At 67.7% G+C, this 56605-nt stretch carries 53 protein-coding genes and 4 tRNA genes (1 of these 57 only partly in view); 29 read left to right on the top strand and 28 right to left on the bottom strand.

What is annotated here, in order from left to right:
• Window positions 1-719, bottom strand: partial view of an RNA polymerase sigma factor gene (locus ACFWVD_RS13790; protein ID WP_379242439.1) — the 5' portion only. It extends 646 nt beyond the left edge of the window; the window shows 719 of its 1365 coding nt (coding positions 1-719); its start codon is at window positions 717-719; its stop codon lies beyond the left edge, outside the window.
• 247 nt (window positions 720-966) lie between these two features.
• Window positions 967-1725 (bottom strand): polyphosphate--glucose phosphotransferase, encoded by a 759-nt coding sequence (gene ppgK, locus ACFWVD_RS13785; protein ID WP_379242437.1) that lies wholly within the window; start codon window positions 1723-1725, stop codon window positions 967-969.
• Window positions 1726-1833: 108 nt separating this feature from the next.
• On the opposite strand from ppgK, the gene ACFWVD_RS13780 reads away from it, so the two are divergent.
• A complete protein-coding gene (locus ACFWVD_RS13780) occupies window positions 1834-2733 on the top strand; it encodes an inositol monophosphatase family protein (protein WP_379242435.1) in 900 nt (299 codons plus the stop codon).
• Window positions 2734-2738: 5 nt separating this feature from the next.
• Here ACFWVD_RS13780 and cei read toward each other — a convergent pair whose 3' ends face one another.
• The gene (cei, locus tag ACFWVD_RS13775; protein WP_379242433.1) at window positions 2739-3422 is read right to left on the bottom strand and encodes an envelope integrity protein Cei; all 684 of its coding nucleotides are present in this window, start codon (window positions 3420-3422) and stop codon (window positions 2739-2741) included.
• Window positions 3423-3798: 376 nt separating this feature from the next.
• On the opposite strand from cei, the gene ACFWVD_RS13770 reads away from it, so the two are divergent.
• Window positions 3799-4101, top strand: coding sequence for a DUF4193 domain-containing protein (locus ACFWVD_RS13770; protein WP_379242432.1), 303 nt, complete (start codon window positions 3799-3801; stop codon window positions 4099-4101).
• Window positions 4102-4141: 40 nt separating this feature from the next.
• Here the strand turns inward: ACFWVD_RS13770 and ACFWVD_RS13765 are convergent, their stop codons facing one another.
• Complete coding sequence (locus tag ACFWVD_RS13765; protein WP_379242430.1) at window positions 4142-4678, bottom strand: DUF3093 domain-containing protein; 537 nt, start codon at window positions 4676-4678, stop codon at window positions 4142-4144.
• Window positions 4679-4750: 72 nt separating this feature from the next.
• Here ACFWVD_RS13765 and dut point away from each other — a divergent pair, with 72 nt between their 5' ends.
• Window positions 4751-5221, top strand: a complete 471-nt coding sequence (gene dut, locus ACFWVD_RS13760) for a dUTP diphosphatase (RefSeq protein WP_379242428.1) — start codon at window positions 4751-4753, stop codon at window positions 5219-5221.
• Window positions 5221-6123, top strand: a complete 903-nt coding sequence (locus tag ACFWVD_RS13755) for a DUF3710 domain-containing protein (RefSeq protein WP_379242426.1) — start codon at window positions 5221-5223, stop codon at window positions 6121-6123. Before dut ends, ACFWVD_RS13755 begins: the two co-directional genes overlap by 1 nt.
• A 63-nt stretch (window positions 6124-6186) precedes the next feature.
• Here ACFWVD_RS13755 and ACFWVD_RS13750 read toward each other — a convergent pair whose 3' ends face one another.
• Complete coding sequence (locus tag ACFWVD_RS13750) at window positions 6187-6912, bottom strand: alpha/beta fold hydrolase (RefSeq protein ID WP_379242424.1); 726 nt, start codon at window positions 6910-6912, stop codon at window positions 6187-6189.
• 73 nt (window positions 6913-6985) lie between these two features.
• Between ACFWVD_RS13750 and ACFWVD_RS13745 the strand changes: the two genes are divergently transcribed.
• The 3 genes from ACFWVD_RS13745 to ACFWVD_RS13735 all read left to right on the top strand — a co-directional run bounded on the left by ACFWVD_RS13745 (window position 6986) and on the right by ACFWVD_RS13735 (window position 8923).
• Complete coding sequence (locus ACFWVD_RS13745) at window positions 6986-7393, top strand: OB-fold nucleic acid binding domain-containing protein (protein WP_379242422.1); 408 nt, start codon at window positions 6986-6988, stop codon at window positions 7391-7393.
• A gap of 3 nt (window positions 7394-7396) precedes the next feature.
• Window positions 7397-8146 carry a DUF3159 domain-containing protein gene (locus ACFWVD_RS13740; RefSeq protein ID WP_379242420.1) on the top strand — a complete coding sequence of 250 codons (750 nt, stop codon included), beginning with the start codon at window positions 7397-7399 and terminating at the stop codon, window positions 8144-8146.
• A gap of 126 nt (window positions 8147-8272) precedes the next feature.
• Window positions 8273-8923 (top strand): sigma-70 family RNA polymerase sigma factor, encoded by a 651-nt coding sequence (locus ACFWVD_RS13735; protein ID WP_379242418.1) that lies wholly within the window; start codon window positions 8273-8275, stop codon window positions 8921-8923.
• A 12-nt stretch (window positions 8924-8935) separates the two neighbouring features.
• Here ACFWVD_RS13735 and ACFWVD_RS13730 read toward each other — a convergent pair whose 3' ends face one another.
• Together ACFWVD_RS13730 and ACFWVD_RS13725 are read right to left on the bottom strand one after the other, a co-directional pair.
• On the bottom strand, window positions 8936-9607 hold the full coding sequence (locus ACFWVD_RS13730; protein WP_379242416.1) for a potassium channel family protein: 672 nt from the start codon (window positions 9605-9607) through the stop codon (window positions 8936-8938).
• Between the two features lie 5 nt (window positions 9608-9612).
• The gene (locus ACFWVD_RS13725; protein WP_379242414.1) at window positions 9613-10278 is read right to left on the bottom strand and encodes a potassium channel family protein; all 666 of its coding nucleotides are present in this window, start codon (window positions 10276-10278) and stop codon (window positions 9613-9615) included.
• A 160-nt stretch (window positions 10279-10438) separates the two neighbouring features.
• On the opposite strand from ACFWVD_RS13725, the gene ACFWVD_RS13720 reads away from it, so the two are divergent.
• Complete coding sequence (locus ACFWVD_RS13720) at window positions 10439-12436, top strand: APC family permease (RefSeq protein WP_379242412.1); 1998 nt, start codon at window positions 10439-10441, stop codon at window positions 12434-12436.
• Window positions 12437-12472: 36 nt separating this feature from the next.
• Window positions 12473-13831: a class I SAM-dependent RNA methyltransferase gene (locus tag ACFWVD_RS13715; RefSeq protein ID WP_379242410.1), complete on the top strand. Its 1359-nt coding sequence runs from the start codon at window positions 12473-12475 to the stop codon at window positions 13829-13831.
• A 2-nt stretch (window positions 13832-13833) separates the two neighbouring features.
• On the opposite strand, the gene ACFWVD_RS13710 is transcribed toward ACFWVD_RS13715, so the two are convergent.
• Both ACFWVD_RS13710 and glsA read right to left on the bottom strand, forming a co-directional pair.
• Entirely contained in the window at window positions 13834-14496 is a 663-nt protein-coding gene (locus ACFWVD_RS13710) for an SIMPL domain-containing protein (RefSeq protein WP_379242408.1), read from the bottom strand.
• Window positions 14497-14556: 60 nt separating this feature from the next.
• Window positions 14557-16365, bottom strand: coding sequence for a glutaminase A (gene glsA / locus ACFWVD_RS13705; RefSeq protein WP_379242516.1), 1809 nt, complete (start codon window positions 16363-16365; stop codon window positions 14557-14559).
• 313 nt (window positions 16366-16678) lie between these two features.
• On the opposite strand from glsA, the gene dxs reads away from it, so the two are divergent.
• The 3 genes from dxs (at window position 16679) to ACFWVD_RS13690 (ending at window position 20396) form a co-directional block, all read left to right on the top strand.
• Entirely contained in the window at window positions 16679-18577 is a 1899-nt protein-coding gene (gene dxs / locus ACFWVD_RS13700) for a 1-deoxy-D-xylulose-5-phosphate synthase (RefSeq protein WP_379242406.1), read from the top strand.
• A 101-nt stretch (window positions 18578-18678) separates the two neighbouring features.
• Window positions 18679-19539 (top strand): 3-hydroxyacyl-CoA dehydrogenase NAD-binding domain-containing protein, encoded by an 861-nt coding sequence (locus tag ACFWVD_RS13695; protein ID WP_379242404.1) that lies wholly within the window; start codon window positions 18679-18681, stop codon window positions 19537-19539.
• Between the two features lie 449 nt (window positions 19540-19988).
• On the top strand, window positions 19989-20396 hold the full coding sequence (locus ACFWVD_RS13690; protein WP_379242402.1) for a hypothetical protein: 408 nt from the start codon (window positions 19989-19991) through the stop codon (window positions 20394-20396).
• Between the two features lie 3 nt (window positions 20397-20399).
• Here ACFWVD_RS13690 and ACFWVD_RS13685 read toward each other — a convergent pair whose 3' ends face one another.
• Window positions 20400-21650 carry an HRDC domain-containing protein gene (locus ACFWVD_RS13685; protein ID WP_379242400.1) on the bottom strand — a complete coding sequence of 417 codons (1251 nt, stop codon included), beginning with the start codon at window positions 21648-21650 and terminating at the stop codon, window positions 20400-20402.
• Between the two features lie 22 nt (window positions 21651-21672).
• Window positions 21673-22224, bottom strand: coding sequence for a DUF3000 domain-containing protein (locus tag ACFWVD_RS13680; protein ID WP_379242514.1), 552 nt, complete (start codon window positions 22222-22224; stop codon window positions 21673-21675).
• A gap of 261 nt (window positions 22225-22485) precedes the next feature.
• Between ACFWVD_RS13680 and hemE the strand changes: the two genes are divergently transcribed.
• The 5 genes from hemE to ACFWVD_RS13655 all read left to right on the top strand — a co-directional run bounded on the left by hemE (window position 22486) and on the right by ACFWVD_RS13655 (window position 28176).
• Window positions 22486-23541, top strand: a complete 1056-nt coding sequence (gene hemE, locus ACFWVD_RS13675) for a uroporphyrinogen decarboxylase (protein ID WP_379242398.1) — start codon at window positions 22486-22488, stop codon at window positions 23539-23541.
• Window positions 23542-23844: 303 nt separating this feature from the next.
• Entirely contained in the window at window positions 23845-25203 is a 1359-nt protein-coding gene (locus ACFWVD_RS13670; protein ID WP_379242396.1) for a protoporphyrinogen oxidase, read from the top strand.
• Window positions 25204-25279: 76 nt separating this feature from the next.
• Window positions 25280-25477: a hypothetical protein gene (locus tag ACFWVD_RS13665; RefSeq protein WP_379242394.1), complete on the top strand. Its 198-nt coding sequence runs from the start codon at window positions 25280-25282 to the stop codon at window positions 25475-25477.
• Window positions 25478-25481: 4 nt separating this feature from the next.
• A complete protein-coding gene (hemQ, locus tag ACFWVD_RS13660; RefSeq protein ID WP_379242392.1) occupies window positions 25482-26177 on the top strand; it encodes a hydrogen peroxide-dependent heme synthase in 696 nt (231 codons plus the stop codon).
• A gap of 127 nt (window positions 26178-26304) precedes the next feature.
• The gene (locus ACFWVD_RS13655; protein ID WP_379242390.1) at window positions 26305-28176 is read left to right on the top strand and encodes a glycosyl transferase; all 1872 of its coding nucleotides are present in this window, start codon (window positions 26305-26307) and stop codon (window positions 28174-28176) included.
• A 3-nt stretch (window positions 28177-28179) separates the two neighbouring features.
• Here ACFWVD_RS13655 and msrB read toward each other — a convergent pair whose 3' ends face one another.
• From msrB to ACFWVD_RS13635, 4 genes are all read right to left on the bottom strand, one after another.
• Window positions 28180-28608, bottom strand: a complete 429-nt coding sequence (gene msrB / locus ACFWVD_RS13650) for a peptide-methionine (R)-S-oxide reductase MsrB (RefSeq protein ID WP_379242388.1) — start codon at window positions 28606-28608, stop codon at window positions 28180-28182.
• Window positions 28609-28672: 64 nt separating this feature from the next.
• Window positions 28673-29992 (bottom strand): glycosyltransferase family 87 protein, encoded by a 1320-nt coding sequence (locus ACFWVD_RS13645; protein WP_379242386.1) that lies wholly within the window; start codon window positions 29990-29992, stop codon window positions 28673-28675.
• Between the two features lie 172 nt (window positions 29993-30164).
• Complete coding sequence (locus ACFWVD_RS13640) at window positions 30165-31718, bottom strand: alpha/beta hydrolase (RefSeq protein ID WP_379242384.1); 1554 nt, start codon at window positions 31716-31718, stop codon at window positions 30165-30167.
• Between the two features lie 32 nt (window positions 31719-31750).
• Window positions 31751-32512 carry a pyrimidine reductase family protein gene (locus tag ACFWVD_RS13635; RefSeq protein WP_379242382.1) on the bottom strand — a complete coding sequence of 254 codons (762 nt, stop codon included), beginning with the start codon at window positions 32510-32512 and terminating at the stop codon, window positions 31751-31753.
• A gap of 35 nt (window positions 32513-32547) precedes the next feature.
• Here ACFWVD_RS13635 and zapE point away from each other — a divergent pair, with 35 nt between their 5' ends.
• Window positions 32548-33567, top strand: coding sequence for a cell division protein ZapE (gene zapE / locus ACFWVD_RS13630; protein WP_379242380.1), 1020 nt, complete (start codon window positions 32548-32550; stop codon window positions 33565-33567).
• A gap of 45 nt (window positions 33568-33612) precedes the next feature.
• Here the strand turns inward: zapE and ACFWVD_RS13625 are convergent, their stop codons facing one another.
• The gene (locus tag ACFWVD_RS13625; protein WP_379242378.1) at window positions 33613-34152 is read right to left on the bottom strand and encodes a GNAT family N-acetyltransferase; all 540 of its coding nucleotides are present in this window, start codon (window positions 34150-34152) and stop codon (window positions 33613-33615) included.
• Window positions 34153-34237: 85 nt separating this feature from the next.
• Here ACFWVD_RS13625 and ACFWVD_RS13620 point away from each other — a divergent pair, with 85 nt between their 5' ends.
• Both ACFWVD_RS13620 and ACFWVD_RS13615 read left to right on the top strand, forming a co-directional pair.
• Complete coding sequence (locus ACFWVD_RS13620; RefSeq protein ID WP_379242376.1) at window positions 34238-35746, top strand: flavin-containing monooxygenase; 1509 nt, start codon at window positions 34238-34240, stop codon at window positions 35744-35746.
• Window positions 35747-35810: 64 nt separating this feature from the next.
• Window positions 35811-36755, top strand: coding sequence for a LysR family transcriptional regulator (locus ACFWVD_RS13615; protein ID WP_379242374.1), 945 nt, complete (start codon window positions 35811-35813; stop codon window positions 36753-36755).
• A gap of 23 nt (window positions 36756-36778) precedes the next feature.
• Here the strand turns inward: ACFWVD_RS13615 and ACFWVD_RS13610 are convergent, their stop codons facing one another.
• On the bottom strand, window positions 36779-38884 hold the full coding sequence (locus tag ACFWVD_RS13610; RefSeq protein WP_379242372.1) for a hypothetical protein: 2106 nt from the start codon (window positions 38882-38884) through the stop codon (window positions 36779-36781).
• A gap of 374 nt (window positions 38885-39258) precedes the next feature.
• Between ACFWVD_RS13610 and ACFWVD_RS13605 the strand changes: the two genes are divergently transcribed.
• On the top strand, window positions 39259-40212 hold the full coding sequence (locus ACFWVD_RS13605) for a hypothetical protein (RefSeq protein WP_379242370.1): 954 nt from the start codon (window positions 39259-39261) through the stop codon (window positions 40210-40212).
• On the opposite strand, the gene ACFWVD_RS13600 is transcribed toward ACFWVD_RS13605, so the two are convergent.
• From ACFWVD_RS13600 to ACFWVD_RS13580, 5 genes are all read right to left on the bottom strand, one after another.
• Window positions 40178-41365, bottom strand: a complete 1188-nt coding sequence (locus tag ACFWVD_RS13600; protein WP_379242368.1) for a hypothetical protein — start codon at window positions 41363-41365, stop codon at window positions 40178-40180. The genes ACFWVD_RS13605 and ACFWVD_RS13600 overlap by 35 nt on opposite strands.
• A gap of 51 nt (window positions 41366-41416) precedes the next feature.
• Window positions 41417-42490 carry a phospho-N-acetylmuramoyl-pentapeptide-transferase gene (gene mraY / locus ACFWVD_RS13595; protein ID WP_379242366.1) on the bottom strand — a complete coding sequence of 358 codons (1074 nt, stop codon included), beginning with the start codon at window positions 42488-42490 and terminating at the stop codon, window positions 41417-41419.
• Between the two features lie 172 nt (window positions 42491-42662).
• Window positions 42663-42737: transfer RNA gene (locus ACFWVD_RS13590), tRNA-Val, on the bottom strand.
• Window position 42738: 1 nt separating this feature from the next.
• Window positions 42739-42809, bottom strand: a tRNA-Cys gene (locus ACFWVD_RS13585).
• Between the two features lie 42 nt (window positions 42810-42851).
• Window positions 42852-42923, bottom strand: a tRNA-Gly gene (locus ACFWVD_RS13580).
• Window positions 42924-43115: 192 nt separating this feature from the next.
• Here ACFWVD_RS13580 and ACFWVD_RS13575 point away from each other — a divergent pair.
• From ACFWVD_RS13575 to ACFWVD_RS13560, 4 genes are all read left to right on the top strand, one after another.
• Window positions 43116-43310, top strand: a complete 195-nt coding sequence (locus ACFWVD_RS13575; RefSeq protein ID WP_379242364.1) for a hypothetical protein — start codon at window positions 43116-43118, stop codon at window positions 43308-43310.
• Window positions 43307-43681, top strand: coding sequence for a type II toxin-antitoxin system death-on-curing family toxin (locus ACFWVD_RS13570; protein ID WP_379242362.1), 375 nt, complete (start codon window positions 43307-43309; stop codon window positions 43679-43681). The genes ACFWVD_RS13575 and ACFWVD_RS13570 overlap by 4 nt, the downstream gene beginning before the upstream one ends.
• A 114-nt stretch (window positions 43682-43795) precedes the next feature.
• Window positions 43796-43867, top strand: a tRNA-Val gene (locus ACFWVD_RS13565).
• A 352-nt stretch (window positions 43868-44219) separates the two neighbouring features.
• Window positions 44220-44618 (top strand): hypothetical protein, encoded by a 399-nt coding sequence (locus ACFWVD_RS13560; RefSeq protein ID WP_379242360.1) that lies wholly within the window; start codon window positions 44220-44222, stop codon window positions 44616-44618.
• A gap of 140 nt (window positions 44619-44758) precedes the next feature.
• On the opposite strand, the gene ACFWVD_RS13555 is transcribed toward ACFWVD_RS13560, so the two are convergent.
• Window positions 44759-45418 (bottom strand): TetR/AcrR family transcriptional regulator, encoded by a 660-nt coding sequence (locus ACFWVD_RS13555; RefSeq protein ID WP_379242358.1) that lies wholly within the window; start codon window positions 45416-45418, stop codon window positions 44759-44761.
• 108 nt (window positions 45419-45526) lie between these two features.
• Here ACFWVD_RS13555 and ACFWVD_RS13550 point away from each other — a divergent pair, with 108 nt between their 5' ends.
• Together ACFWVD_RS13550 and ACFWVD_RS13545 are read left to right on the top strand one after the other, a co-directional pair.
• On the top strand, window positions 45527-46420 hold the full coding sequence (locus ACFWVD_RS13550) for an alpha/beta fold hydrolase (protein ID WP_379242356.1): 894 nt from the start codon (window positions 45527-45529) through the stop codon (window positions 46418-46420).
• A gap of 198 nt (window positions 46421-46618) precedes the next feature.
• Complete coding sequence (locus tag ACFWVD_RS13545) at window positions 46619-47323, top strand: hypothetical protein (RefSeq protein WP_379242354.1); 705 nt, start codon at window positions 46619-46621, stop codon at window positions 47321-47323.
• Between the two features lie 41 nt (window positions 47324-47364).
• On the opposite strand, the gene ACFWVD_RS13540 is transcribed toward ACFWVD_RS13545, so the two are convergent.
• Window positions 47365-47859, bottom strand: a complete 495-nt coding sequence (locus ACFWVD_RS13540; protein ID WP_379242352.1) for a hypothetical protein — start codon at window positions 47857-47859, stop codon at window positions 47365-47367.
• A gap of 215 nt (window positions 47860-48074) precedes the next feature.
• Here ACFWVD_RS13540 and ACFWVD_RS13535 point away from each other — a divergent pair, with 215 nt between their 5' ends.
• Complete coding sequence (locus ACFWVD_RS13535) at window positions 48075-49385, top strand: DUF1254 domain-containing protein (protein ID WP_379242350.1); 1311 nt, start codon at window positions 48075-48077, stop codon at window positions 49383-49385.
• Between the two features lie 137 nt (window positions 49386-49522).
• On the opposite strand, the gene nhaA is transcribed toward ACFWVD_RS13535, so the two are convergent.
• The 4 genes from nhaA to ACFWVD_RS13515 all read right to left on the bottom strand — a co-directional run bounded on the left by nhaA (window position 49523) and on the right by ACFWVD_RS13515 (window position 54806).
• Window positions 49523-50815, bottom strand: coding sequence for a Na+/H+ antiporter NhaA (gene nhaA, locus ACFWVD_RS13530; protein WP_379242348.1), 1293 nt, complete (start codon window positions 50813-50815; stop codon window positions 49523-49525).
• 357 nt (window positions 50816-51172) lie between these two features.
• Entirely contained in the window at window positions 51173-53464 is a 2292-nt protein-coding gene (locus ACFWVD_RS13525; RefSeq protein ID WP_379242512.1) for an esterase-like activity of phytase family protein, read from the bottom strand.
• Between the two features lie 169 nt (window positions 53465-53633).
• Window positions 53634-54209 carry a TerD family protein gene (locus tag ACFWVD_RS13520; protein ID WP_379242346.1) on the bottom strand — a complete coding sequence of 192 codons (576 nt, stop codon included), beginning with the start codon at window positions 54207-54209 and terminating at the stop codon, window positions 53634-53636.
• 126 nt (window positions 54210-54335) lie between these two features.
• Window positions 54336-54806, bottom strand: a complete 471-nt coding sequence (locus ACFWVD_RS13515; RefSeq protein ID WP_379242344.1) for a MarR family winged helix-turn-helix transcriptional regulator — start codon at window positions 54804-54806, stop codon at window positions 54336-54338.
• Window positions 54807-54889: 83 nt separating this feature from the next.
• On the opposite strand from ACFWVD_RS13515, the gene ACFWVD_RS13510 reads away from it, so the two are divergent.
• Entirely contained in the window at window positions 54890-56506 is a 1617-nt protein-coding gene (locus ACFWVD_RS13510; RefSeq protein ID WP_379242342.1) for a DHA2 family efflux MFS transporter permease subunit, read from the top strand.
• The last annotated feature ends 99 nt before the right edge of the window (window positions 56507-56605 follow it).

Below are 56605 nucleotides of genomic sequence, written 5' to 3'. Positions count from 1 at the left end.
CCGCGGCCGGTGTAGCGCTTGGCCAGCGACACGACCAGTCGCAGGTTGGCCTCGAGCAGGTGGTTCTTGGCCCGGTTGCCGTCGCGCACGATCCAGTTGAAATCGCGACGCATGGTCACCGACAGCTTCTCGCCCGCCTCGGCGAACTCGCGCATCTTCTCCGCCGCGAACAGGCCGGCCTCGATCCGCTTGGCGAGTTCGACCTCCTCTTCGGCGTTGAGCAGCGCGACCTTGCCGATCTGCTTGAGGTAGGCGCGCACCGAGTCCGCGGACGCGGTGAGTTCGGCGTCCTTGCGTGCTTGACGCAGCGCTTCGGACTCCTCCTCGTCCCAGACGAAATCGCCGGAGGCCTTGTCCTTCTCGGTGGGCTCCGCGGCGGCTTCGGTGGTCTCCTCGGCGACTTCCTCGACGACGACAACCTCGACGAGTTCGTCTTCGGCGACTTCGAGATCACCGAGATCTTCGATGTCGACCGACTCCTCGTCGAGCTGTTCCTCACCGCCCGCGCCCGAGGTCGCCTTCTTCGCGGCGGTCTTCTTGGCAGGTGCCTTCTTGGCGGCAGCCTTCTTGGCCGGAGCCTTCTTGGCTGCGGCCTTCTTCGCCGGGGCCTTCTTGGCAGCGGCTTTTTTGGCCGGTGCCTTCTTGGCCGGAGTTACGGCGTCGTCGGCATCGGCGTCGGAGGCCGGGTCGGCGGTCTGACGGGTATTCGTGGCTACCACGTACGCCCTTTCGTGACGGTCTCGTGCGGCGTCACGCCAGAGTGGTTTTCCGGCGGAGCGGTCGGTCGGGGTTGCACCGGCGATGCGTCGGCCGGGCGAAGTCGGCGCTTGCGTGCCCGGCTTCTCACGACCGGCCGCGGCCGGAAGATTTCACCGGCTCACCGCCGGACGTGTTCCATTGTAACGATCCAACCAGGGTACTCATGGCACGATGCCACCCAGGCGTTGCGTACGACGTCGAACCGGACTACGGCGCGACCCCGGCATCGATGGCCATCGCCGCGCCGACGATACCCGCGGTGTTCTTCAGAACGGCCGGAATCACCGGAGTTCTGTTGGTGAGCAAGGGAATCCACTGTTCGTGATCGCGGCTGATGCCACCGCCCGCCACGATCACCTTCGGCCAGAACAGATTCTCGATGTGACGCAACACCCGACTCACCCGCTGCGCCCACTCCGGGTAGGTCAGGCCCTCGTTGTCCTTCACCGAGGCCGCGGCCAGATCCTCGGCGTCCACGCCGTCGATCTTGAGATGACCCAGTTCGGAGTTGGGCACCAGCACGCCGTTGTACAGCAGCGCGGAGCCGATGCCGGTGCCGAAGGTGAGCAGCAGCGTCAGGCCCACCAGATCGCGCGCGGTGCCGTAGCTGTCCTCGGCCAGGCCCGCGGCGTCGGCGTCGTTGAGCACGGTGACTTCGCGCCCGCCCAGTGCCGCGGTGAACAGCGCGCGGGCGTCGGTGCCGATCCAGGCCTGGTCGATATTGGCCGCGGTCCTGGTGTGTCCGTCGAGCACCACGCACGGCATGGTGATGCCGACCGGGCCCGTCCAGCCCGCCTGCGCGACCAGTTCGGCCACGGCCGCGGCGACGGCTTCCGGTGTGGACGGCTGCGGTGTGGCGATCTTGATGCGGTCATGGGTGAGCAGACCCGTGGCCAGGTCGACCTCGGCTCCCTTGACTCCACTGCCGCCGATATCGATTCCGAATGCGTGCCCCCGAGCGGACATGATTCAACCCCTTGCTGACGCGGTCGACGTGCCTGACAGACACCAGCAAGAAGAGTAGCGGTTGTCACCCTCCCCGCGTGGCGTGACGACATGTGATGCGATGGGTGCGTGCCCGAATACACCGAGCCCGAGACCTCCACCGCCCCCACGACATCCGCCGATTACGAGCAGTTGCGGCGCCTCGCCGTCGAGCTCGCCGAAACCGCCGCCGCGCATGTGCGCGCCCGCCGACCGCAGGTGTTCGCCGACGGTGGACCCGTCGACGGTGCCGTGTCCACCAAGGGTCATGTCACCGATCCGGTCACCATCGTGGACACCGAGTCCGAGCAGTTGATCCGTGGCCTGCTCGCACAGCGCAGGCCCGCCGACGCGATTCTGGGCGAGGAGGGCGGCGGCGATGTCGGTGCCACCGCGCCCGGCACCGTCACGTGGGTCGTGGACCCGATCGACGGCACCGTGAACTTCCTCTACGGCCTGCCCGGGTACGCCGTGTCGGTGGCCGCGGTGATCGACGGCCGGTCCGTGGCGGGCGCGGTGGTCGATGTGGCGGGCGCGGTCACCTATAGCGCCGCACTGGGCGCTGGATCGCACGCTGTGCGCCCCGATGGCACTCGCACGACCTTGCACTGCACCCGGGAGGATTCGCTGGCGGTGGCGCTGGTGGCCACCGGCTTCGCCTACGGCAGTGACCGCCGCGCCCGTCAAGCGCAGTTGCTCACCGAAATCCTGCCGCAGGTCCGCGATATCCGCCGGCTCGGCGCCGCCGCCATGGACCTGTGCCACGTCGCCGCGGGCCGACTCGACGCCTACTACGAACACGGCCTCAACGCCTGGGACTGGGCCGCGGGCGCGCTGATCGCCGCCGAAGCGGGCGCGATCGTGCACGTTCCGCCGGTCACCGTCGGGGGAGCGGCGGGCGAACTGACAGTCGTCGCCGCGCCGGGCGTGGCGAAGGACCTCAACGACCTACTCGACCGAGTCGGCGCGACTGTCGCGTTGCCGGACTGATTACGTCAGCACTTCACTTCGCGGGCGGCGTCTAGCAGTTCTGGGTCGATCGACGACGAGCTTGCTCCGGGAGCGAGGTTTTTCAGTGACCGGAGCACAGCTTCGGCGTCGGCGCCGGGGCGCAGCGATTCGCCGAAGGCTTGGCCCAGGACCAGGTCGACGGTGTCGTCGGTGCGCGGGTCCTCGATGAGTTCGGCGCAGGGTGCCACCAACTGCACCGAGGCCGCGGCCGGTCGACCGTTCACGCCGAACCGGATCTGCCCGGTGCAGGTGAGGTCGCCGCTGACATAGACCGGATCGTTACCGACCTGTGTCCCCGGCGCGCCGGCGAAGCCGAGATCGGCCAGCGCCGAGGCGATATTGCCCGCCTGGCCGCTCTTGCCGTTGGCGTTGAACACCCGGACCTTGGACTCCGACAGGGCCGCCGGGTCGACTTCCGCCAGCCGCGTAGGGCCTACCCGAGAGCCCAGCGGGGCTGGTTGCGCGGCATTGGTCGCGGTCGGTGTGCTCGGCGCGTTGCACGCCATCGGTTCGTTGCTGTCGTCACGGGTACGGAACGCCGTGATCCAGACGAACAGGCTCACCAGAGCCAGCACGAGCACCAGCGCGAGCCAGAGCTCGGGCCGCCGTCGCGGAAAGGGTTTGCCGTCGCGATCAGTCGCGCTGCCTTCGGTGATCAGTGAAACCACGCGCTCACTCTACGAGGCCCGTGCCGGTGCGCGGGCCCCGGAGGTCCGCCCGCGTTTCGGCACAGGTGACGATTGTTCGTCGGTTTCCGCGCGGCAGGGGGTTTGATTGCGACTTTTGCCCATTCGTCCGCTATTGTCTGCCCGCCCAGATCGAATTTTTACCGGTGAAACGGTGGTCGGTCGCGGGAACAACAAGGGCATGTCCTGCGTTTACCGAACGCTGTCGGTGTAGATCCTCGAGGATCGAAGCCGATAGTCGACCGGTGCACGTGTGAGGTGTACCACCGGCGGGGCGGTACGAACGCCGGACCCCTGCGGGGATACCGGCAATCGACTGATCCGGGATATACGGAGTAAGGACTGAGGGGAAGACGACATGGCAACTGACTACGACGCACCGCGGCGCACAGAATCCGACGAGGTGTCGGAGGACTCGCTCGAGGAGCTCAAGGCCCGCCGCAACGAGGCGCAGTCCGCCGTCGTGGACATCGACGAGACCGATACAGCGGAATCGTTCGAACTTCCCGGCGCGGACCTGTCCGACGAGGTACTCAGCGTTCGGGTGGTCCCGAAGCAGGCGGACGAATTCACCTGCTCGAGCTGTTTCCTGGTGCACCATCGCAGCCGACTGGCCAGCGAGAAGGGTGGCCAGCTGATCTGCATGGACTGCGCTCTCTAAACGGAGCGAGTCGATCCCTACCGGGATCGGTGACGAAGGGTCAGCCCGCGCTCGGGAGTCCGAGCGCGGCTAAGACCTGTTCGGGCCTGCGCGTGCTGATCAACCAGTACGGCGTCGGGTCGTCCGGGTCGTCCAGAACAAGCAACGCCATCGGGCCGATCCAGGCCCGGTGCTGCACATAGGCGGCGGGGTCCAGTTGTCGACCCAGCGCCGCGCTCTTGGCCGTGGGCGCCACGGCCGCGGCCCGCGCGACGAAGCTCACCGGCAGGTGCGCCTGGTCCACGCGCAGTTCCGCGCTGCCGTCAGCGGCCACGGTGACTTCCAGGCGATGCCTGCTCATCCACAACAGAATCCACACCGGGATCGGTGCCAGCAACACGTACGGCAGCCAGGCCCGCAGCCCCGGCGCGCCCATGTGGATCTCGGCGGCCAGCAGGCCCGCGATCGCGAAGCCGACGGGCCACCACCACAGCGGCACCCACAGGCGTTCCCGATAGGGCGACGCACCGCCGGCGCCGCGCGCGGGCTGGTCGGTGTCTGTGGGCTGCGTGGTCGAGGAATGGGGCTGGTCGGGCACCCCTCAACACTAGGTCACCGCACCAGGGCTGCGACGAGAAGGTCCGGGTGACAGCGCGTAGTCTCGACCGATGTGAACGCACTTGCACCGATTCCGCTGCGGCGGCTCGATCCCGGCCTCCCTGTGCCGACGCGTGCCCATCCGGGTGACGCGGGCGTCGATCTGTGTACCACCGAGGATGTGATCATCGAACCGGGCGAGCGGGTGCTGGTCGGCACCGGTATCGCGATCGCGTTGCCGATGGGCACGGTCGGCTTGATCCATCCCCGATCCGGCTTGGCCGCGAAAGCTGGTCTGTCGGTGGTCAATACCCCCGGCACGGTCGACGCGGGCTACCGCGGGGAGATCAAGGTGTGCTTGATCAACCACGACCCGCGCGCGGCCATCGAGCTGCGTCGCGGCGACCGCATCGCGCAGCTGCTGGTGCAGCGGGTGGAGTTGGTCGATTTCGTCGAGGTGCAGGATCTGGACGAGACCGCTCGTGGCACCGGCGGCCACGGGTCGAGCGGCGGGCACGCGAGCCTGGCCGGCAAGGAGGCGTGATGGGTCTGTTCGGTAAGAAGAAGCGCGCGCCGCGCGAAGACGATTACGTCGAGTACGACGACGTGGTCTACGACGAGGCGGACTACGACCTGGACGCGGACTCCGACGAGTACGACACCGACGAGTTCGTTCGCCCCGATTTCGCCCGTCTGGATTTCGACGACGCCCCCACCGACGAGCGCATCTACGGCAATTTCGACCACGCCCCCGACGCCGCCGCGGGCCCCTACGACATCACCGAGGTCTCCGACGAGGCCATCTCGCGCCGCCTCGACCTGGGATCGGTGCTGATCCCGGTGCCACAGGGCGGGCAGTTGCAGGTGGAGATGAGCCCCGACGGGACCCCGCAGGCGGTGCACCTGGCCACCGAGCACGGCAGGCTCACCGTGGCCGCCTACGCCGCGCCCAAGTCGGCGGGGCAGTGGCGCACCGTGGCCGCGGACCTGGCGGAGTCGCTGCGTGCTGACGGCGCCGCGGTGGCCGTGGAGAAGGGCCCGTGGGGCCGTGAGGTCAAGGCGATCACCGAGGGCGCGGACCTACGTTTCATCGGTGTGGACGGCCCACGCTGGATGATCCGCCTGGTCGCCGCGGGCCCCAAGGGCGCCATCGACGACCGCAGCCCGCTGATCACCGCCGCGCGCGCCGTGCTGGCCGACGCCGTGGTCCGCCGCGGCACCGAACCGCTGCCGGTGCGCGACCCGCTGCCCGTGGTCCTGCCGCAGGAACTGGCCGAACAGCTGGCCGCGGCCCACCAGCAGCAGATCGAGGCCCAGCAGGCCGCCGCCGAAGCCCAAGCCGCCGCGGCAGCCGCCCCGCCGACGTCGGCCCTGCCCCCGAAGCTGCCCGACGAGCCACGCCGCGGTGCGGACGGCTCGGCGATGCAGCAGCTTGGTCTGAACTAGGCTCGGAAAACCTTGGCGCACAGCCGGTTTCGGTGCGATGTACCGAAACCGGCTGGGGCGCCGCTACTTGCGACCGGCGAAACTTGTCGACAGGCGGGTGAGTTCGGCGAAACCGGCGTGCCCGAGTACGGCGGGATCGGCGCCCAATTCGTCCAGTGTCACCCGACGCAATCCCGCCACCGGCAACGTCGACGCCCACTGTTCGGCGACGGCGATCGGATGCACCGGATCGTCGGTGGCGCCCACCACCGCGACCGGCACGTCGATATCCGCCAACGCCTCCACCGACGGCCACGCGTATCCCGCGGCCTCGTCCAGCGCCGCGGGCAGGTGCGGCCACTGGCCCCGCCATGACTGTTCCAACGCGTCGGCCAACCACAGCGGACTGGACGCCCGCATCTGCGCGATCATCGCTTCCAAACCGTGCGTTCGCAGTAGCTGCGCGGTAACCGAAGCGCTCAAAGCGGCCGGGCAAGCGGCGGTTTCGGCACCGGTCCAGGCGGGTAATGCTGTGATTACCCCAACAACCGCGGTACGGTGTCGCGCCGCCCAATCCAGGGCGATCGCAGCGCCGAGTGAGATGCCCGCGGCCAGGACCGGTCCGCGTGCCGCGGCGGCGTCCAACGCCGCGGAACAGCTGCTGATCACGGCCTGTGGGTCGGGTTCGACGGCGTGCAATGCCAGACCGTGGGCGCGGGCGGCGGGCCCGAACGCGCGGGCGGCGAAATCGGCGTCGGAGCCGGTCCCGGGCAGGGCGACCACGGTGACCAGGGGTGGGGTGCGCAACACCGACGCAGCGTAGCGGTGCGGCGTTTGCCCCTCTACAGTGAGTATTGAGGCCAACAAGCGGGAGAAGTGTGCCATGTCGTCATCCACGGGCGGACGCAAGTCGGGATCGGGCCCGGACTCAGGATATTTTCGACGACTCGGCCGCCGTTTGACCGCTGACATCGACCAGCTCGACGCCGAGGAATTGGCGGAGACCGTCGATGCCTCCGGTGCGCGGCGGGCCAAGGATTGCTGTCGTGGCGAAGAGGCCACGATCGTGGGCAGGCTGCGCAGTGTCGAGGCCTGTCCGAAGGCCGCGGGTGCCACGGTGCAGGCGGAGTTCTTCGACGGCACCGATGCGATCACCCTGGTGTGGATCGGTCGCAGGCGCATTCCCGGGATCGAACCGGGCAGGCGCATCATGGTCCGTGGCCGCGTGGGTGACCGCGACGGCCGCAAAGTGATCTTCAACCCCTACTACGAATTGCGCGGGAACAGCTGACGTATGCCCTCCAGTGACGAGTACCGCCCCGCCACGGATCCAGAAGCCACGGTGACGTTGCCCGTGGTCACCGAGGTGGACCCGGACACCGACGCCGAGGTGAGCAAGGCCGAACAGACCTTGCTCGAGCAGCTCGGCGGTTTGAGCGGTCTGATCTATTCCACCCTGCCCGTGCTGGTGTTCGTCCCGGTGAACACGTTCGCGGGGCTGACCGTGGCCATCTGGGCCGCGTTGGGCGTGGCCGCGGCCATCCTGGTCTGGCGCCTGGTGCAACGCAGCCCGATCCAGCCGGCGGTCTCGGGATTCCTGGGCGTTGGCCTGTGCGCGTTCATCGCCCAGCGGGTGGGGGAGGCCAAGGGTTTCTTCCTGTTCGGCATCTACACCAGCCTGGTCTACGCGGGCGTGTTCGCGCTGTCGATCCTGTTGCGCAGGCCGCTGGTGGGGGTGATCTGGGGCGCGTTGAACGGCCACGGGCACCGCTGGCGTTCGGATCCGCGCATCCGCAAGCTGTACAACCTGGCCACGGTGGTGTGGGTGGTCGTGTTCGGCGCCCGCTACCTGGTGCAGTCGCAGCTGTACGACACCGACCACACCACCTGGTTGGCCGTGGCCCGCATCGGCATGGGCTGGCCGCTGACCGCGCTTGCCCTGGTGGTGACCGTGTGGGCGGTGCGTCGCGCGGGGCATCTGCCCGCCGCCAAGGCCGAGAGAACCGATAAGTCCGGTGCCGGAACGGAATCCGTGCCCGCATAGGGGTGGACAACGCACCGCCACAGGTGGGGAAGTACCCACCCTGGGGTGCCTGGTTGCCGGTCCGAGTTCGTCGCACGATCAATGCGTACCGAAACACACGCGATGATCGTGAGAGGACCGGCGACCATGATGGCAACCGAGCACCGTACCCAGCGACAGGCCGCCACGGGCCGCCGCGCCGCCGAGACCACCACCTCGCCCGCGCTGTCGGAGAGCAAGCGCATCGGCGCCGAGCTCGACGCGCTGATCGGCCCGGCCGCGCGCGGTGATCGCGATGCCATCGCGGAAATCCTGCGCCTGGTGCACCCGCTGGTGCGCCGGTACTGCGCGGGTCGCATGGGCGCCACCGGCCACCTGATGGTCACTCCCGACGACGTCACCCAGGAAGTCCTGATGGCGGTGGTCACCGCGATCCCGCGCTACCGCGATCAGGGCAAGTCGTTCCTGGCGTTCGTGTACGGCATCGCCGCCAACAAGGTCTCCGACGCGTTCCGTCGCGGCAAGCACACCGCCTACCCGACCGCGGACCTGCCCGATATCGCCAGTTCCAGCGCGGGCCCGGAGGAGTGGGTGCTGGCCTTCGAACGCCGCGCCGCCACCCTCGAACTGTTGAAGGTGCTCGCACCCCATCACCGCGAGGTGCTGGTGATGCGGATCGTGTTGGGCTGGAGCGCCGCGCAGACCGCCGAGGCCATCGGCACCAGTCCCGGTGTGGTCCGGGTGATGCAGCACCGCGCGCTGAACAAACTGCGCGCGCAGCTCAAAGCGGCTGCTTAGGGTTTCACGCGCTCAGGGCTTCACGCCGTGCGTGGCCAGGGTCAGCCGCAGGTCCTCCTCGGCTTCCACCGAGGTCACGAACAGCAGTTCGTCGTCGCCTTCGAACGGGTCGTCGGGCTGGGGCACGATCACCCGGCCGCCGCGCAGAATCGTCACCAGCGCGGTATCGCGGGGCATCTTCAAGGTGCGCACCGGCTTTCCGGCCAGCAGCGTGTCGGCGGGTAGGGTGATCTCGACCAGGTTGGCCTGCCCCTGTCGCAGCGTCATCAGCCGCACCAGATCGCCCACCGACACGGCCTCTTCGACCAGCGAGGCCAGCAGGCGCGGCGTGGACACCGCGACATCCACGCCCCACGATTCGTTGAACAGCCATTCGTTGCGCGGATCGTTGACCCGCGCGACCACCCGGCGCACCCCGAACTCGGTCTTGGCCAGCAGCGCGTGCACCAGGTTGGCCTTGTCGTCGCCGGTGGCCGCGATGACCACCTCGTAGGTTTCCAGGTCGGCGTTCTCGAGCAGCGCCAGTTCGCAGGCGTCGGCGTGCACCCAGACCGCGTCGGGGATGGCGGCGGGGTCGATGTGGTCGAGTTGGCGTTCCAGCAGCATCACCCGATGCCCGCCGCGCAACAGTTCCCTGGCGATCGAGCGCCCGACCGCGCCCGCTCCGGCGATGGCGACCTTCATGGTGTTCAGTCCTCGCTCAGTGGGGCCTTGGCGGCCAGTGCGATCGCCTCGCCGACAGTGCCGGACGTGGCCGCGACGTAGACGACGTCGTCGGCCTGGACGATCGTCTTGGATTCGGGCAGCAGGCCCTGGCCGAAGCGCAGCACGAAGGCCACGCGCACGTTCAGTTCGCGTTCCAGGTCGCGCACGGTGCGCCCGGACCAGTCCTCGTGCAGGGTCAGTTGGGTTACCGCGACCGCGCCGGTGGGGTCGCGCCAGGTGGTGGTGGAGTTGTCGCCGATCAGCGTGCGCAGGAACCGGTCGGTGGTCCACGGCACCGTGGCGATGGTCGGGATGCCGAGGCGTTCGTACACTTCGGCGCGTTTGGCGTCGTAGATGCGAGCGACGACACGTTCCACGCCGAACATCTCCCTGGCCACGCGGGCGGAGATGATGTTGGAGTTGTCGCCGGAGCTCACCGCGGCGAACGCGTCGGCGCGTTCGATGCCGGCACGGGTGAGCACGTCACGGTCGAAGCCGACGCCGATCACCTGCTGGCCGGTGAAGCCTTCGCCCAGGCGGCGGAACGCGGTGGGGTCGCGGTCGATGACGGTGACCTCGTGGCCCACCCGGATCAGCGCACGCGCCAGCGACGAGCCGACGCGCCCGCACCCCATGATCACTACGTACACCGTGCACCCTCGTTCCTGGCCTACCCGTGGCATCCGGCTGCGACCGTACCCGCCGGATGCTCCCATCGCCCATTTTCCCCGCTGTGGCGCGGGACAAACAATCTCCACGCCGACGAACGTGCGCGCGAAGGTGCTGGTGAACTGCTCTATGCTCAGCCCAGTGTCCAAGTTGACTACGGCAGCCAAGCGAGTGCTGCTCGGCAGGCCGTTCCGTAGCGATACGCTCGGCCACACGCTGTTGCCCAAGCGTATCGCTTTACCGGTCTTCGCCTCCGATGCGATGTCGTCGGTCGCCTATGCCCCGGAGGAAATCTTCCTGGTGCTGTCGGCGGCGGGCATCTCGGCCTATGTGTACGCGCCGTGGGTCGGTGTCGCGGTCGCGTTGGTGATGGCCGTGGTCGTGGCCAGTTACCGGCAGAATGTGCACGCCTACCCCTCCGGTGGCGGCGATTACGAGGTCGCGACCAAGAACATCGGCCCCAACGCCGGGCTGACCGTGGGCAGCGCCCTGCTGGTGGATTACGTGCTCACCGTGGCGGTGTCGATTTCCTCGGCGGCGTCCAATATCGGTTCGGCCATTCCGTTCGTGGCCACGCACAAGGTGTTGTTCGCGGTGGTCGCGATCGTGATCCTGACTGCGATCAACCTGCGTGGTGTGCGCGAATCCGGCACCGCCTTCGCGATTCCGACCTACGCGTTCATCATCGGCATGTTCGCCATGCTGGTCTGGGGCCTGTTCCGCACCTATGTCCTAGGCGACGACATCGAGGCCGCGTCCGCCGGTTTCGGTCTGAACGCCGAGGACGAGCACCTGTACGGGTTGGCCTTCGCCTTCCTGATCGCGCGCGCGTTCTCGTCGGGTTGTGCGGCGCTGACCGGTGTCGAGGCCATCAGCAACGGTGTGCCCGCGTTCCGTAAACCCAAGTCGCGCAACGCCGCGACCACCCTGCTGCTGCTGGGCACCATCGCGATCGTGCTGCTGATGGGCATCATCATCTTGGCCCAGAAGATCAAGGTCGTCTACGCGCACGACCCGTCGCACCTGGTGGGCGCGCCCGCCGATTACCACCAGAAGACGCTGATCGCGCAGATCGCCGAGGCGGTGTTCCACGGCTTCCCGATCGGTTTCTTCTTCATCACCATCGTCACCGCGCTGATCCTGGTGCTGGCGGCCAACACCGCGTTCAACGGTTTCCCGGTGCTGGGTTCGATCCTGGCGCAGGACCGCTACCTGCCGCGTCAGCTGCACACGCGCGGTGACCGGCTGGCGTTCTCCAACGGCATCCTGTTCCTGTCGGGTGCGGCGATCGCGTTCGTGGTGTTCTTCGGCGCCGAGGTGACCAAGCTGATCCAGCTGTACATCGTGGGCGTGTTCGTGTCGTTCGTGTTGAGTCAGACCGGCATGTTGCGGCACTGGACGCGCCTGCTGCGCACCGAGACCGACCCGGCGCAGCGTCGGCAGATGAAGCGGTCGCGGGTGATCAACGCGATCGGCCTGACCGCCACCGGTGCGGTGCTGGTGATCGTGCTGGCCACCAAGTTCTTCGCCGGTGCCTGGATCGCGATCGTGGTGATGGTGGCGATCTTCATCGTGATGAAGCTGATCCGCAAGCACTACGACTCGGTCTCGCGCGAACTCGACGAATCCGACTGGGACGGTGTGCTGCCCAGCCGCACGCACTCCATCGTGTTGGTGTCCAAGCTGCACCTGCCCACGCGGCGTGCGCTGGCCTACGCGCGGGCCACCCGCCCGGACACGCTGGAAGCGGTCACGGTCAACGTCGACGACGCCGACACGCGAAAGCTGGTGCGCGAGTGGGAGAACAGCGAGATCAACGTGCCGTTGAAGGTGGTCGAATCGCCCTACCGCGAGATCACCAAGCCGGTGCTGGAATACGTCAAGCGGGTGCGCAAGGACGCCCCGCGCGACGTGGTCACGGTGTTCATTCCCGAGTACGTGGTCGGCCACTGGTGGGAGCAGGTGCTGCACAACCAGTCCGCGCTGCGGTTGAAGGGCAGGCTGCTGTTCGAACCGGGTGTGATGGTGACCAGCGTGCCGTGGCAGCTCAGTTCGTCGACCAGAGCCAAGCAAGCAACAGATGTCAATGCACCGGGTTCGGTGCGCCGTGGTTTCGAACGACCAGGACGTCGCGGATGAGCGGCGCGCCGGTCGAGGGTGAGAGTGGGTGTGGCCGTGAGTGATTGGAGCGGACAAGAGTTCGAGGTGCGCCTCGGGGCGCCAGGGCACGGCGGTTTCATCGTCGGGCGCCACGAGGGTCGGGTGGTGTTCGTGCGACACGGGCTACCCGGTGAGTTGGTGCGCGCCCGCGTGACCGAGGACCGCGGCGGTTCGTTCTGCCGCGCCGACGCCGTCGAGATCATCGAGGCGTCGCCCGATCGCGTGCCCGCCACCTGTCCGGTGTCGGGGCCGGGCGGGGCCGGGTGTTGCGATTTCTCCTTCGCCACGCCCGCCGCGCAACGGGCGCTCAAGGCCACCGTGGTCGAGGAGCAGTTGCGCCGGTTGGCCAAGGTCGAGCGGGAGATCACCGTCGAGCCGATCGCCGGTGATTCCGGTGATGTCACCGGTGGCTGGCGTACGCGGGTGCGTTTGGTGGTCGACGGTCAGGGGCGTGCCGGTGTGCACCGCTACCGCAGCACCGAGGTGATCCCGGATCTTCGCTGCCCGCAACCTGTTTCGGGCGCGCTGGACGGTGTCGCGGATCGACTGTGGACGCCGGGCGCTGACCTGGTGGTCGCCATCGACGGTGACGGGGTGCGTCACATCGTGGAACTGGCGGAGACGCCCGCCGCCGGGCCGTCGGGTCGGCCGGAGACCCCGCGCGGTGCGGGTCGTGGGCGTGGTCAGCGGCCCGGTCGTCGGCGTGAGTCCACGCCGCCGGTGGGCGATGAGCGTGGCGCGATCCGGGATCGGGCCGCGTCGCGGAAGTCGGCGATGAACGCGCCGCGCGAGGAGTGCGTGGTCGAGGGTTCGGGTCGGGTTGTCGAGTATGTGGCCGGGCGCCGCTGGGAACTGTCGGCGACGGGGTTCTGGCAGGCGCATCGTGGTGCGGCACAGTGCTATTCGGATCTGATCGCGGACTGGTCGGGTCTGCAGCCCGGCGGTTCCGCGTGGGATCTGTACGCCGGTGTCGGTGTGTTCGCCGCGCGGTTGGCTGAGCAGACCGGACAGACCGGGGCGGTCACCGGTGTCGAGTCCGCGCGTTCGGCTGTCGCGGATGGTGTTGCGGCACTGGGTGATCTGCCGTGGCTGGAACTGAGCACCGACCGCGTCGAACGGTGGGCGCGTGGAGCTACGGGACGGCCCGACGTCGTGGTGCTGGATCCGCCGCGTGCGGGTGCGGGCAAGGACGTGGTCGCCGCGGTGGCCGATGCGGACCCGCGTCGAATCGTGCACATCGGTTGCGACCCTGCGGCTTTCGCGCGCGACCTGGGGTTGTACCTGGACGCCGGGTATCACCTGTCGGAGTTGCGCGCGTTCGACGCGTTCCCCGGCACGCATCACGTGGAGTGCGTGGCCCTGCTGGACCGCTGACGTCAGACCAACGCCCACGTCACGCGCACGCTCGCGCCGACTTCTGTCTCGCCGGGAACCACCGGCACGGAGGAGTTGGCGCGAGCCATCAGCATCGGTGACGCGTCCATTTCGGCGCTGATGTCGTAGGTGCGACTGGGCGGCGACGTGTCCTCGGTGATCTGCAGGACCGCGCCCAGCGAAACTCCGGCGCGCGTGGCGTACTGCTTGGCTTTGGCTTTCGCGTCGTCGAAGGCGGCGTCTCTGGCCTGTTCGAGCAGGGGTGCCGGGTCGGCGATCGCGCGGGTGAGCCCGCCCAGTCGCACATCGTCGCCGCCCGCGTTCACTGCCGCGGCGACGGTGTCGGCGGGGTCGGTGTCGTCGCGCAGAGACACGCTCAGCCCGGTCGAGGCCAGGTAGCCGGCGATTTCGGTGCGCCCGTTGTCGGTGTAGACGGTTTCGGTGCGCACGCTCAGCCCGCTGGTCGCCATGTCCGCGTCGCTGACTCCAGCGGATCGCAGCGCCGCGACCACCGCGCTCACCCGCTCACCGGCGCGGCCGTACGCTGCGGAAACGGTGCTCGCTCGCGATTCCACCGACAGGGTCACCCGGATCAGATCGGGGACCACGCGCACTGTTCCGCGTCCGAACGTTGTCGTGCTCGCCTGCGGGGATTTGCTGCTCACGGCGGTGCTCCTGTCGGTAGTCCTGTGGTGCCCAACGTCTCGCGCGTGCGGCTGGTTCCGTCAGTAGTTCTCGGCATTGCCCGAAATGGTCCGCACGGTGGCATCCATCTGCGCGTACGCCCCCGCCGCGAGTCGTTGCAGCAGAGCCAGTTTCAGCTGCGGGTGTTCGCTGGTGAGTTCGTCGAACACCGCCGGACTCATCACCGCCACCCGCACCTCGGTCTCGGCGACGACATCGTTGACGAACGTTTCCCCGACCAGCATCGGGATCTCGCCGAACGACATCCCCGACGACAACGTCACCAGCCGATGCACCCGCCCGTCGGTGCCGGGAAACGTCATCCGCACCCGCCCGTCCAGAATCAGATACAGCCCCGACCGTTGCGCGCCACGCTCGGCGATCACCTCACCGCGCGCGAAGGTCCGCGTCTCGAAATCGGCGGCGAGCCGGTCCCGATCGGCCGGGTCGAGGCTTGCCAGCAGCGGATGTTCGTCGAGGTCGATGGACTTGCAGGCATTCAGGCCGGGCGGCCGGTGCCGGTCCAACACGATGTCCTCGCACCATTCGGTCGCGGTGTCCCGGTCGATGAACACCCGCCCGCGCGGATCGTCGGGGTCCAGGCTGGACACCTCGTGCCCGAGCTTGGCGTCGGGATCCACCAGCGCTACCCGCGTGCCGCGCCGCACGAGTTCGGCCTGCAGCTTGTCGGCCATCTCGCGAGCCACCTGACTCACCTCACCGACGCGGCGCAGATCGATCACCAGCGCGTCGAGTTCGTCGGCTTTGCCCTCGATCGCGCGCACCGCCCGCTCGGCACCGGCGAACAGCAGGTCGCCGTGCAGTTCGTACACGCGCGCCCGGTCGCCATGCGACGCCAGCACGGCAGCATCCTCGGGTGTGCGACGCAACCGCGAAGGCAGTTGTGCCACCGAGTAATCCGCGCGAATAGCGGTGCGCGCGGACCGGGTCACGTGACAGAAATGCAGTTCCAGCCGTCGCGACAACTCCCGGCACGCAGCGACCCCGCGCACACTGTTGCCCTGCCCGTCCAGTCGCGGCGAATACACCGAGATCCCGATCTGCCCTGGCAGCACCGCGATGATCCCGCCACCGACCCCGCTCTTGGCGGGCAACCCGACCGTGGTCACCCAGTCGCCCGCCGCGTTGTACATCCCGCAGGTGGTCATCACGCTGAGCACCCGCTCGGTCAGCGAGGTCGACAGCGCCCGCTCCCGTGTTCTCGGATTGACCCCGTTGTCGGCCAGCGTCGCCGCCATCACGGCCAGGTCGGCGCAGGTGATCTCGATCGAACACTGCCGGAAGTACCGGTCCACCGCCTCGTCGGGGTCGACGTCGATCACCCCCACCGACCGCAACATGTACCCGATCGCCCGGTTGCGATATCCGGTGCGCGCCTCGGATTCGTAGACCGCGGAGTTCATCGACAGTTCGCGCCCGGCGAACCGGGAGTAGCAGCGCCGCACCCGTTCGAACTTGTCGGCGGCATCGCGTCCACGGATCAACGACGCCGCGGTGATCGCTCCCGAGTTGATCATCGGATTGCTCGGCCGCTGTGTCGTGGGTTCGAGGCTGATCTCGTTGAACGGTTCGCCCGAGGGCTCCACGTCGATGTGCTGGGCCACCCCGTCCACCCCGCGATCGGCCAGCGCCAGCGCGTAGGTGAACGGCTTGGAGATGGACTGGATGGTGAACCCGACATCGGTGTCGCCGACCTCGTAGACCAGGCCGTCGGCGGTGGCCAGGCACAGCCCGAACGCATCGGGGGACACCGCCGCGAGTTCGGGGATGTAGTCCGCGGGTGCGCCGGAGGTGTCGTCGCGGCAGGCCGCGTACACGTCGTCGAGCATGCCCGCCACCACACCCGGGTCGATCGTGCGCGTGCTGTGCGGTCGGGTCACAGCGTCACCTTAGGTCGCTTCGCGGTGGGGGCGGACGCGGACGCGCGGGGAGATAGTCCTCACAACGGCACGGTCGGTGAGGTAAGCCTTGGTCGCAGCCCAATTCTGTTCGGGCGCGCTGTTCAGCGGCCATCCGGCGGTATCGTCGGCGCGACCGTAGACCTTCCTGTGTGCACGCTGGGAAGGGCCCGCGAGCCGGTACCGGTCACGCGGGCAAATACACTGGGCGGATCACAATGTTGTCCGGAGGGAGCGAGTTCAGGTGGGAGTGCTGTCGAGGGTGGATTCACCCGAAGATCTGCGCCGGCTGAGCGTGCCGCAACTGCGCGAACTGGCGGGCGAGATCCGCGAGTTCCTGGTGCAGAAGGTCGCCGCCACCGGAGGCCATCTCGGCCCCAATCTCGGGGTGGTCGAGCTGACCATCGCGCTGCACCGGATCTTCGATTCGCCCGCGGATCCGTTGATCTTCGACACCGGTCATCAGGCCTACGTGCACAAGATCCTCACCGGCCGCAAGGATCGTTTCGACTCGCTGCGTTCGCGCGACGGGCTGTCGGGTTACCCCAGTCGCGCCGAGAGCGAGCACGACTGGGTCGAGTCCTCGCACGCCTCGGCCGCGCTGTCGTATGTCGACGGTCTGGCCAAGGCGTTCGCGCTGACCCACCAGGACCGCACCCCGGTCGCGATCGTCGGTGACGGCGCGCTGACCGGCGGCATGTGCTGGGAGGCGCTCAACAACATCGCGGGCGCACCCGATCGTCCAGTGGTGGTGGTGGTCAACGACAACGGCCGCTCCTACGCCCCCACCATCGGTGGTCTCGCGGACCGCCTGACCGCCCTGCGCACCCAGCCCGCCTACGAGCACGCGCTGGTGGCAGGCAAACGCATCCTGAAAAGCATTCCCGCCGTGGGCGATTCGGCCTACTCGATGGTCCACGCCCTCAAGGCCGGGATCAAAGACGCGGTGAGCCCGCAGGAACTGTTCTCCGACCTGGGCATGAAGTACGTCGGCCCGGTCGACGGCCACGACCTGGTCGCCCTGGAAGCGGCCCTGCGTCGCGCCAAGGACTTCGGTGGCCCGGTCGTTGTGCACGTGGTGACCCGCAAGGGCAACGGCTACGAGCACGCCGAGAACCACGTCGCCGATCAGATGCACGCCTGCGACCCGATCGACCCGCTCACCGGCCGCCCGCTGGCGGGCAAGAAGGCCAAGGGCTGGACCGCGGTGTTCTCCGAGGAGCTCATCGAACACGGCGCCCGCCGCGACGACATCGTGGCCATCACCGCCGCCATGCCCGGCCCCACGGGCCTTGCCGCGTTCGGTGAACGGTTCCCCGAGCGCATGTTCGACGTCGGCATCGCCGAACAGCACGGCATGGCATCCGCCGCCGGTCTGGCGCTGGGCGGCCTGCACCCGGTGATCGCCATCTATGCCACCTTCCTCAACCGCGCCTTCGACCAGCTGCTGATGGACGTGGCCCTGCTGAAGCAGCCCGTCACCGTGGTCCTGGACCGCGCGGGCGTGACCGGCCCCGACGGCGCCAGCCACAACGGCATGTGGGACTTCTCGCTGCTGGGCATCATCCCCGGCATCCGCGTGGCCGCCCCCCGCGACGGTGCCACCCTGCGTGAGGAACTGGCCGAAGCGCTGGCGATCTCCGACGGTCCGACCGTGCTGCGCTTCCCCAAAGGCAGTGTCGCCGAAGACATCACGGCCGTGGAACGCCTCGACGGTCTCGACGTGCTCCGCCTGGCCGTGCCCAGCGCCGGTTCCGCGCAGTCCCAGCACGGCGACGTCCTGATGGTGGCCGTGGGCCCGTTCGCCGACACCGCCATGAAGGTCGCCGAACTGCTGGAGCCCCAAGGCATTTCGGTCACCGTGGTGGACCCGCGCTGGGTCATCCCGGTGTCGGACACCCTGGTCAAGCTCGCCGAGAACTACCGCCTGGTGGTCACCGTCGAGGACGGCGGCCTGCACGGCGGCATCGGTTCCACGGTCTCCGCGCGCCTGCGCGACGCGGGCCTCGACGTGCCCACCCGCGATCTCGGTGTGCCGCAACAGTTCCTGGATCACGCCTCGCGCGGGGAGATCCTCGACGAGCTCGGCCTCACCCCCGACGCCATCGCCCAGCGCATCGGCGGGTGGCTGCAGGCCCGCTGACCTGCACCTTGCCCGCCGCGTGTCGGGTATTGCCGAGCTTGTGCTCCGCGTAGCCTCGCTGATGAACGGTCCGCTCGGGTTCCAGACTCGGAGGAGATTTCATGGCGAAAGTGGCGATCGTCGGTGCCGGTGTGATCGGTATCGGGTGGGCGAAGTTGTTCGCGCGCGGCGGCTGGGACGTCGCCCTGGCGGACCCCAGGCCCGACCTCGACCAGATCGTGCGGTCCGAACTGTCGGGCCTGTCGGTCACCGCCTACCCGGAGGCGGGCGCGGCCGCCGAGGGCGCCGACTACGTGCAGGAGGCGGGCCCCGAGCGTCTCGATTTCAAGCACAAGCTCTTCGCCGAGCTGGCCGACGCGACCGCGGGCGATGTCGTGCTCGCCTCGTCCTCGTCGTCGCTGCTGCCCTCCGAGATCGCCAAGGGCAGCCCCGCCGCGGACCGCATCCTGATCGGCCACCCGTTCAACCCCGCCGACCTCATGCCCCTGGTCGAGGTCGTGCCCGGCGAGAAAACCTCGTCCATGGCCATGGACCGCGCGATGCAGGTCTATGGCGACCTGGGCAAAACCCCGATCCGGTTGAAGCGCGAAATCCCCGGTTTCGTCGGCAACCGCCTGCAAAAAGTCTTCAACGACCAGTCCATCTACCTGGTCCAGCAGGGCGTCATCGACGCCAAAGACCTGGACGACCTGGTCAAAGCCTCCCTCGGTCTGCGCTGGGCCACCGTCGGCCCCTTCGAAGGCATGAACCTGGGCGGCGGTCCCGCGGGCATCCTGCACCTGATGCAAAACGTCGGCTCGCAGATGACCTTCGAAATCGGGGAGCCGGACAAGTCCAAGATGGGCATGGTCATCAAGGAAGTGGACGCCGCCTACGGCAACGGCGAACAGAAGTACGAGCAGGGCGTCACCGCCCGCGACGACAAGACCCGCAAGATCCTGAAAGTTCTCGACGAGAACTGACCCCGCCGCTCATCCCCGTGGCCGCCGGGAAACCACGGCGAAGTTCAACGGAATCCGCGGCTTCCCGTCCGGCAGCGTCCAACCCTGTTCGCAGGCAACAAGATCGGGAAACGCGGGCCAGTCCATATAGGGCATTTCCACCAACCCCTCGATGACGAGCCCGGCCCCGAGCAGCGCCCCCACGATCTCGCCCAGGTCATGACGCCACTCGTGGCAGGTGGCGTGCTCGACCAGCCCCGCCGAATCCTCGGTGTAGGTACCCGAATCCGAGTACCTTCGACCACCACCCCAACCGAGCCCACGACACCGTGTCGGTCCCGATATGACACTGCATGTGTAGCAGGGACAGGCCCTGGATCCCGGACTCCGGAAGATGCGGCTGTGCGCGAAGGGTTTCCGGGAACTGGTCGGGGAGCGGAGCCGATCTGGATCGTGGAAGGATTGTGAGCGTGGAGCGGGAGAAGGCGATAGGCGACGCTCTGTCTCGCTCGCGCAGTTCGGATGCGGCAACCCGGATCTATTCGATTCCCGACCTCGCGAAGCTCGTCGACGACGACCGCGTGTGGGTCCGGCTGGGGGAACTGTTGGATGACGAGATCGTCACCACGGAGATCGACGCGGCCAGAGTGCTGTCCGCGAGTCGGGAGCTCGACGGGATTTTGGTGGTGCTCGAGGAGCTCGGGCGGCGGGCCGACGATCCCGATGCCGACTATATGGCGTACGTGCTGTACGAGCTGGAGGCCAGCGGGGAGGGGCCGTTCATGGCATCGCTGGCAGCCTCGGGGAATTCGATGACCGACAATCAGTTGTCTGCTCTGGAAGACCTGAAAGTTCTTCTGGGGCCGCAGTTTACGTAGCGCCTATTCGGTCGAAGGCGTCAGTGCCTTGGTCAAGGCAGGGACCGCGAGGGTGCGTTGCCAATTGCGTGCCCCTCCTGCGAGGAGGAACGCTTCGATCCTCGCGGACAGTTCTTCAGGCGTGCCGACGTTCTTGTAGTCGGGCAGCCCGTCCCAGCACAGTCGACGTACCAAATCGGGGGAGAGCAGGTTTTCGACCGGGATCGAATGTTCGGCGGACAGTTCGCCCATGGCACCGCGGGCGGTGGTGAGGCGGGCGGCGGCGACGGGGTCGCGGCGTTCCCAGCGGTTGACCGGGGGAGGGCCGTCGAAGGGCAGGGTCAGTGGGGGGAGTTCTTTGTCGGGGAGGGTGCGGCCTCGTTCGACGGCGGCCAGCCAGTCGCGGGAGTAGCGGCGTTGGCGGGGGCCGCCGTAGACGGGCAGGGTGCGCAGTTGGGCGATGGTGCGGGGTTCGCCGGTGGCGGCGGCGACGATGGCCGAGTCGGGCAGGATGCGGGAGGGGGCGACGTCGCGGGCGCGGGCCAGGTCGTCGCGGGTGGTCCACAGTTCGCGCACGATCGCCAGTTGGCGGGTGCGGCGCAGGGCGTGGATGCCGGAGGTGCGGCGCCAGCGGTCGGTTTTGGGGGTGGGCGGGTCCATGGTGCGCACGTGTTCGAATTCCTCGGCGGCCCAGTCGAATTTGCCCTGGTCGGTGAGGTCGGCGGCGACGGTGTCGCGCAGTTCCAGCAGCAGTTCCACGTCGAGGGCGGCGTAGTTGAGCCATTCGTCGGGCAGCGGGCGGCTGGACCAGTCGGCGGCGCCGTGACCCTTGCGTAGCGACCGGCCCAGCAGGTTTTCGACCATCGCGGCCAGGCCGACCCGTTCGTAACCGGCGATCCGACCGCCCAGTTCGGTGTCGAACAGGCGGGCGGGGCGCAAACCCAGTTCGGCCAGGCCGGGTAGGTCCTGGTCGGCGGAGTGCAGAACCCATTCGAGGCCGTTGATCGCGTCGGCCAGCGGCGCCAGGGCGTCGGTGACCGGAATGGGGTCGATGAGGAACGAACCGGCGCCTTCGCGGCGCAACTGGATCAGATACGCGCGTGCCGAGTAGCGGAAACCGGACGCGCGTTCGGCGTCGACGGCCAGTGGGCCGGTACCCGCGGCGATGGCCTTGGCGGCCGCGGCGACCTCGTCGGCGGTGGTCAGCACAGGTGGAACCCCCTCAGCAGGGGCGAGCAGGGGCTCTGCTGCGGTGGGTTCCTCGGCGACCGACATAAACGTGAACTCTACGTGGCGATCAAGGGTGATCGGTGCGGGTATAGGACTCCGGTCGTAAATGGGTGACCCCGGCGGGCGGCAACCCGGCGGCGAAGGCCAGAACCTCGCAAAACGCCTCGACGTGTCGGCGCATCTCGGTGGTGGTCGCGGTCCACGACGCGCGCAGTTCGAGCTGGTGGGCACGCGGTGGGCCCGCGATGTCGCCGTACCGGACCGAACTGGTCGCGGTGACCGTGCCGCCCAGCGCGGTGAACGGTTCGCCGCGCGATTCCAGCGAGTCCACCAGCCAGCTCCACGCGACCTCCGGGAGCAGGGGGTCCGCGGCCAGCGCGGCGTCGATATCGGCCTGGATGTAGGCGACCAGCCGGAACACACCGTGCCAGGCCTCGTCGCCGTCGGGGTCGTGTAGCAGGATCAGCCTGCCGAACGCGTCGCCTTCGGAGTCGATCGGCACCACGGGGGTGTCGGGGTGGATGACCTCCGCTCCGAGCGCATAGGAGAACGGCGCCAACCGTTGCGGGGGACGGATAGGCGCCAACTCGATTCGGGGGTGCACTGTTGCGGTGCCCATCGCATCGACCGCCGCCCGGAAAGAAGCAGGCTCGCGGGGAGTCCCCCCAGTCGGTGCGGCGCCGTCGCGGATGTCGAGCGGTGTCACGAGGGGCAACGGTAGACCGTGGGTGCCCGGCGCCGTTGGAGGCGCGCCGCCCTGCGCGTTGCGTGCGGGTCGCGTTGCGCAGAGCGCATTCTGGGGGTCGGTTCGATGCGCGATATGCGACGGAAGGCCCTTCGATCGGTGGGTGTGCGCTTGCCGCCTAGGATGAACGGCGATATGAGCACTTACACCCGCCGCCGGTTGACCGATGCCCCTTTCCTGGCCGCCGCCACCGGCGCGACGCCGAGCAGGCGCCCGGTGTGGTTCATGCGCCAGGCCGGCCGCTCCCTGCCGGAGTACCGAGAACTGCGCAAGGGCATCGGCATGCTCGAGTCGTGCTTCGACCCGGAGCTGGTGTGTGAGATCACCATGCAGCCGATCCGCCGACACGACGTCGACGCGGCAATCCTGTTCTCCGACATCGTCGTTCCCCTCAAGGCCGCGGGCGTCGACCTCGACATCGTCCCCGGTGTCGGCCCGGTCATCGCCTCGCCGATTCGCACCGAAGCGGACGTGCGCGCGCTGCCGCGACTGCGCCCCGAACAGGTCGGCGCGGTCACCGAAGGCGTGCGACTGCTCACCGACGCACTCGGCGATACCCCGCTCATCGGTTTCGCCGGCGCCCCGTTCACCCTGGCCTCCTACCTGGTGGAAGGCGGGCCGAGCAAGCAACACGAGCGCACCAAGGCGATGATGCACGCCGACCCGAAGACCTGGCACGCCCTGCTCGGCGCCCTCACCGACATCACCATCGCCTTCCTGCAGGCCCAGCTGTCGGCCGGGGTCGACGCGGTGCAGCTGTTCGACTCCTGGGCGGGCGCGTTGTCGCTGGCCGATTACCGCGAGTTCGTGATGCCGCATTCGGAGCGGGTATTCGCGGAGGTGGCGTCGGCGGGCGTGCCGCGTATTCACTTCGGTGTCGGCACGGGCGAACTGCTCGGGGCGATGGGCGAAGTCGGTGCCGACGTGGTCGGTGTCGACTGGCGGGTGCCGCTCACCGAGGCCGTTCGTCGAGTCGGGGCCGGAAAAGGCTTGCAGGGCAACCTGGATCCCGCGATCCTGTTCGCCGGTTTCGACGCGGTCGAGGCGGAGACGCGGCGGATCGTGCGGGAAGCGGACGAGGCGATCACCCTCGGCGCGACCGGCCACATCTTCAACCTGGGCCACGGGGTGCCCCCCGAAACAGATCCCGGCGTGCTGACCGCGCTGGTCGAACTGGTGCACTCGCTGTAGAACACCGCCGACGGTCCGGCGTAATCACGCAATCGGTGCCTTTTCGATCAGAATTCTGATTTTTGGGAGCCGTTTTGCGTGATTACGCCGGTCTGTCGGCCGCTCGGTCGGATTTCGAGACCGGTGTGCGTCCAGCGCGGACCGTCGAGTGCGGGTTGACCGGCGTAATCGACCAATCGGCGTGCTCGTACCGCGATTTTCCGCCTGAAGCGAGCCGTTTTGGTCGATTAGGCCGGGTGATCCAGCCGACATCGGAGCGGGTGGGTGTCTTCGGTCGGCGGCGAGCGCGATTACGGTCGGGGGATGCGGATCGCGGTTATCGGTGGCGGAATCAGCGGGCTCGTGGCGGCCTATCGGTTGCGGCAGCGGCTGGGGAACAGCGTCGACATCGTCGTGCTCGAGCAGAGCGGGCGGATCGGCGGGGTGCTGCACACCGGTGAATTGGCCGGGGAGCCAGTGGATCTGGGTGCCGAGGCCTTCGTGGGGCGCAGGCCTGAAGTGCTCGAGTTGATGAGTGAGCTCGGTCTGGACGGCCAGTTGGTGCGGCCCGCGGGGAAGCGTCCGCTGATCTGGGCGCAAGGGTCGGCGCACCCGTTGCCGGGGCGCACGCTTATGGGGATTCCGCCCGACGCCGAGTCGCTGCGCGGGCTGGTCGACGAGGCGACCCTCGCCCAGGTGGCTGCCGAAGCGGAGCGCTCGATGGACTGGGCGCCCGGCTCCGACGTCGACGTGCAGACGCTGGTGGGGGAACGATTCGGCCGCCAGGTAGTCGAACGCAGCGTGGATCCGTTGCTGGGCGGGGTATACGCGGGGACCAGCGCTTCCATCGGCATCCGCGCCGCACTACCCACCCTCGCCGAGGCACTCGATGCGGGGGCGTCCAGCCTCACCGAGGCGGTCAGGGCGGCAATGCCGGCGCCCAGCTCTGCCCCGGTATTCGGTGGACTGCGTGACGGTTACGGAGCCCTGCTCGCCGCACTGTCCGAAGCGTCGGCAGCCCGATTCATCACGACCACGGCCGGCACGCGAGTTGCTCGCGGTCTCAAAGGCTGGGTGGTCGATCCACTGGGAGCCGTCGACGCCGTCGTCATCGCGACGCCCGCGCCCGTCGCTGCCCGCCTGCTGCACTACGTGGCACCGGAAGCAGCCGAAGCCGCGGCAGGCATCGAACTGTCCTCGTCGGCACTGGTCGCCATGGCCCTGCCACACGAAACCCCACTACCCGACAACTCCGGCATCCTCGTAGCCACCGGAGAACCCTTGCGCGCCAAGGCTTTCACCCTGTCCAGCCGCAAATGGCCGCACCTGGCCGAACGCGACGTCGCCCTGGTCCGCGCCTCCTTCGGCCGCCTCGGCGACGACAAACCCCTGTCGTGGACCGACGACGAACTCATCGCCGCAGCGATCACCGACCTGACCACCGTCACCGGCATCCCGATCACCCCCCTCGAGGCGGTGGTCCAACGCTGGCCCGGCGGCCTCCCGCAATACGCCCCCGGCCACACCGACCGCATCGCCACCCTCGAATCCGCCCTCGCACCCCTCGACGGCCTCGCGGTGGCAGGTGCCTACCTCCACGGCGTCGGCGTCCCGGCGTGTGTTGCCTCGGGCACCGCAGCAGCCGACCGGATCGCCACCGCGCTCGCGTCGCACATCAACTGACAAGTGGCGAACCCGCCGACGATCCCGCGGCGTGTCACCGACCACCGGCGATAGCGGTGTTGCATGATCGCCCGCTGTGACCATCACCGGTGAAACGAACAGCACCCCTTCCCTGATCCTCGATCCCGACCTGGGGCCCGTCGAAATCCATGCCGGTGAGGTGACGACGGTGACCTCGATGTTCGGCAGTGACGAATCCTCGTCGTGGCGGGCGAGCAGGCCGCGCCGGGATGTGGCCCCAGCGGTGGTCGAAAACCCCGCAGTGGCACCATAGATCCATGGCACGACTCGACTACCAGGCCCTCAATTCCACCATTCGCTACCTGATGTTCTCGGTGTTCCAGGTGCAGCCGGGGCTGCTCGGTGAGGATCGCACCGCGGCGATCAAGGAGGCGCAAGCGTTCTTCGACGGGCTCGCCGACAAGGGTGTGGTGTTGCGCGGGATCTACGACGTGGCGGGGTTGCGGGCCGACGCCGATTTCATGCTGTGGACCCATGCCGAGCGGGTCGAGGATCTGCAGGCCGCGTACTCGGATTTCCGTCGCACCACCGAACTGGGCCGGGCCAGCGCGCCGGTGTGGAGCAACGTCGCGGTGCACCGTCCCGCGGAGTTCAACAAGAGCCACATTCCCGCGTTCCTGGCGGGGGAGGACCCGGGCAACTACATCTGCGTCTACCCGTTCGTGCGTTCGTACGAGTGGTACCTGCTGCCCGACGAGGATCGTCGCAAGATGCTCGCCGACCACGGCAAGGCCGCGCGCGGCTACCCGGACGTGCGCGCCAACACGGTGACCTCGATGGCGCTGGGCGATTACGAGTGGCTGCTCGCGTTCGAGGCGCCCGAACTGCACCGGATCGTGGATTTGATGCGTGACCTGCGGGCCACCGAGGCTCGACTGCATGTGCGCGAAGAGGTGCCGTTCTTCACCGGGCCGCGCGTGGAGGTCGAACAGTTGGTCAACGCCCTGCCGTAGCGGACCGATCACCGAAAGGCCCAGTCGTGGACTGGGCCTTTCTCGTTGGCCTGAAGTCGCGGCGGTGGCGCCCCTCGAGTATCGTGAGCGGGCCGATTGTGGCTTTGAGGTTTAGAGAGATACGCGCGTGGTTATAGGGCGGGGAACGGATCGGTCCGAACAGGATCGCTCCGCGGTAGCAGTCATCGATCGAGCCGAACCGGAAACGGTCGAGCAGCGCCCCACGCGGGCGCACTGGCTGCGCCGCGCGCGCACCGACCTGGTCGTGGCGGGTTCCTATCTGTCGCTGGCGGTGTTCGTGCTGGCCGGGCTGTGGTCCAACACCGGCAGCGGTTACCTGAGCAAGAGCGATCAGGATCAGACGCTGTACGAGTGGTTCTACGCGATCACCGCGCACAACCTCACCCACTCGGAAAACCCGTTCAGCACCCAGCTGCAGAACTACCCCGACGGCATCAACATGATGGCCAACACCCTCATGTACGGCTGGGGTGTCCCCTTCACGCCGATCACCCTGCTGTTCGGGCCGACCGTGACCTTCGTGGCGGCCCTGACCTTCGGCCTGTTCGGCACGGCCTTCGCCTGGTACTGGGTGTTCTCGCGCGAACTGGTGTCCTCGAAGTTCGCCGCGGCCGTCGGCGGTGCGTTCTGCGGTTTCGCCCCCGCGATGATCGCGCACACCAACGGGCACGCGAACTTCGTGTTCCTGATGTTGCTGCCGCTGATCGCGGTGCGGGTGATCAAAATGGCCCGGTACGCGGAGGACAACGTCGGGTCGGGACCGGTGTGGCAGCCACGCGCCGCGGTCGTGCTCGGGCTGTTGGTCGCGCTGCAGCTCACGCTGGGGGAAGAGCCGCTGCTGATCTTCGCGCTCGGCTTCGCGGGCTTCGCGCTGGCCTACCTGCGCACCCTGCGCGCCATCGCGTTCACCGCGCGCGCGGCGGCCCCGTCGATCCTGCTCGCGGCACTGGTCACGTTGACGCTCACCGGTTTCGGGTTGTGGTGGCAGTTCGCCGGACCGCAGTCGTATCGATTCGTCGGGACCGGCCGGGTCGGCAACGACATCATTTCGCTGTTCCAGTTCTCGCCGGAATCGGCGGGCGCGATGTTCTCGTTGGGCCCGGACGTGGCCATCAATCCGACCGAGGAGAACACCTACTTCGGTTGGCCGCTGCTGCTGCTGATGGCCGTGGTCGTGTACCGCCTGTGGCATGAGCGGATCGTGCGGGCCGCCGCGGTCGTCGGGGTGGTGTTCACGGCGCTGTCGATGGGCATCGTGATGTCGTTCGACGGCGTGCTGCGCTTCCGCGAGGGCGAATATTCGATGATCCCGATGCCGTGGCTGGCTTTCGGGTGGATCCCGCCGCTGAACGGGATGATCGAATCCCGGTTGGCCATGGTGGCCATTCCGGCCATCGCGATCGGCCTGGTCCTGTGCACCCAGCGGGTGATCGACTCGGTGCGAACCTCCGGCGTGACACGTCGGTCCGTTGCCTGGTTCGGCGCGATGGCGTTCGCGCTGCTGCCCCTCGCACCGACCATGGTGCCCGTCACCGAACGCCCCGCAACGCCCGCCTTCTTCGCCGAAGGTACTGTGCGACAGTATATTTCGGGCGGCTCGCTGGTGATCGTGCCGCCGCCGACCTCGGGCGACGCCATCGCGCTGCGGTGGCAGATCGACGCCGACTTCGCCTTCCCGCTGGTGGGCGGCTACTTCGTTGGCCCGATCGGTGAGACCCGCGAGTCCGGTTACGGCGCCGACCCGCGCTCCACCGCGACTCTGCTCATGCTGGTCCGCAAGACCAATATCGTTCCGGTCATCGACGACGCTCGGCGCGCGCAGGCCATGGCCGACCTGCGCTACTGGGGTGCCGATGTGCTGGTGCTACCGCCCAGCCACAACGACGATGCCATGCGCCGCACCGTGGACGGCTTGCTCGGCATGCCGGGCAAGCAGGTCGACGGCGTGTGGGTGTGGGACGTGCGCGATCTGGTGTGACCGCTACTCGGCGGAAGGCTTGAGGCGCAAGGAAATCGAGTTGATGCAGTACCGCTGATCGGTAGGCGTCGGGTATCCCTCGCCTTCGAAGACGTGGCCGAGGTGGCTGTGGCAGTTCGCGCAGACCACCTCGACCCGGCGCATGCCGATGGTGTCGTCGGGTTTGAGGATCACCGCGTCGGAATCGGCGGGGTCGAAGAACGACGGCCACCCGCAGTGCGAGTCGAATTTCTCTGTGCTGCGGAACAATTCGGCGTCGCAGGCGCGACAGGTGTAGACACCGTCGGTCTTGGTGTCGGTGTATTCGCCGATGAACGGGCGCTCGGTGGCGGCCTCGCGCAGCACGGCGTATTCCTCGGGGTCCAGTTTCGCCCGCCATTGCTGCGGCGTGAGCTGGATGCGCGGCGCGGGCAACGAAGTATCGGAACTCATGGCTCCACGCTAATGGTTTCGGCCGGTGCGCGCCGTGAGGGGCGCGTCACCGGCCGGGAAACGCCTACTTGAGTGCGGGCTCGCGGTCCTCACGCGGGGCCTGCGGCCGCGGCGGAATCTTGGCCGGGGGCGGGGTCACCGGCTCGTCGGTGCGGTCGCGCGAATCGGGGGCGTCGGTCATCCACGCCGGGTCGATGCCGAACTGCAGCCTGTTCTCGCGTCGTGCGGCCAGATACCGGTCGCCCAGTACACAGAACACCACGATGAGCAGCAGTCCCCAGCCGAACGTCACTCGCAGGTATTCGAGGTTGCGGCCGATGTCCTGCCAACGGTCCGACAGCCACTTGTCGTAGGTCATGAACCCGAAGATGGCCAGCCACGCGGGCCAGTTGCGCAGCACGGAATTGCGCAGCACCACGGTCATCAGGAACGGGAACAGCATCATCGAGTAGTACATCTGGCCCAGCGACGGCAGCAGGAACCATGCGGTGAGCAGCACGCCGGAGAACGTGGTGACGAAGAACAGTTCGTCGTGGCGGTAGTAGCGCCACAGCAGCCACAGCGACACCGCCACCACGGCGGCCATCAAGACCTTGACCAGCAGCGTCAGCCAGTCCGGCAATCCGTAGTAGAGCCCGCTGCCACCGACCGAACTGTTGAAGTAATCGCGAGTCTCGGACAGATACGGCATCACGTGGGTGAAGAACTTCTCAGGGTCCGCCGACAGCGGCCAGGCGATCGCGGTGAGCACCACCGGCACACCGAGCGCGGTGATGAAGACCTTCCACTGGCCGCGAACGGCCGCCACCAACAGCAACGGCGCCAGCGTCGGTTTCACCGCGATGCTCAAACCCAGCGCCACACCGGCCCAGAGGTCTTTACGCGCCAGCAGCAGCGTGATGAACAGCATTTCGGCCAGCAGCAGGCAGCCGTTGACGTTGGTGAAGACCAACGTATTGGTCACTGTTTCGGAGCTGAACATCGCCAGCAGCAGCGCGGGCGCGGCAACCGACCCGATCCCGAACTTGAACAGGCGAAGAATCAGGTACCAGGCGAGCACGATCGCGGCCGCGTTGAGCCCGATGAACAGCCAGCGCGACAGTTCGTATTCGATGATCGCCACCGGCGCGATCAGCAGCGTGCCGCTGGGGTAGTAGAGGTAGTGCGGGTCCACCGACGAGAAGTCGGCGGTGTACAGCGGCTTGCCGTTCAGGAACGCGAACGACGCGTTGTACACCGGCCGGTAGTCGTCGGTGACGAACCCGTTGATCGCCTTGATGAAGACGCGGTTCAGCACCATCATGACCGCGAACGGCCACAGGGCGAACTTGATCACCTCGGTGGAGGTGCGAGCGGTACGGGGCTCGAGCTGTCGGAACAACACTCGGGCACGGTACACCGGATCGTGATGTGATGGTGTGGCCGGACCCGTCCGACGCGCCGAAACCGGCTGGTTGCCGCGCCCAGATCAGGCCGCCGCCACGCCCGGATCAGGCCGCCGCCACGCACGGATCAAGCCGCCGCCGCACCCCGATCAGGCTGACGTCGTGCCCGGATCAGGCGGGGCAGGCCCCTCCGTCGCCGGGCAGTTTCGCCTCCGCGAGATAGTCGACGACCGCTTTCTGCGCGCACCCGGAGTGGGCCACCACCGGATGCCCCCACCCCTGCCACGTCATGGTCGAGTGCCCCGCCCCCGCGGACCCGAGCGCACCGGTCACCGAGGCCGCGGCCCCGCCGACCACCGGATCGGCCGCACCGGCGAACACCAGCACCGGCAGCGCGAGTTCGGTCGGCAGCGGCGCGGCGGTGGACACCGGCCAGGCCGAGCAGACCATCAGCCCGACGGCCGCGTTGCGTCCGAACACCGGGTACTTGGTCGCCCAGGTCTGCGCGAGTTCGCGCGCTTTGTCCTGGGTGGGCGGCTGCTGGCTGTCGGTGCACCGGTTCACGAATTCGCCGTCGGATCCGATCGCGGCGGCTTCGCGGCCGATCATCGCGGTCAGCGGTCCACGGTCGCCGCGGTCGGCGGCGGCGAGGATGTCGGCCATGGCGGTGACGCGGTTGGCCTGGTCCCCGCGCGGACTGGACAGGAATCCGGTGAGCGCGGTGGACAGGTCGGCGGCGGAGATCTCGCCCAGTCCACGGTTGGTGGCCTTGTCCATCAGCGCGATGATCGCCGCGCGCGGGTCGGCCCCCAGCGCACAGTTGGCGGCCTTGCACCGCTGGGCGAACGCGGTCACGGCCGCTTCCGCGCCGATCACCCGCGCCTCGGCCATGGTGGTCGCGTCGGCACCGACCGGTTCGGGCGCGTCGAGGACCAGGCGGGCGAGGTGGTCGCCGTAGCGGCGCGCGTAGCTCAAGGCCACCTTCGCGCCGTTGCCCGCGCCGAGCAGGTTGATCTTGTCGACCTGCCACTGCTTGCGCAGTTGTTCGATGTCGTCGGCGGCGTGCGGGGCGTCGAACGTGCCCTCGTAGGGCTGCAGGAAATCGCGGCAGGCGATGGTGGCGTCCTGGCTGAACCCGGCCACCGCGGCGACCTGATCCGCGTTGCCCACGCCGGTCTGGCCGAGGTCGGTCATCACCGCGCGCAGCTGCGCGGGAATGCAGTCGATGGGCTGCGAGGCGCCGATCCCGCGCCGATCCACCGCCACGATCGGCTGCGCGGCCAGCAACGCGCTGTTGGGCCCGATCGCCAGCCCGGCCAACGTCGACGCCGACGAGCGGTCCGAACCGGAGGTGAGCACCAGCGGTGCCGCGTCGGCGGGCGTCTGCGGCAACCGGGCGCGCAGGGCACCGGCGCGGAAGGTGCCGATCACGGTGCCCGCGGTGTCGATCGGGGTCGAGAACTCCGCGCACTCCAGGACAAGGCCCGCGGGGGCGGCACCGAAGTCCAGCGAACTCACCGTGGCCTCGGTGCAATCGCGCCAGGCCAGATCGGTGGCGGGGACCTCGGCCTTGGCCAGATCCGGCACCGCGGGTTCCTCGGTCGCGCCCCCGCCGGCGCCGGGCCGCTCGACGGCGACAACCGGCCGATCGGAAGGGCCGGCCCCACAGCCCGCGAGCATGATCGACAGTGTCGCGGCGATTACCGCGGCCCGAGTCCAACGCATGCGCTACACACTGCCAGGTTCGGCGCCAGGTTTCATCGACGGGCCCAGCGGGCCAGCACGGTGCCGTCGTCGTCGAGCAGCAGTTGCTTGCGTGCCATGGGCAGGTCGAATGTGCTCGCCGACAGCGAGATTCGCCCGCCCGTGCCTCCCACCAGCATCGGGGCGGTGGTCAGGCACAGTTCGTCGACCAGACCGGCCTCGGCCAGCTGCCCGAACAGATGCGGTCCGCCTTCGCACAGCACCCGGTGTAAACCGCGTTGCGCGAACACCCGGATCAGTGCGGCGGGCATGATCGCGGCCGTCCCGGCGATCACCACCACCGCGCCCGCGTCCTCGAGCGCGGTGATCTGCGCGGGGTCGGCCTGGGTGGTGGTGATGATCAGCGGCGGTACCTGCGCGTCGACGAAGAACTTCGCGCCCGGATCGAGCTTGGCGGTGGCGGTGACGACCGCGATCGGCGGCGGGGCGCCTTCGGGATGACCGCCGATGCCGTGCTGGTGGTGGGTGATGCGGCGTTGCCGGTCGGGGTGCGCGCCGCCGTAGTTCTCCGCCCGCAGGGTGCCCGCGCCGATGACGACCACGTCGGCCAGTTCGCGCAGCACCGTGAACACCCGCTTGTCGGCCGCGGTCCCCAACCCCGCCGACACCCCGTCGACGGTGAACGCCCCGTCGATGCTGCTGACGAAGTTGGCCCGCACCCACGGCCCGTCCAGATGCCGCGGATAGGCATAGCACCTGGCCAGTGCGTCGTCGTCGAGATCTGCGAGCTGGGTCACATTGTGGATACGCTGCATAGGGATCGATGCAACCACGTCCGTACGATTTGTGAATGCAAGAACGCCTTGTCGATCGCCATCCGGAGGTCCCGGCCGACCAACTAGTCGCGCAGATGGTGCCCCCGCCCATGTTCGACGAGGTCAGCTTCGCCTCCTACATCCCCGACCCCAACGAGCCCAGCCAAGCCGCTGCGGTCGCCAAGGCCGAGGCTTTCGCAGGTCAGGTGGCGAAAATCCACAAGGCCGCCTCCAAGAAGAGCCTGTTCGGCAAGAAGAAGGCCGTGTCCGGCGCGGGCCTGTATCTCGACGGCGGTTTCGGTGTGGGCAAGACCCACCTGCTCGCCTCGATCTTCCACAGTTCGCCCGCGCCCAAGTCGTTCGGCACCTTCGGCGAGGTCACCAACCTGGTCGGCGCGCTGGGCTTCAACAACGCCGTGGAGCGCCTGTCGGCCAACAGTGTGCTGTGCATCGACGAGTTCGAACTCGACGATCCCGGCGACACGATGCTGGTCTCGCGCCTGCTCACCGAACTGTCCGCGCGCGGTGTCTCCATCGTGGCGACCTCGAACACCCTGCCCGGTCAGCTGGGCGAAGGCCGTTTCGCGGCCTCGGACTTCCTGCGCGAGATCAAGAAACTCGGTTCGATCTTCGATCCGGTGCGCGTGGACGGCCCCGACTACCGGCACCGCGACCTGCCGCCCGCCCCGGAACCCACCTCGACGCAGCTGCTGGTCGAACGTGCCGCGGCCACCCCCGGTTCCACGCTCGACGAGTTCGACGTGCTGCTGAAGCACCTGAGCACCCTGCACCCGTCCAAGTTCGGTGCGCTGATCCAGGGCGTGGCGTCGGTGTACATCTCCGACGTGCACACCGTCACCGACCAGGCCGTCGCGCTGCGCGTGGTCGTGCTGGCCGACCGTCTCTACGACGCGAGCATCCCGGTCACGGTCTCGGGTGTGAAGCTGGACCAGATCTTCTCGCAGGAGATGCTGGACGGCGGCTACCGCAAGAAGTACCTGCGCGCGATCTCGCGCCTGCTGGCCCTCTCGCGTTTCGAAGCTGCTGCGGCATAAGCCTTTTCGCGGCGGTCCCGCGACTGGGACCGCCGCGTAGTAGTTCTACAGTGCGCGTTCGAACACGAAATCGGAATGCAGCTGGCTGCCGACCAGGAACGTCTTGGTGCCCACCTGCCGGAAGCCGTGCTTGCCGTAGAACTTCTGCGCCCGCTCGTTGGCCTGGTTGACCCCCAACCACACCGTTCCCGCGCCCGAAGCCCGCGCGGTGTCGACCGAGGCCGCCATCAACGCCGCCGCGACCCCGCTGCCGTGATGGCCGGGCAGCACATACATCTTGTTCAGCTCCACCACCTCGCCCGCGCTGACCTGCGCGGCCACGTCGGGGTCGGCGGGCCTGCCCGCGATGAGCATGGCGTAGCCGACGATCTCGTCACCTTCGACCGCCTTGAGCACGGTCCTGGCCGGATCGGACAGGTACTCGCCGAAGCGTTCGCCCGACAGCACCTGCTCGAGGAAGATCTCGATGTCGGACGGGGTCACCTCGGGCGGACAGGCCAGCGGAAAGGTCGCCGCGGCGACGTCGCTGAGGGCCTCGGCGTCCCACAGCCCGGCCCGATCCACGACAACGGAAGTGTTGGTCATGCTTCCAGTACAGCACGCAGCGTTGTGGGTCCTACCAGTTCCGGTCGGTAGCCCCGGTGCCATATGTCCGAGTAGTCTGCGTCGCATGACGAGCGGTAGCCGCATCGGGATCGTCGGTGCGGGAGTGGCAGGTTTGGCCTGCGCGAAGGTATTGAGCCAGGCGGGGTTCCCGGTCGAAGTCTTCGACCGCGCCCCTGACGTCGGCGGTGTGTGGAGTGCCACCCGCCGGTATCCCGGACTGCGCGCGCAGAACAGCAAGACCACGTACGCCTTCAGCGATCACCCGATGCCCGAAGACTTCCCCCGCTGGCCCGACGGTCAGCAGATGCAGGCCTACCTGGCCGGATACGCGCAACAGTTCGGCTTGGGCCCGCACCTGCGCCTGGGCACCGAGGTGTTGGCGGCCGACCCGGTCGACAGCGGCTGGTTGCTCGAGGTCCGCGACCGCGACGGCGTGCACCGAGCCACCTGCGATCACCTGATCGTGGCCAACGGTGTGTTCAGCGACCCGGTGCTGCCCGACCTGCCCGGCGCCGCGGCCTTCCGCGCCGCGGGCGGGCGGCTGTGCCACGTCTCGCAATTCCACGATGTCGAACACGCGCGCGACCGGTCGGTGGTGGTGCTGGGCTACGGCAAGTCCGCGTGCGATGTCGCCGAGGCGGTCAGCCATATCGCCGACGAGACCACCGTGGTGGCCCGCCGACTCACCTGGAAGATGCCGCGCAAGCTGGGCTTCGGTGTCGACTACGAACGGTTGCTGCTCACGCGCATGGGCGAGGCGCATTTCGCGTCCCGCTTCCCGCGCCTGGCCGAACGGCTGCTCGAGCGTCTGGCGTTTCGCCAGTCGAACATGGACCTGCTGCAGGAACGCGTCACGCGCAAGCTGCGGCTGCGCGAGCACGACCTGGTACCCACCGGGTCGATCTCGGAGATGGCCACCGCGGGCGCGGCCCTGGCCACCGAAGGTTTCGTCGAGCAGGTCGAGGCGGGCCGGATCGCCGTGCATCGCGACACCGAGATCGTCGAACTCATCGGCGGGCAACACGGGCCCGCGGTGCGGTTGGCCGACGGCAGCCTGAAGCTGGCCGAACTGGTCATCTGCGCCACCGGATACCGTCAGGAAGTCCCGTTCCTGACACCGTTCGTGCGGCGCGCACTGACCGACGAGGTGGGTGACTTCCGCCTGTACCGGCACATCCTGCCGGTCCACGTGCCCAACCTGAGCTTCGCCGGTTACAACAGTTCCACCGCCAGTGCGCTGAGCGCCGAGGTGGGCGCGCAGTGGATCGCCGGCCTGCTCACGGGCAAGTTCGTGCCGCCGATGCCCGAACTGATGGACACCGAGATCGACGAGCGACTGTCGTGGTCGCGCGAACGCAGCGACGGCAAGCACGCTCACGGTGCCTCGGTGATCCCGTTCTCGCTGGCCAATGTCGACGAGATGCTCGACGACCTCGGCACACCGTTGCCGTTGACGTCACGGCTGGCGCAGTGGGTGCGGCCCCTGCGGCCCACCTCGTACCGCGGGGTGCTGCGCAATCACGCGGTGGCGGCTCCGGTCGCCCCGGCCACCGCCGCCGTAGCGGACCGATAGCCGACACGCCGGATCGCCGTCGGCCTCGCTTGGCGGCGATCGGTGTGTTGGTCATAATCCTCGCGTGGACGCGCTGGATCTGAACCTACTGCTCGCTCTCGACGCGCTGCTGGACACCAACAGCGTGACCGAGGCGGCCCGGCGACTGCACACCTCGACCTCGGCGATGAGCCGCACCCTCACCCGGTTACGCGACGTGCTGGGTGACCCGCTGCTGGTGCGCTCGGGCAGACAGATGGTGCCCACACCGCGCGCGCTCGCGTTGCGTCACGACGTGGCGAGCCTGGTCGACCAGGGCCGGTCGCTGCTCACCGCGCGCGAAGGCAACGGCACCGGCCGACACCGCGATTTCGTTGTCCGCGTGGGTGATTCGGTGGGTGCGCGACTGTCGGGCCCGCTGCTGGCCGCGGTCCACGCACAATTACCAGGGGTGACGGTGCGCTTGCTGGCCGCCGACCCCGCCGACGGTGCGGTCGCCCTACGCGACGGCCGAGTAGACGTGGAAGTCGGCATGATCGGCAAGACCGACCCCGAAACCGTGGTCAAACGCCTGTTCACCGACCGCTGGATCGGCGTAGCCGCCCCCGACCACCCCTTCGCCACCACCCGCCCCACCGTCGCCGCCTACGCCTCGGCCCGACACCTGGAAGTTTCCCCCACCGGCCGCACCCACAGCCCCATCGACGACCGCCTCGCCCTCCACGGCCGCACCCGCCGAGTAGTCGCCACCGTCCCCGACCTGCCCACGGCCCTGCTCACTCTCGCCTCCACCGAATTGGTCTGTCCCGCACCGGAACTGCTCTCAGAATCCGCCCGCGAAGCACTCGGCCTGGCCATGTTCGAGATCCCGCTCCCGCTACCCGCGCCCGTCGTCGCGATGGCCTGGCATCCACGCAACACCGCTGACACAGGCCACGCGGCGCTGCGCGACCTGATCGGGGTGGTTTTGCGCGAACCACCGAAACCCGACGTGGACCCCGGCCTCGTTCAGCTGGCTACGCCCGCCTGAGTTCGCCTGTCGAGGGCGCGGCCCTAGCCGCGTTCCGGCGTCGGTGGTCCGAACACGTCGCGACGCCCCGGCGGTAGTCCCGCCGAGCGCTTCAGCTCGTCGAGCATGGCCTGCAGCTTGTCCACGTGGGCGCGTTCGATGTCGAAGGCGCGGTAGGTGCCGGTCACGGTGATTCCGGCGGCGTCGGTGGCGGTGGGCGGGGCCGGGTCGGCGGCTGGGGGTTCAGGGCTGCGCGGGGTGTTCTTCGACAGGTCACGGCCGACCGGCAGGTCGAGGGTCGGGGGATCGAAGCCCGCGGACGGGCGATCGTGATTCCCGGGCGACGTGTTGGTGGTGAGCGGTGCGTAGTTCGTTCGCGCCGCGTTGTTGGTGAGCGTTGCGTCGTGAGTGACAGTCGTGTTGTCGGTGCGGGCTGTGCCATTGTGGTCGGCGCGTATGCCGGTGCCGTCCGGGAGATCGGAGCTGGTCGGATCCGCCGGAGCTGGGTTCGACGGAGGGGTCAGGCGGGCGGGCGCGACGGACACGGCGGGCGCGGAATCCTCGGAGCCGGTGGTCAGTCGTTCCCGCGGCGTGAAGTCGCCGAACAGCGTGTCCGATCGGCGCGCGGAATCGGTGGTGAAACCGTTGCGCGCGAGACCGTTTCGATCCTGCGGCGGGGAAGTGGTCGCCGTGTCATCGGAGAACGACCAGCGGATCCCGTTGCTGGTGGTGCCCGTGGGGGAAACGTCGTCGGACGTACTCAGCCGGGCGGGAGTTCCGTTGGACAGGGTGTTCTTCGGTGCCGTGTGGGGGAATTGCCCGAATCCGTTGGCGGCATCAGCTTTCGACTCTTCCTCGGAGCGATCGCCGGTCGTTGATCCCGCAGGCGGTTCCGACGGCCGCACCGTCATCGGCGCCGACGGCAGACGCCCACTCTCGGCGTGGGCGATATCGGTCACCGCGAGCCGTGCCGCACCATTCCCGTTGTTGGACAACCCTTCCGGCAGCGGCACATCAAGCACCAGATCGGGCGAACTCACCGCCGGCTTCTTGACCGGTCGAGCCCGCTCGATACCGACATCAGCGCTCACAGTCGGCTGCGCAGCGGTAGTGGTCTGGTCCTCGACCGGCAGCGAGACGCCGGTATCACTGGTCAGCGCCGTCTCGACTGGCGAGTCGACCGCACGGCCGCCGGTCAGCGCCGTCGCGACATTCGCAGCAACGTCAACGCTGCCGGGCAGCGAGGTATCGCCCTCCGACTTCCGGCTGTCGGCCTCCGATGCAGGCACCACCGTCCCGATCACCGCGGGCACCGCAGTACCGTTGCGCGGCGTCGCGATGTCACCCGCCAGGCGCGACACTGCCTCGTTCGACGCCGTCCCGGTGCGGACCGTGCCGACCGCCGCCTCGTTCTTCGACGCGGTCCCGTTCGCGGCGGTCCCGGTGCGTACCGAACCCCTCGCCGCATCTCCATCGGTCGACCCGGTCCCGTTCGACACCGTGCGTACCGGCGCGGACCCCACCTCATCATCGACCGTCGCACCCTCACTGAGCCGCACCGGACGATGACCCGCGCCCGGCAGCCCGTTCCCGTTGCGCCCCACCGCGATCAACGATTCGGTGTCCATCGGAATCGGCTGCCCGAACGGCGACCCACCCTCGGCCACGCCCCGGGCCATCGGCGTAGCGCCCAGTGCGGTGGGGTCACCGAGGTGATCGGTGCTCGGCTTGGCGGGGGAGTGCCGCCGTTCGAGCGGCGGCCGTAAACCCTGCGCATCGCGATCCTGCTGCGGCAGTAAGGGTTCGGCGTCATCGAACCCGTCGGCGGCCCGTTCGGCCGCCTCCGCGGCTTCCCGGACCTCGCGACGGCTGCGCGTGCCCCGCACCGGCCGCGCCGGGTCGCTGTCACCCCCGTCGAGCGCGTCCAGCCGGGAGCTCAGGCGTGAAATGTCCTGTGACGCATGGAATGCCCAGGATTCCAGCCGGTGGATCCGGGTCTTGTCGGGCAGATCCTCGTCTGAGGGGAAGGTGGGCACGTCCTGTTGCACCCGCGCGGCGACGATATCGAGTTTGTCGCTGACTTCGCGCAGCGCCGTGGCGATACCGGCCAGCATCGACCCGATGGATTCGTCGTGCTCAGCGTGGTTCATGCACACCCTACTTCCCGTGGTCGCCCGAGCGTGCCCGCCTCGGCCGCAGCGATCATATCCACCGGGGCAACAGCACGTGATGTGGCGACCGTCTCCGCGACGCGCCGAACCGATTCGTAATCAGGATGAAACGGACAGGCAACTGGCCCGGTCTGTGTATCGAAATGATCAAGATATCAGGGTGATCGTGCGACGTCGGCGCAGTGAAATGGCTTGATATACAAGCAGAGTCGCGTTTGTGATCTCGATCACCGGTCGGTGACGCACCCGAACGCGGGTCAAGGGGGCTGGCGCCGTGTCGGTGCCTGCGGGAACCTGATGTCCAGGACGTGAGCGTGAGCGCACGACGGGTCCCATGGTGAGGGAGTGATGGTGTGAGGACGAAGCGGCGCAGCGACACGCAGGTGGCGTGCGGACGGCGGGCGCTGCTCGACGAACTCGGAATTTCCGAGGGGGGTCGGCGCGCGGTCACCGAGCGCACCGGGTACGGCTGTGGTTGCCCCGAATGCGCGGCGACACAGTGGAATACGCAACGGCTGGAACACTGGATCTGCGGCAGACTCACCGCGGCAGGCGCCGACGAGGCGCAGGTCGACGCCCGGATCGACGATATTCCCGTCGACCTCTACTGGCGTCGCGGCGACCGGCGCTGCGTGGTCGAGGTCCGCAGCGGTCCGCTGGACATCACCGCGGCCCGCGAACACCGGAAACGCTTGCAGGCGGCCGGTATCGACGATGTGCTGTGGATCTGCCCGCAGGGTTTCTGGGTGCCGCTGGTGCCCGCGGTCGGCGTCGCCGATTTCGCCCCCTCGGCCGCGGATTACCGGATCGACCAGGGCATGCTCGCCGCGGGCGCGACCGGTTTCGCCGCCCCGACGCACGACAGCACCGAACTGCGCGACTTCCTCGACGGCTGGGTGAACGGCCGAATCCATTGGGGGCACGCGGATCTCACGACAGGAGGGTGGGCCGAAGTGGGCACCTGGGAACGGCACACCGCGGCGCAGGCCGCGATGATCGAGCATCAGCGCACGGAACTGCGCGACCAACGCGTGGAGCTGGCGGTGTCGCGCCAGGCCGTGCGCGACAAGCAGCGCCTGGTCGGCCGCCTGCACAACCGCATCGACCGGGCGGGTGCCAACGCCGACGCCGAAGCGATCACCCTCGCGGGGTTGCGCAGCGAACTCATGGCTCAGCAGCGGATCGCCGCGGGTCTGCGCGCGACCCTGCGCCGGATGGACCGCACCCTGAATCAGTATCAGTGGTTGGTGTGCTGCGCGATGCTGCTGGTGCTCACGGTGATGGTCGGCGCGATCGTGATGCGCTGAGCCGCATCGGCATTCGATCCCACTGCCAGTCGTTGCGCAGCACGAGTCCGCTCAGGTCGAGCAGGTCCAGACCGGTTTCCGTGGCGACCGCGGCCAGTGACTGCCGGTCGTACGGGCCTTGTTCCAGGTCGGTGGTGAGTCGTTGCTCGAGCGAAGCGTCGACCGACCTGGCCTCGAGCCGACCGGCACCCAGTGCGCTGCCGGTCCACACGAGCCATCCCCAACCGTGTTCGTGAGCGTAGGCGCGGCCGAGTTCGCTCTGAATCCGATTGTGGTGGAACGCTATCCGACCCAGCGGAACAACATCGATGAGTACGGTCCGGCCATCGGTGAGTTGTGCCGCCACGGCCGGATAGTGCACCCGATCCTCGCCGCCGAACTGGTAGGTGAGCGCGGTCGGTTCCTCCTGGAACGCCGCCACCGCCGGGTCGGCGTCCAGGGTGCGCAGTAATCGGGCCACCAGCGCGGAGTCGTAGGCGACGTCGCGACCGGCCTTGGCCAGGTAGAACCGCGCGCGCCCGTCATCGTCGCCGTCGGCCACGCGCGCGGACTCGGTGGGCAACGCGGCCACGGGTCCGTCGAACCACTGCATGTCGTCCAGGGGCAGCGCTTCGATGCCGTCGTCGGGCACGTGCAGTTTGGCCAGGATGCTCGCGGTCTTCTTCTGCCACCCCAGGATTCGTTGCATGACATACCCCGCCACGCGCCGGGCATCGCCTTGCTCGTGCCCGGCCAGCCGCAGCTTCAGATAGGACCACTCCATCGCCACCAGGTCGGTATCGGTGGCATAGGTTTCCGTCAGCAGCATCCGCACCAGCCGCAGATCGCCCGCGTCCAGGGGATAGCGGTGCGCGAACACAGTCGTGCACCGGTGTCCGGTGCGATCGGCTTCGCGCACGATCTGCCCGACAGCCTTCGTATACAGCTGCCGCACCCGATCCCGGGCCAGGTCGTACCGCGCACCGATCCGGGTCAGTGTTTCCGGCCGCTGCCCGCCGATCCCCAGCCGCAATCCCACGATCCGCGCATCACGGGCCGCGCGTTCGGCGTGCTCGGTCAGCAGTTCGCCGACCAGCTCGTCGAGCTCTTCCAGCTCGAAGCTGACATCACCGGCGATATCGTGACCCGGCTCCTTGACGATCTCGGCACTCACCGTGGCGACCTCCCTCGCTGATGCGGTCAGCGTATCGGCAGGTTCCGACAACTAGAGCGAGGCGACGTACTCGCCGTAGAACAGGCACAGTCCCGTGGCCGACGCGATCCCCGCCAGCACCCAGAATCGGATGATCACCGCGGTCTCGGGCCAGTTGTTCAGTTCGAAGTGGTGGTGGAACGGCGCCATCCGGAACAGTCGCGTGTGGGTGGTGCGGAAGACCACGATCTGCAGCACCACGGACATGATCTCCGCGACGAACAGCGCCCCGATCACCACTGCCAGGAGTTCGGTGCGGCTGGTGATCGACAGGCCCGCCAACAGCCCGCCCAGACCCAGCGATCCGGTGTCGCCCATGAAGATCTTGGCCGGCGCCGCGTTCCACCACAGGAACCCGATACAGGCCGCCGCCCCCGCCGCGCTGACCATGGCCAGGTCGCTGGGGTCGCGCACGGTGTAGCAGCCGCGTCCGGGGCTGATCTCGCAGGAGTTGTCGTACTGCCACAGCGTGATCACCACGTACGCGCCGAGCGTCAGGCTCATCGATCCCGCCGCCAGCCCGTCCAGCCCGTCGGTGATGTTGACCGCGTTCGACCAGGCCACCACCAGCAACACGATGAACACCACGAAGAACAGCGACGCGAAGGTGATGGTGCTGATGTCGCGCACGTACGACAGGTTGCGGCTGGCAGGCGTGAGCCCGGTGGCGCCGGGGAACCGCAGCACCAGCACCGCGAACACCACCGCGGCGCCGATCTGCCCGATGTACTTGCCCGCGGCGGTCAGCCCGAGGTTGCGGTGTTTGCGCAGTTTGATCGAATCGTCGAGAAACCCCACCATCCCCAACGCCGACGCCAGCAGCAACACCAGCACTCCCGAAGCGCTGGGTCCCGGTGCGCCCCACAGCAACCCGATCAGATGCGACCCCAGATACCCGGCCCACACCCCCGCCCCGATCGCCAACCCACCCATGGTCGGCGTTCCGCGTTTGGCGTGGTGGCTGGCGGGCCCGTCGATCCGGATCTCCTGCCCGAACCCGCGCCGCGCGAACACTCGAATCAACACCGGCGTCAGCGTGATGGTGACAACCAGCGCGATCCCCGCCGCCAACAGGATCTGCCTCACTGGTTACCTCTCCCTACCGCCGGTTCCGCGCCGGCCCGGCGACGCCGTGTGCCGATACTAGGGGAGCGCACCGTCAAACCGTGCAGACAGTGATCTGGGTTACAGACGCCGCCCAGATCGGCAACGCAAACAAGTCAGGCCCCCTCGAAAGGGGGCCTGACTCGTAGTACGGTGGTGCGCGATACTGGGATTGAACCAGTGACCTCTTCCGTGTCAGGGAAGCGCTCTCCCGCTGAGCTAATCGCGCGAGGTGGAGACGGGAATCGAACCCGTGTGCACGGCTTTGCAGGCCGTTGCCTCACCACTCGGCCACTCCACCGTACAAAGGAGGATGGGGCTAAAGTGCCTTACCTACCTCTCGAGCGGATGACGAGATTCGAACTCGCGACCCTCACCTTGGCAAGGTGATGCGCTACCACTGCGCCACATCCGCATTTACTTCACACTGAGGAGAGCGGCTCTGCCTCTCGGTTTCGCTGCTCTCTGCGGTGCGATGAGAACATTAGCCGACGTTCACCACAGACTACAAATCGCCTGGTAGATGGCCCTAAATGTGAATTACTCCGGTGTTGTTCGGGTCGTCGAGGGCGTTCGGCGGTGATACCTACCTGATACCATCATCAGTATGGCAATGACCTTGAGGCTCAACGATGACGACGACAACGCGTTGACCGCCCAAGCTGCTCGCGAGGGTCGCAGTAAACAAGACCTGGCGCAGGAGGCGATTCACGTGTATCTCACCCGCCGCTCAGACGTGTTCGCGGCGATGCTCAGTGAGGAGATGACACTCCATGCTGACCTGATGGAGCGGCTCAAGTGACAGTCGCCTACCTCGACATCTCTGAACTTCTCACCATCGCTGCAGCTGTGAACGGCACCGACGCGTCGGTCGGCGACTATGGGTTGTTGGCGTCGGCGGCGCATCGACCGCAGGCGACAGTGTTCGGCCAAGACGCCTATCCGACCTTGCACATGAAGGCTGCCGCGCTGCTCCATTCGATCGCCCGCAACCACGCATTGGTTGATGGCAACAAGCGCACTGCCTTCCTCGCTGCCGCGATGATGCTCCGAATCAACGGCGTGCGACTGCGGCCCATGCCGACCGAGCAGGAGATATTGATGAACGAGGTCGCCACGGGCGTCGTCGATGTCACTGAGATTGCCGACCGACTGAAGGCGTGGTCGGCCTGAGTGTCGAGGGCCCCGAACCATAGGTTCACCAGCCGATTTGGTGTCTTACCGGTGCCTCATGCTAATGTTCCATCTCGTTCGAGCGGCCATCAAAACCCGCCCGACACAAAGTTCGGTCCCATAGCTCAGCGGGAGAGCGTCCGCCTCACACGCGGAAGGTCGCTGGTTCGAAACCAGCTGGGACCACATTACACCCCCTGACCTTCGCAGGTCAGGGGGTGTTTTTTGTTTCTATCACAGTTGGAAGACTGGCCGGTTTTCTGTGCGACTTTCGCCCTGATTTACCGCCTGATACCGCGGTTAGGGGCACGCGGGGGGCACGCGGATACGACCCCGGATCGATGGATCGCCTACCCGAGCCGTCCGGATCGGGGCGGCTGGCTGCCGGTCGACCGGCAGCCACTCAGCAGGCGGGAATGCGCGACTGTCCGTCGCGTTCAAATTCCTTGTAGCCATAGAGTTGCTGTATCTGTAACGGTCGGCTGTGTGGTTTGGATGTACCCGCGGAGTATCCGAACTACAGATGAGGTGAGCGCAGGTGCGTCGAACAGTCGGAACGTCGGCTCTGGTGGGGTTTGCTGGGTTGTTCGTCGCCATCGCGGCGGCCGGTGCGGCGGCAGCGCAGCCTTCGTACCCGGCGGAAACGCGGTTACAGGTACCCGGGCTGATCGTTGCTGCCAACCCCGCCAACGGGGCCGCGCTGGTGCAGCCGACGGTGTCGCACGGACACGGCGCGATCTATCCGACACCGGCGGGCCACGGGTACGTCTACACCTGGCAGAACCTGTCCACCGGTGCCTCGGGAACGATCACCGACTGGTCAGCCGATCGCGCCGAAATCATCACCGGACCGGGCCAGATATTGGTCACGGCCACCCTGCCGGGCCTCGGCGGTTTCCAGACGCCGAGCGTCGGAACTTTCTACGTCGCAGGCTGACGAAGATGTTCGGACACGGCAAAGATCTACAGGCGGCCGGTGAGGTGTTCGCGCGCACGCTTCCGGTCGGCCCGGAGTTGGCTGCCGCGGTTACTCGGAGGCTAGCGCGTTAGCAGACCCGCATCGCTCAGATCCTGCGATCAGTGGTGGGTCGCTTCCGCTCGGTCACCCTCGACACCGAAGGTGAGGTCGAGAAGGCGGTCCAGGAGTCCGATCGCGGTCTGTGCGGTGCCGAAACCTTGGAGCATTCCATGGGCGAGGCCGCCGGTTGCCATCGCGATGAGCTCCGCGTCGCGCTCAGGATCGCAGGACGCCGACACATCGTGGGCCTGGTCCCGCCGGAGTTGCTCGGCGACGATCGCAATCAAAGCCCGGGGTGCAGCGAAGGTTTCTTCGGCGGTGATGCCCTGGCCGCAGATCGCTGCCCAGGCGAACGCTCCGAGCACGATGGTTTCCGCGCGGCGCTGGTCATCGAGGGGGAGTAGTTCGGTCAACACCGCTCGGACGGTTTCACGGGGCGTGGCTTCCGCGCCGAGTGCGGTCCATCGCTTCGTGAACCGAGCGCCGGCGTCTTCCATCACCGAGCGATGGGTCGCCAGCAGAAAGTCCCTCTTGGTGCCGAAGTAGTACTGCACGACCCGCACTGAGAATCCGGATTCAGCGGCGACGGTCTGAAAGGTCACCGCGTCAAGTCCACCGGCGACGATCACGCGCCGCACAGCATCGGTGATCTCCCGTCGCCGCAGTTCATGGTCTACCAATCGTGGCATCAGCGCGGTCACCTCGCTGTTGTGGGTCATCGTGGACGCATCAGCCTAGACGGTATACCCATACCGCCTTAAGGGGTACGCTTATACCGGTTAATGCGGTACGGTCATACCGTAAAACGATGAAAGGGAGGGAACACGATGCCGAAGATCGGGCGATTCACCAGTGAGGAAGCGAAGGCGACCTTCCTGAGCGTCTACGACGCCATAGCGGCGAAATGGCCGGTGCCATCGACCACTGTCGACGTCGAAACGTCGTTCGGGACGACACGTGTACGCAAATCCGGGAAGGGGGAAGGCGCGCCGATCATGCTGCTGCCAGGTATCGGCGGCAACGGCCTCGTGTGGTCGCGGTTCATCAAGGATCTGGCACGAGACCACGTCGTATACACCCCCGACGTTATGGGGTGGGCCGGGAAGTGTGTGCAGACAGCACCATTGCGCGACGCGGAAGATATCGCGAAGTGGATGGGCGAGGTGATCGTCGGCCTCGGCGAGGATCGTGTCCATCTGGTCGGAAACTCCCTGGGCTCCTGGCTGGCCGGTGCGACCGGGGTGTACCGCTCCGAGCGTTTGGCGAGCCTGACCTTGTTCGAACCGAGCGCGGCAACATTCGCCAAGCCGCGTTGGAGTCTGCTTTTCAAGTTCATCACGGCGGGCATGCGCCCGACTCCCGAGAAGATGCGGAAGTTCACCAAGTGGTTGATGCCTGGTTACGAGCCCACCGATGAGGAGTTCGCGGGCGCCATGGCGACTATGAAGTTCCGTATGGCGACGCCGTGGGACCGTCCGTTCACCGATGATCAGCTTGCGGCCATCACCGTCCCGACCCTGGTGCTCTTCGGCGCCGAGACCGTCGTCAGCGATCCAGAGCTCGGAGCGGCTCGCGCCCGCAACCATATCCCGCAGGCTGAGGTTCAGATCTATCCCGGTATCGGACACGATCTGTTGTGGGCAAATCCAGACCAGGTGATCCCACGGATCCTGCGCTTTACCGACAGCCATGATCCTGTCCGAGCGAACCGCTCTCGATAGACGGGCGAGCGTGTGAGGCGAGATCCGCCTCACACGCTTACGTGGGCCAACCTTGCGCAACGGGTTCGGTAGGGCCAGGCGCGAGGTCAGAGCCCTAGCGGCGATGGCCTGCCGTTTTCGTTGAATACATGTTGAATAGCGGTCCCGAAGTGACCTGCGCGCCGTCACCGACGTCGGTGCCGATGGCAGTATGCGGGTGTGGGTGATTTCTTCGAACGGGTTGTCGATCTCGAGGTAGCTGCCGTGGACGCGGGCGCGTTGGCGCAGCGAATGGTCGACTGGATGGTGTCGCGCGGGTGGCTCCTTCGGGAAACCTCGGGCGACGCGATGTACAGCCTCCAGGTCGACGAGGGGTATCTCCCGGGCCCGGCTTGGGCGGAGATCGCCAACCACTGGGGCGACGATTGGATCTGCGGGCCGGTGGCGGTCATCGTCGGGCGCAACGCGCACTATTCCGGTCAGGGCGGCATCGAACCTGCGGGCGCCACCTGCCCGCAGTGCGCGGTAACGACCGTGATCATCGACTACCCGCAAGCCTGGGAAGCCGATCCCGCAGTGTGGCAACCCTTTTCGGACGCGATCGACTCCTGGCGAGACTCCGGCGAAGGCGCCGCCCCCTGCACCTTCTGCACCACGAACAGCCCGATCACCACCTGGCAATGGGACGACGGCTTCGCCCTGGGCGCCCTCGCCTTCGACTTCTGGGGCTGGCCACCTCTCACCGACGAATTCATCACCGAATTCACCGCCCGACTCGGCCATCGCATCGAACATCACACCGGCAAGTTCCGAGGCAGCGCGGCTTCTGGTGCGGGGGTATCGAACGCGACACGGTCCGGGTCTCGATTTCAGACCCGGACCGTTTTCTGTGGCGTCATGCGTCAGAGCAGATCACTGTGGTGACCAGTTCCCGCGCATAGCGATGGTGCAGTCGATTCCCAGGATCAGGGAAGGACCTGCGGGACGACGTCCGGGGCGACCGCGCCCACGAGCATGCCGATCAGGGCGCCCTGCAGGGCGGGGCCGAGGGCGCACAGCGGGATGAGGGGGATGCCGACGATGGTGAGGGCGCAGATGGTCGCGCCGATCACTGCTCCGACGACCGCACCCGCGGCCGCGCCGTTGGCCATCGGATTGGGGTTGGCCGCGTTCGGATTCGTGGCGATGTCCTCGAGATCCGCCGCGACCGGAGTGGCGGCCGGGGTGATGGGCTGTTCGGCGACCGCCGCGGCCCACAGCTCGACGACCGGAGCCGTCTCCTGCTGGACCGGAACCAGTTCCTGCGAGGCCGCGACCATCTGGATGACCGGGGCCTGCTGCGGGGCGACGCCCGCGACGTCGGCAGAAGCCGTCCCCGCGCCCGCGAAGGTCACAGCGACCGCCAGGGGCAATGCCGCGATGAGAGCCTGACGGCACAATTTGCCGGTAGTCCGACGCATGATTTTCCTATCCACCTGTACACGCCGTATTCCGTTGGCGTGCTGAACGTTTGCTGTACTGATGACAGCAAAGCAAGTTCTATCCGATCATGGTCGCCGCAACCAAATCCTCGGTCTCGGGCAAATTCATCCGCTGTGGGTGAGGTTTCACGCGGCCCCGGCACCGACAATGGACGCGGCCACCCATCGGGGCCGTGATCTGAGACGGAGGCGCGATGAGTGTGTTGTCCAGTGATCTGCAAACCTTGAGCTACGAGGCGTATGTCTACTTCTACTCGGTGGTGACCATGGATGTCACCCGCCAGCAGCAGACGAACTCCCCGACCGGGTCCACGCCGGGTTTCGGGCCGCCGAACCAGTTTCATCACATGCGCGAATTGCCGGATGTCGATTTCCGCGGGGTCGTACGCCCGAATTTCGACACGCTGTACTCGTCGGCGTGGTTGGACCTCACCCACGGTCCGGTCCAGATTCATATTCCGGACAGTCACGGCCGGTATTACATGATGCCCATGCTCGACGCCTGGACCGACGCGTTCGCCAGTCCGGGGAAGCGAACCACCGGCACCGAGGCGCAGGATTATGTCGTGGTCGGGCCGGACTATCGCGGGCAGTTACCCGCCGGCATCGCGGTGATTCAGGCGCCGACCCCGATCGTGTGGGTGATCGGGCGAACCCAGGCGAACGGCCCCGACGACTACGCGTCGGTCAACGAGTTCCAATCCGGTCTGCGGATCATCGAGCTCGGCGACCGCCCACCCTTTGTCCCCGATCCGGCTCTGGTCGGCGAGATCGAACCGCTGCGCGAGGTCAACGAGATGCCCGCGACGCAGTTCTTCGGCCACGCGGCCACCGTCTTGCGGATGATTCCCCCGCACCGCACCGACTTCTCCATCCTGGCCCGTATCTCGTTGCTGGGTATCGTCGCAGGTCAGGACTTCGACGCGACGCGGTTCTCCGCCGCCGAGCTGGCCGAGATCGAGGCGGGCGTGCGTGCGGCGCGTGCGGATCTGCTCGCCGCGCGCACCACGATGATCCCGCCCGTCGACGGCTGGATGAGCATCCTGTACACCATCGGTGTCTACGGCAACGACTACTTCCGCAGGTCGGCCATCACCCTGCTAGGCCTGGGCGCCAACCCCGCCGAGGACGCGATCTACCCGCTGCTGGTCCGTGACGCGACGGGCAACCCGCTGGTGGGCGACAACGACTACGTGCTGCACTTCGATGCCGGGAAGCTGCCGCCTGTCGCGGCGTTCTGGTCGGTCACGATGTACGACCTCGAAGGCTTCCAGATCGCCAACGAACTGGACCGCTACGCGCTGGGCGACCGAGATCCGCTGAACTACAACGCCGACGGATCGCTGGACATCTACATCTCGCACACGAACCCGGGCCCCGATCGGGTGGCGAACTGGCTGCCCGCGCCCACCGGCCCCCTTGGCATCACATTGCGCCTGTACGCGCCCGACGCCGAGGCCCTGAACGGAACGTGGACGCCGCCGCCGGTGCGCCGAACGTCATGACGGTGACCCGAAACGACCGAGGTGGTCGACAGCTCAGCTGAGGTGACGTTCGGGTTCAGCCCATGGTGACGTGGCGCAGCGATTCCGCTGGGGTCATGCAGTGCTCCTCGTCGAGCGGTCGAGGGTGGTGCGCCGCATCAGCGCGGGTGTTGGTACACGTCGGGGATGCCGTCGCCGTCGTCGTCGCGCGCTTCGGCTTCGTCCAACGCCCGGTAGACCCGGTTGCGGGCGCGAAGCACGACGGTGGCCAGGATCGCCGCGGTCACGGTGCCGAACAGCACGCCGATGCGGACGTGATCGGCGCTGGTGTGGTCACCGGCGAAGGCGAGTTCGCCCACCAGCAGGGACACGGTGAACCCGATGCCGCCCAGCAGGGCCACACCCGCGACATCGATCCAGGCCAGTTCCGAATCCAGTTCCGCGCGGGTGAGTTTCGCGGTGAGATAGGTCGTGGCGGTGATGCCGATCAGCTTGCCCGCGACCAGGCCCGCGATGATGCCGAGGGTCACCTTGTCGCCGAGGGAATCGGTGAGCCCGGTGAGCCCGCCGACGGTGACACCGGCGGCGAAGAACGCGAAAACCGGCACCGCGAAGCCGGTCGACAGCGGCCGGATCGCGTGTTCGAAACGTTCGGCGGGCCCGTGCTCGTCGGGTTCGCCGTGCTTGGCCAGGACCGGGACGGTGAAGCCGAGCAGCACACCCGCCACGGTGGCGTGCACGCCCGACAGATGCACCAGCCACCACGCGACCAGCGCGAGCGGTACCAGCAGCCAGGGGGAACTGATCCGGCGTTGCACAGCGAGCGCGAACAGGGCGATGGGAACGACCGCCGCGGCGAGGAACGGCAGGTCCAACTTGCTGGTGTAGAAGATCGCGATCACGGTGACCGCGAGCAGGTCGTCCACGACGGCGAGGGTGAGCAGGAATGTGCGCAGCGCGGCGGGCAGGTGGGTGTTGATCACCGCCAGCACGGCCAGCGCGAACGCGATATCGGTGGCGGTCGGGATAGCCCAGCCGTCCACCGCGCCGCCACGGTTGATCAGCACATAGATCACCGCCGGGCACACCATGCCACCGATCGCGGCGACCACCGGCAGCGCGGCCCGCCGCGGATCACGCAGGTCACCGGCCACGAACTCGCGTTTGAGTTCCAGACCCACCACGAAGAAGAAGATCGCCAGCAACCCATCGGCCGCCCACTCGCTCAACGACAGGTTCAGATGCAGCGAGGCAGGCCCGATATGGAAGTCGCGCAGCGCCTCATACGCACCCGACCACGGCGTGTTCGCCCAGATCAGCGCGATGATCGCCGCGATGATCAGCAGCACACCACCCACGGTTTCGCGCCGCAGCACCGAGGTGAGCCGTTGGGTTTCGGGCCAGCTGCCGCGAGTGAGGACCGTGCGACGTGTCTTCGACGGCGGTGTCATCGGACCACCGCCGGAAACAGTCGGTCGAGAGAGCCTGAGCTGCGCATCAAGAGCAAGAGTGGTTACCCGTCACCAATCGAACCCCACTCGACGGAGCTCGAGTCGGGGTTGCCGACCAGACTTCCCGGCGCACCTGCCTGTAAAGATGCCTTACCAGCTCACCCACCGCAAACCCGACCCGTCGCCGCCCGACTTCGTCACAGGAGGTTTCACACATGTCAGGGCCGTGCACTCAGGTCAGCTCGGCGAAGCGTTCTACCTCCTCGATGCGGCCGAAACGATCACGGCCGTGCCGGACCGAATGGATTCCGCAAAAGAATGCGCGGGGAGGGACGCCGCCGTCCCTCCCCGGAGGGATCAGTTCAGCTTGCCCAGGCGCAGCAGTACCGTTTCGCCGGTGGCGGCGTCGAGACCGTCGTTATCGGTCACGGCGTAGAGCTCACCGTTGCCAGCGATGGTCAGGCCTTCGACCTTCTCCTGCACCCAACCGTTGGTGGCACGCAGGGCGGGAACCAGGTCACGGACCTCGGTCTTGGGCAGCACCGCGGGCGCGGTTGTGCCGGTGACGCCGGGCGTGGTCGGGATCTGTACGCGGGTAACGGATTTCAGTGCGGCGGCCGGACCGTTGAGCTTGTCGCGTTCGATCAGCAGCAGCGAATCACCGTCGACCACGATCTCGGACAGGCCGATCCAGTCGCCCTTGACGTCGGTGGAGTCGAGTTGGTAGCCGTACCACTGCCATTCGCCGGTCTTCGGGACGAACTTACCGATCCGCGCGACACCCTTGGGGTCGCCCTTCACTTCGCGCTGCACCGCGACCCACACGGTCTCGTCGGCACCGGACCCCTGGACCGCGACACCTTCCAGCCCCTGCTTGCCCAGCCCGGCGGTGATCTCGGCGGGCAGTGCGATCCGCTGCTGCACCGCGCCGTCACCGGCCACGCGGACCAGTTCGTTGCCCGGGCCTTCCTTGCCCTCGACGGCGAGGTAGAAGCCGCCGTCCCTACGAGCGGCCAGGCCTTCGATGTCGAAAGTGACGGGCTTGCCGCCTTCGGTCACCGGAATCTGCTTGTCGATCAACGCGGGCGTGACCGACACGTCCATGCTCAGGATGCGCGACGGGCCGTAGGCGATATCGGACGCGGTGAACAGCCGGTCGGCGGCGGCCGGGTCTGCGCTCAGCGCACCCAGTGCACCCCAGCCGATCGGCGCACCGGCGATATCAGCGGACACCACCGACGGGAACTGCGGCGTTTCCGACCCGGCGAAATCGGCACCGAAGCCGAACATCGAGACCGTGCCGCGCACAAAGCTTTCCGCGGAGTCCTCTTCGGACGAGACCGCGAGCAGGTTGCGCGAGGGGATCGGCAGAATGCCCTCGGGGCCCACACCGGTCGCGAGCACCTGGCGGAACACCGGTGCCTTCACATCCGAAACATCGTATGCCGCAACGAAATTGCTGCGCTCTGAGCCGACGAGCACCACCGGCTTGCCGTTGAGTTCGGTGACCGCGAGACCTTCGGGCTCGGTGCCCTTCTTGCCCGCGCGACCATCGTTGAACAGGCCCACCCGCGTCGCGAGCTGTTCGAAGGAGTTGCCCGCGTCCCAGACCACCTCGCCGGTCTTCGCGTCGAAGATGGTCCAGCCGCGCGTGCCGCCCTTCCAGTCGCCTTCGTTGGCGGTGACCACGTGATCGTCGCCGATCCAGCCGATGGTGTCGGGTTCGCGCGGCTGCGCTTCCAGCTTGCCGGTCTGGTCGATCAGACCGTCCTTCTTGGTATCGACGCCGTCCAGCGCGACCTTGCCCGCCGAGAAGATCTTGCGCACGGTGCCGGTGGCGGCGTCGATGATGGCGATGCCGTTGTTCTCCTGCAGGGTGAGGGCGACCTCGCCGCGGGAGTTGAACGTGACGTACTCCGGCTCGAGATCCTCGGGCGCCGTCAGACCGGCAGCGCGCGCGGCGGCCTCGTCGATGCGCAGTTGCTTGGCGGCCCACTGCTGCGGGGCGCCGGACAGATCGAGCAGCTGCACGAAACCGGTCGGCGGCTGCGGCAGATCGCCCTCCTTGCCGCCGGCCGGGGCGAACTTCTCGTCGCGCTGGTTCTCCATCGCGACGGCGGCGTGCTTGCCGTCTTTGCTGATCGCGATCGAGTCCGGCTGACCGCCGAGATCGATGCTGTGCACCTTCGTGCGATCGCTGATCCGCACCACATCCAGGCGTCCGGACGGTGCGGCGAAGTCACCGCCGCTGCTGTCCACGACCACCAGAACATGTTCTCCCACAACGGCTACCGAGGTGGGCTGGTCATCGGCGTGGCCCAGCTGCGCCAGCGACAACGTGCCCGCGCCCTTGGAGTTCTTCGGGTCACTGAGGTCGAGGAATCCGATGCGCTTGCCGCCGGCATCGGTGTAGATCAGGGTCTTGCCGTCGGCGGTGACCGCGGAGATCTCGGCGGAGGTCTTGTCGTCCGCGGCGGCGTCGGCGGGCCGGTTCTGGAAGATCGGGTACGTGGCCAACCGGTGGTAGCTGGTGGTGGCGTCGCGCTCCCAGCCCGGCGCCGCGGCGGGCCCGGTCGGATCGTCGGATCCGCAGGCGACGGCCAGTACTGCCACCGTCGCGATTGCCGCACCCAGACGCCACTGTCTCATTCCAGCCACACTCAACTCCTAGCCAACGACCTCGTCCCCGCCGATGGGGACCGGGCGATCGTTGCGGAGTCGGGTAGCCGTTCGGTAGCCGTCGAATGAACTGGGGGATGCGAACCGCACTCATCGTGAGGCGAGCCCGCACGCGCGGGATCGCCTCACGAAAGGCTTGTCAGAGGTTGACGCCGAAATCGCGGGCGATGCCTTCCAGGCCCGAGGCGTAACCCTGGCCGATGGCGCGGAACTTCCACTCGGCGCCGTTGCGGTACAGCTCGCCGAAGACCATCGCGGTCTCGGTGGAGGCGTCCTCGGACAGGTCGTAGCGGGCCAGCTCTTCGCCGTTGCTGCGGTCGGTCACGCGGATGTAGGCGTTGCGGACCTGGCCGAACGACTGGCTGCGGGTCACACCGTCGTAGATCGAGACCGGGAACACGATGGACTCGATCGTGGGCGGGGTGGCGGCCAGGTCGACGTTGATGACCTCGTCGTCACCGTCGCCCTCACCGGTCTTGTTGTCACCGGCGTGCTCGATCGCGCCTTCGGGCGACTTCAGGTTGTTGAAGAACACGAAGTGCTTGTCGGAGGCGACCTTCTTGTCCGGGCCCAGGCCGATGGCGCTGGCATCGAGATCGAAGTCGGTTCCGGTGGTGGTCCGCAGGTCCCAGCCCAGGCCTACGGCGACCGCGGTGAGATTCGGCGCCGCCTTGGTCAGCGAGACGTTGCCACCCTTGGACAAACTGACACCCATACAGATTTCCCCTGTCGAATCATCGCGGCACGAAGGGTGCCGACCACTCGAAACTAGCACGTGACACCGACAGTCCCGGCGGGTCGACAAGCGCGCGAACATCCTTGAAAGGCCACCGATTCCGACTCAGGCGGTCGGGCCGTCCATCGATGACCGCAGCCGCCCCAGCAACGTCTGGAACTGTGCCAGTTGGGCCGGTGTGTAGTCGGCCAGGATCGCGTCCTGCGCGGCATTGATCGGACGGAAGAACTCGTCGGCCTGCCGCGCGGCATTCTCGCTGCAGCGCAACGTCACCACGCGGCGATCGGTGTGCTCGCGGCTGCGGATGATGTAGCCGGCTTGCTCGAGCCGGTTGAGCAGGGTGGTCATCGCGCCCGAAGTCAGCGTGATCCGCTTGCTCAGCAGCGCGGGGGACAGCGGTGCGCCCGCCTGTTCCGCGGCGGCGATCTCCATCAGCGCGAACGCGTCGGTGGAGTGCACGCCGAGTGTCTCCGCGAACCGGCGGCCCAATTCGGTGAAGCTCGCGCCGTAGTCGATGAGCCCGGCGGCCAGGCGTTGCCGCTGGACCGCGACATCGTCGGATGTCTGCTTCGCCATGCCGTCCTCTCGTTCGTCGCCGATTGACAACCTACCGTCCCGCATCTACCTTCATCATAAAGTAACTTGATGACGGAGGTAATGTGTCGAACGAAATCGAGACTCCACCGCTGCGGTTGTGGTTGGGGCTGATCGCCGTCTCGCTGGGCGTGGCGCTGATCGTGGTCGACCTGACGATCGTGAACGTGATCCTCGCGCCGATCGTGGATGACCTGGGCATCACGTCGATTCAGGCCCAATGGATCCAGGAGTCCTACGCGATCGTGTTCGCGGCGCTGCTGCTGTTGGCGGGCAGGCTCAGTGACCTGTACGGCGCGCGCAAACTATTTCTGATCGGGTTGGTCGTGTTCGGCGCCACCAGCCTGCTCGCCGCCATGGCGCCCAGCGGTGGCCTGCTGATCGTGGCCCGTTTCCTGCAGGGTGTGGGCGGGGCGATGATCCTGCCGACGTCGCTGGCGCTGGTGAACGCCGCGTTCACCGGAAAGGCGCGCGGGCAGGCGTTCGCGATCTGGGGATCAACGATCGGCGCGGCCGCGGCGGTGGGCCCGTTGCTGGGCGGGTGGCTGGCCGACTTCTCGTGGCGGTGGGCCTTCGGGATCAACATCCCGGCGGTCGCGGTGATCATGGCGGCGGTGCTGATCTATCTTCCCTCCGCGCCGAAGAATGTGGGCCGCGTCGACTGGCTCGGTGCGGTGCTGTCGGCAGTGGGTCTGGGTCTGCTCGCGTTCGCCATGATCGAGGGTCGGCACTACGGGTGGTTGATGGTCACGCAGCCGTTGGGGATCGGGGAATTCGTGTGGCGCAGTGGACCTTCGCCGGTTCTCATGGCGTTCATCGGTGCTGTTGTCGTACTGGTGTTGTTCTGGCGCAGGCAGGCGATGCTCGGTCGCGCCGGCGGCGAACCGTTGGTCGATGTGCGGCTGTTCTCGATCGATTCGTTCCGCAAGGGCAACGTGGTGACGTTGATCGTCGGCCTCGGCGAATTCGGCATCATCGCGGTCCTGCCGCTGTGGTTGCAGTTCGCCCTCGACTACACCGCGCTGCAGGCCGGCCTCGCGCTGGTGCCACTGGCGATCGGTAGTTTCGTCGCCAGCGGCGCGAGTTTCTCACTGACAGCATCGGTTTCGGCCCTGGGGCAGGTCCGGATCGGCTTGCTGCTGGAAGCGGCGGGCCTGGCCCTGCTCGGCCTGTTCGCCGCCGCGGACACCAGCTGGTGGGCGATTGCGGCGGCCCTGTTCGTCTACGGCATCGGCGTCGGCTTCGCCACCGCCCAGGTCACCAACGTAGTGCTCGCCGACGTCCCGACCGACAGCGCGGGCCAAGGCTCGGGAATCCAAAGTGCCGCACGAGAACTCGGCTCAGCCCTGGGGATAGCTGTGCTCACCACCCTCTACTTCAGCACCCTCGGTACCGACCTCCACCACCGCCTCACCGACACAGGCCTGCCCGAATCCGAGGCCGCCCACCTCTCCTCGACCGTCACCGACAGCGCGGGCTCGATAATCCCCACCCTCGCTGAGAACCCCCGAACCCTCCCCCTCGCGGAGGCCGCCCGCGCGGCCATGGCGGCAGGCATCGAGATATCGAGCTACCTGTGCGCCGGTCTGCTCGTAATCGCCTTGGCGACAACGGTATTCGTCGCACCTGCCCGAAACGAACCCGAGTCCGACATTTCTCGCGCCGACGTAGCAACCAGTTGACCGCAGCGGGAGGGGGCGGAGGAGGGGTGGGGGGGGAAGGGGGAGAAGGAGGGGGGGGGGGGGGGGAAAAGAACAAGCACGAACAGAGAACCGAGGACA

It is taken from the genome of Nocardia sp. NPDC058666, assembly GCF_042714895.1.
Lineage (GTDB): Bacteria > Actinomycetota > Actinomycetes > Mycobacteriales > Mycobacteriaceae > Nocardia.
The sequence above is the reverse complement of the archived record's forward strand: the minus strand, read 5'-3'. Positions and strand labels throughout refer to the sequence as shown.

Bases quoted from the DNA above. Each gene is read 5' to 3' on its own strand.
- ppgK (WP_379242437.1), bottom strand. From the start codon at position 1,725: ATGTCCGCTCGGGGGCACGCATTCGGAATCGATATCGGCGGCAGTGGA.
- ACFWVD_RS13770 (WP_379242432.1), top strand. From the start codon at position 3,799: ATGGCAACTGACTACGACGCACCGCGGCGCACAGAATCCGACGAGGTG.
- ACFWVD_RS13755 (WP_379242426.1), top strand. From the start codon at position 5,221: ATGGGTCTGTTCGGTAAGAAGAAGCGCGCGCCGCGCGAAGACGATTAC.
- ACFWVD_RS13745 (WP_379242422.1), top strand. From the start codon at position 6,986: ATGTCGTCATCCACGGGCGGACGCAAGTCGGGATCGGGCCCGGACTCA.
- ACFWVD_RS13740 (WP_379242420.1), top strand. From the start codon at position 7,397: ATGCCCTCCAGTGACGAGTACCGCCCCGCCACGGATCCAGAAGCCACG.
- ACFWVD_RS13735 (WP_379242418.1), top strand. From the start codon at position 8,273: ATGATGGCAACCGAGCACCGTACCCAGCGACAGGCCGCCACGGGCCGC.
- ACFWVD_RS13730 (WP_379242416.1), bottom strand. From the start codon at position 9,607: ATGAAGGTCGCCATCGCCGGAGCGGGCGCGGTCGGGCGCTCGATCGCC.
- glsA (WP_379242516.1), bottom strand. From the start codon at position 16,365: ATGCTCGACGACGTGTACGCGGCCTGCCGCGACGACACCTCCGGCGCA.
- ACFWVD_RS13695 (WP_379242404.1), top strand. From the start codon at position 18,679: ATGGCGAAAGTGGCGATCGTCGGTGCCGGTGTGATCGGTATCGGGTGG.
- ACFWVD_RS13685 (WP_379242400.1), bottom strand. From the start codon at position 21,650: ATGTCGGTCGCCGAGGAACCCACCGCAGCAGAGCCCCTGCTCGCCCCT.
- ACFWVD_RS13680 (WP_379242514.1), bottom strand. From the start codon at position 22,224: ATGGGCACCGCAACAGTGCACCCCCGAATCGAGTTGGCGCCTATCCGT.
- hemE (WP_379242398.1), top strand. From the start codon at position 22,486: ATGAGCACTTACACCCGCCGCCGGTTGACCGATGCCCCTTTCCTGGCC.
- ACFWVD_RS13670 (WP_379242396.1), top strand. From the start codon at position 23,845: ATGCGGATCGCGGTTATCGGTGGCGGAATCAGCGGGCTCGTGGCGGCC.
- hemQ (WP_379242392.1), top strand. From the start codon at position 25,482: ATGGCACGACTCGACTACCAGGCCCTCAATTCCACCATTCGCTACCTG.
- msrB (WP_379242388.1), bottom strand. From the start codon at position 28,608: ATGAGTTCCGATACTTCGTTGCCCGCGCCGCGCATCCAGCTCACGCCG.
- ACFWVD_RS13640 (WP_379242384.1), bottom strand. From the start codon at position 31,718: ATGCGTTGGACTCGGGCCGCGGTAATCGCCGCGACACTGTCGATCATG.
- ACFWVD_RS13635 (WP_379242382.1), bottom strand. From the start codon at position 32,512: ATGCAGCGTATCCACAATGTGACCCAGCTCGCAGATCTCGACGACGAC.
- zapE (WP_379242380.1), top strand. From the start codon at position 32,548: ATGCAAGAACGCCTTGTCGATCGCCATCCGGAGGTCCCGGCCGACCAA.
- ACFWVD_RS13625 (WP_379242378.1), bottom strand. From the start codon at position 34,152: ATGACCAACACTTCCGTTGTCGTGGATCGGGCCGGGCTGTGGGACGCC.
- ACFWVD_RS13620 (WP_379242376.1), top strand. From the start codon at position 34,238: ATGACGAGCGGTAGCCGCATCGGGATCGTCGGTGCGGGAGTGGCAGGT.
- ACFWVD_RS13610 (WP_379242372.1), bottom strand. From the start codon at position 38,884: ATGAACCACGCTGAGCACGACGAATCCATCGGGTCGATGCTGGCCGGT.
- ACFWVD_RS13575 (WP_379242364.1), top strand. From the start codon at position 43,116: ATGGCAATGACCTTGAGGCTCAACGATGACGACGACAACGCGTTGACC.
- ACFWVD_RS13555 (WP_379242358.1), bottom strand. From the start codon at position 45,418: ATGACCCACAACAGCGAGGTGACCGCGCTGATGCCACGATTGGTAGAC.
- ACFWVD_RS13550 (WP_379242356.1), top strand. From the start codon at position 45,527: ATGCCGAAGATCGGGCGATTCACCAGTGAGGAAGCGAAGGCGACCTTC.
- ACFWVD_RS13540 (WP_379242352.1), bottom strand. From the start codon at position 47,859: ATGCGTCGGACTACCGGCAAATTGTGCCGTCAGGCTCTCATCGCGGCA.
- ACFWVD_RS13535 (WP_379242350.1), top strand. From the start codon at position 48,075: ATGAGTGTGTTGTCCAGTGATCTGCAAACCTTGAGCTACGAGGCGTAT.
- nhaA (WP_379242348.1), bottom strand. From the start codon at position 50,815: ATGACACCGCCGTCGAAGACACGTCGCACGGTCCTCACTCGCGGCAGC.
- ACFWVD_RS13525 (WP_379242512.1), bottom strand. From the start codon at position 53,464: ATGAGACAGTGGCGTCTGGGTGCGGCAATCGCGACGGTGGCAGTACTG.
- ACFWVD_RS13520 (WP_379242346.1), bottom strand. From the start codon at position 54,209: ATGGGTGTCAGTTTGTCCAAGGGTGGCAACGTCTCGCTGACCAAGGCG.
- ACFWVD_RS13515 (WP_379242344.1), bottom strand. From the start codon at position 54,806: ATGGCGAAGCAGACATCCGACGATGTCGCGGTCCAGCGGCAACGCCTG.